This is a genomic window from Variovorax ginsengisoli (assembly GCF_030486595.1).
Taxonomy (GTDB): domain Bacteria; phylum Pseudomonadota; class Gammaproteobacteria; order Burkholderiales; family Burkholderiaceae_C; genus Variovorax; species Variovorax ginsengisoli_B.
The window spans coordinates 1-56,929 of sequence record NZ_JAUJZH010000023.1; the positions used below are offsets into that span (position 1 = coordinate 1).

General features: G+C 69.6%; 50 protein-coding genes and 1 other RNA gene (1 of these 51 cut by a window edge). 38 read left to right on the forward strand and 13 right to left on the reverse strand.

The window, feature by feature from the left end:
• From QZH52_RS26535 to QZH52_RS26575, 9 genes are all read right to left on the reverse strand, one after another.
• The coding region (locus QZH52_RS26535; RefSeq protein ID WP_301813685.1) for an electron transfer flavoprotein subunit beta/FixA family protein at positions 1-591 on the reverse strand (591 nt) is incomplete at its 3' end.
• A gap of 30 nt (positions 592-621) precedes the next feature.
• Positions 622-1,620 (reverse strand): Bug family tripartite tricarboxylate transporter substrate binding protein, encoded by a 999-nt coding sequence (locus QZH52_RS26540; RefSeq protein WP_301813686.1) that lies wholly within the window; start codon positions 1,618-1,620, stop codon positions 622-624.
• Positions 1,621-1,659: 39 nt separating this feature from the next.
• Complete coding sequence (locus tag QZH52_RS26545) at positions 1,660-3,579, reverse strand: acyl-CoA synthetase (protein ID WP_301813687.1); 1,920 nt, start codon at positions 3,577-3,579, stop codon at positions 1,660-1,662.
• 66 nt (positions 3,580-3,645) lie between these two features.
• Positions 3,646-4,644 (reverse strand): Bug family tripartite tricarboxylate transporter substrate binding protein, encoded by a 999-nt coding sequence (locus QZH52_RS26550; RefSeq protein WP_301813688.1) that lies wholly within the window; start codon positions 4,642-4,644, stop codon positions 3,646-3,648.
• 19 nt (positions 4,645-4,663) lie between these two features.
• The gene (locus QZH52_RS26555) at positions 4,664-5,863 is read right to left on the reverse strand and encodes a CaiB/BaiF CoA transferase family protein (protein ID WP_301813689.1); all 1,200 of its coding nucleotides are present in this window, start codon (positions 5,861-5,863) and stop codon (positions 4,664-4,666) included.
• Entirely contained in the window at positions 5,863-6,999 is a 1,137-nt protein-coding gene (locus tag QZH52_RS26560) for an acyl-CoA dehydrogenase family protein (protein WP_301813690.1), read from the reverse strand. Before QZH52_RS26560 ends, QZH52_RS26555 begins: the two co-directional genes overlap by 1 nt.
• A 10-nt stretch (positions 7,000-7,009) precedes the next feature.
• Positions 7,010-8,218 (reverse strand): acyl-CoA dehydrogenase family protein, encoded by a 1,209-nt coding sequence (locus tag QZH52_RS26565; RefSeq protein ID WP_301813692.1) that lies wholly within the window; start codon positions 8,216-8,218, stop codon positions 7,010-7,012.
• A 72-nt stretch (positions 8,219-8,290) separates the two neighbouring features.
• On the reverse strand, positions 8,291-9,481 hold the full coding sequence (locus QZH52_RS26570) for an acetyl-CoA C-acyltransferase (RefSeq protein ID WP_301813693.1): 1,191 nt from the start codon (positions 9,479-9,481) through the stop codon (positions 8,291-8,293).
• Between the two features lie 29 nt (positions 9,482-9,510).
• Positions 9,511-11,637, reverse strand: a complete 2,127-nt coding sequence (locus QZH52_RS26575; RefSeq protein ID WP_301813694.1) for a 3-hydroxyacyl-CoA dehydrogenase NAD-binding domain-containing protein — start codon at positions 11,635-11,637, stop codon at positions 9,511-9,513.
• 130 nt (positions 11,638-11,767) lie between these two features.
• Between QZH52_RS26575 and QZH52_RS26580 the strand changes: the two genes are divergently transcribed.
• From QZH52_RS26580 to htpX, 7 genes are all read left to right on the forward strand, one after another.
• A complete protein-coding gene (locus QZH52_RS26580; protein WP_301813695.1) occupies positions 11,768-12,682 on the forward strand; it encodes a LysR family transcriptional regulator in 915 nt (304 codons plus the stop codon).
• Positions 12,683-12,775: 93 nt separating this feature from the next.
• Positions 12,776-14,038 (forward strand): putative DNA modification/repair radical SAM protein, encoded by a 1,263-nt coding sequence (locus QZH52_RS26585; RefSeq protein WP_301813696.1) that lies wholly within the window; start codon positions 12,776-12,778, stop codon positions 14,036-14,038.
• A complete protein-coding gene (locus tag QZH52_RS26590) occupies positions 14,038-15,510 on the forward strand; it encodes a UdgX family uracil-DNA binding protein (protein ID WP_301813697.1) in 1,473 nt (490 codons plus the stop codon). The genes QZH52_RS26585 and QZH52_RS26590 overlap by 1 nt, the downstream gene beginning before the upstream one ends.
• A complete protein-coding gene (pyrC, locus tag QZH52_RS26595) occupies positions 15,507-16,547 on the forward strand; it encodes a dihydroorotase (protein ID WP_301813698.1) in 1,041 nt (346 codons plus the stop codon). The genes QZH52_RS26590 and pyrC overlap by 4 nt, the downstream gene beginning before the upstream one ends.
• A complete protein-coding gene (locus QZH52_RS26600; protein WP_301813699.1) occupies positions 16,544-17,335 on the forward strand; it encodes an NYN domain-containing protein in 792 nt (263 codons plus the stop codon). The genes pyrC and QZH52_RS26600 overlap by 4 nt, the downstream gene beginning before the upstream one ends.
• A 10-nt stretch (positions 17,336-17,345) precedes the next feature.
• Positions 17,346-18,116: a DUF3025 domain-containing protein gene (locus tag QZH52_RS26605; protein WP_301813700.1), complete on the forward strand. Its 771-nt coding sequence runs from the start codon at positions 17,346-17,348 to the stop codon at positions 18,114-18,116.
• A gap of 151 nt (positions 18,117-18,267) precedes the next feature.
• Positions 18,268-19,143 (forward strand): protease HtpX, encoded by an 876-nt coding sequence (htpX, locus tag QZH52_RS26610; protein ID WP_286533987.1) that lies wholly within the window; start codon positions 18,268-18,270, stop codon positions 19,141-19,143.
• On the opposite strand, the gene QZH52_RS26615 is transcribed toward htpX, so the two are convergent.
• A complete protein-coding gene (locus QZH52_RS26615) occupies positions 19,144-20,808 on the reverse strand; it encodes an NAD(P)/FAD-dependent oxidoreductase (protein WP_301813702.1) in 1,665 nt (554 codons plus the stop codon).
• Positions 20,809-20,945: 137 nt separating this feature from the next.
• Positions 20,946-21,866, reverse strand: a complete 921-nt coding sequence (gene cysK / locus QZH52_RS26620) for a cysteine synthase A (RefSeq protein ID WP_301813703.1) — start codon at positions 21,864-21,866, stop codon at positions 20,946-20,948.
• A gap of 72 nt (positions 21,867-21,938) precedes the next feature.
• Here cysK and rnpB point away from each other — a divergent pair.
• Positions 21,939-22,277, forward strand: an RNA gene (rnpB, locus tag QZH52_RS26625) — RNase P RNA component class A.
• 66 nt (positions 22,278-22,343) lie between these two features.
• Here rnpB and QZH52_RS26630 read toward each other — a convergent pair.
• Together QZH52_RS26630 and QZH52_RS26635 are read right to left on the reverse strand one after the other, a co-directional pair.
• Complete coding sequence (locus QZH52_RS26630) at positions 22,344-23,054, reverse strand: RNA pseudouridine synthase (protein WP_301813704.1); 711 nt, start codon at positions 23,052-23,054, stop codon at positions 22,344-22,346.
• On the reverse strand, positions 23,051-24,736 hold the full coding sequence (locus QZH52_RS26635) for an MBL fold metallo-hydrolase (protein ID WP_301813705.1): 1,686 nt from the start codon (positions 24,734-24,736) through the stop codon (positions 23,051-23,053). Before QZH52_RS26635 ends, QZH52_RS26630 begins: the two co-directional genes overlap by 4 nt.
• An 82-nt stretch (positions 24,737-24,818) precedes the next feature.
• Between QZH52_RS26635 and QZH52_RS26640 the strand changes: the two genes are divergently transcribed.
• From QZH52_RS26640 to ftsA, 30 genes are all read left to right on the forward strand, one after another.
• Positions 24,819-26,165, forward strand: a complete 1,347-nt coding sequence (locus QZH52_RS26640; RefSeq protein WP_301813706.1) for an NfeD family protein — start codon at positions 24,819-24,821, stop codon at positions 26,163-26,165.
• A 3-nt stretch (positions 26,166-26,168) separates the two neighbouring features.
• On the forward strand, positions 26,169-26,948 hold the full coding sequence (locus tag QZH52_RS26645) for a slipin family protein (RefSeq protein WP_301813707.1): 780 nt from the start codon (positions 26,169-26,171) through the stop codon (positions 26,946-26,948).
• Between the two features lie 64 nt (positions 26,949-27,012).
• Positions 27,013-27,987: a magnesium/cobalt transporter CorA gene (gene corA, locus QZH52_RS26650; RefSeq protein WP_301813708.1), complete on the forward strand. Its 975-nt coding sequence runs from the start codon at positions 27,013-27,015 to the stop codon at positions 27,985-27,987.
• Between the two features lie 5 nt (positions 27,988-27,992).
• Positions 27,993-29,189 (forward strand): amidohydrolase family protein, encoded by a 1,197-nt coding sequence (locus tag QZH52_RS26655; protein WP_301813709.1) that lies wholly within the window; start codon positions 27,993-27,995, stop codon positions 29,187-29,189.
• Between the two features lie 40 nt (positions 29,190-29,229).
• Positions 29,230-29,712, forward strand: coding sequence for a nucleoside deaminase (locus tag QZH52_RS26660; protein ID WP_301813710.1), 483 nt, complete (start codon positions 29,230-29,232; stop codon positions 29,710-29,712).
• A 24-nt stretch (positions 29,713-29,736) separates the two neighbouring features.
• On the forward strand, positions 29,737-30,240 hold the full coding sequence (locus QZH52_RS26665) for an ABC transporter ATP-binding protein (RefSeq protein WP_301813711.1): 504 nt from the start codon (positions 29,737-29,739) through the stop codon (positions 30,238-30,240).
• A gap of 44 nt (positions 30,241-30,284) precedes the next feature.
• Positions 30,285-31,160 (forward strand): diaminopimelate epimerase, encoded by an 876-nt coding sequence (gene dapF, locus QZH52_RS26670; protein WP_301813712.1) that lies wholly within the window; start codon positions 30,285-30,287, stop codon positions 31,158-31,160.
• On the forward strand, positions 31,157-31,846 hold the full coding sequence (locus QZH52_RS26675; protein WP_301813714.1) for a DUF484 family protein: 690 nt from the start codon (positions 31,157-31,159) through the stop codon (positions 31,844-31,846). Before dapF ends, QZH52_RS26675 begins: the two co-directional genes overlap by 4 nt.
• A complete protein-coding gene (locus tag QZH52_RS26680; RefSeq protein ID WP_301813715.1) occupies positions 31,843-32,460 on the forward strand; it encodes a YdcF family protein in 618 nt (205 codons plus the stop codon). Before QZH52_RS26675 ends, QZH52_RS26680 begins: the two co-directional genes overlap by 4 nt.
• A complete protein-coding gene (locus QZH52_RS26685) occupies positions 32,444-33,475 on the forward strand; it encodes a tyrosine recombinase XerC (RefSeq protein ID WP_301813717.1) in 1,032 nt (343 codons plus the stop codon). The genes QZH52_RS26680 and QZH52_RS26685 overlap by 17 nt, the downstream gene beginning before the upstream one ends.
• Positions 33,472-34,674 (forward strand): class I SAM-dependent rRNA methyltransferase, encoded by a 1,203-nt coding sequence (locus tag QZH52_RS26690; RefSeq protein ID WP_301813720.1) that lies wholly within the window; start codon positions 33,472-33,474, stop codon positions 34,672-34,674. Before QZH52_RS26685 ends, QZH52_RS26690 begins: the two co-directional genes overlap by 4 nt.
• 96 nt (positions 34,675-34,770) lie before the next feature.
• Positions 34,771-35,823, forward strand: a complete 1,053-nt coding sequence (locus QZH52_RS26695; protein WP_301813722.1) for a CobW family GTP-binding protein — start codon at positions 34,771-34,773, stop codon at positions 35,821-35,823.
• Between the two features lie 205 nt (positions 35,824-36,028).
• Entirely contained in the window at positions 36,029-36,916 is an 888-nt protein-coding gene (gene dksA, locus QZH52_RS26700) for an RNA polymerase-binding protein DksA (RefSeq protein ID WP_301813723.1), read from the forward strand.
• A 31-nt stretch (positions 36,917-36,947) separates the two neighbouring features.
• The gene (locus QZH52_RS26705) at positions 36,948-38,516 is read left to right on the forward strand and encodes an STAS domain-containing protein (RefSeq protein ID WP_301813724.1); all 1,569 of its coding nucleotides are present in this window, start codon (positions 36,948-36,950) and stop codon (positions 38,514-38,516) included.
• Between the two features lie 53 nt (positions 38,517-38,569).
• The gene (hslV, locus tag QZH52_RS26710; RefSeq protein WP_286533963.1) at positions 38,570-39,118 is read left to right on the forward strand and encodes an ATP-dependent protease subunit HslV; all 549 of its coding nucleotides are present in this window, start codon (positions 38,570-38,572) and stop codon (positions 39,116-39,118) included.
• Positions 39,119-39,135: 17 nt separating this feature from the next.
• Positions 39,136-40,458, forward strand: a complete 1,323-nt coding sequence (gene hslU, locus QZH52_RS26715; protein ID WP_286523872.1) for an ATP-dependent protease ATPase subunit HslU — start codon at positions 39,136-39,138, stop codon at positions 40,456-40,458.
• A 260-nt stretch (positions 40,459-40,718) separates the two neighbouring features.
• The gene (mraZ, locus tag QZH52_RS26720) at positions 40,719-41,147 is read left to right on the forward strand and encodes a division/cell wall cluster transcriptional repressor MraZ (protein WP_286523971.1); all 429 of its coding nucleotides are present in this window, start codon (positions 40,719-40,721) and stop codon (positions 41,145-41,147) included.
• An 8-nt stretch (positions 41,148-41,155) separates the two neighbouring features.
• On the forward strand, positions 41,156-42,082 hold the full coding sequence (rsmH, locus tag QZH52_RS26725) for a 16S rRNA (cytosine(1402)-N(4))-methyltransferase RsmH (RefSeq protein ID WP_301813726.1): 927 nt from the start codon (positions 41,156-41,158) through the stop codon (positions 42,080-42,082).
• A gap of 89 nt (positions 42,083-42,171) precedes the next feature.
• Positions 42,172-42,513 (forward strand): cell division protein FtsL, encoded by a 342-nt coding sequence (gene ftsL, locus QZH52_RS26730; protein WP_286533960.1) that lies wholly within the window; start codon positions 42,172-42,174, stop codon positions 42,511-42,513.
• On the forward strand, positions 42,513-44,261 hold the full coding sequence (locus tag QZH52_RS26735; protein ID WP_301813728.1) for a peptidoglycan D,D-transpeptidase FtsI family protein: 1,749 nt from the start codon (positions 42,513-42,515) through the stop codon (positions 44,259-44,261). Before ftsL ends, QZH52_RS26735 begins: the two co-directional genes overlap by 1 nt.
• Positions 44,261-45,769 carry a UDP-N-acetylmuramoyl-L-alanyl-D-glutamate--2,6-diaminopimelate ligase gene (locus QZH52_RS26740; RefSeq protein ID WP_436411635.1) on the forward strand — a complete coding sequence of 503 codons (1,509 nt, stop codon included), beginning with the start codon at positions 44,261-44,263 and terminating at the stop codon, positions 45,767-45,769. Before QZH52_RS26735 ends, QZH52_RS26740 begins: the two co-directional genes overlap by 1 nt.
• Complete coding sequence (locus tag QZH52_RS26745) at positions 45,766-47,217, forward strand: UDP-N-acetylmuramoyl-tripeptide--D-alanyl-D-alanine ligase (RefSeq protein WP_301813729.1); 1,452 nt, start codon at positions 45,766-45,768, stop codon at positions 47,215-47,217. Before QZH52_RS26740 ends, QZH52_RS26745 begins: the two co-directional genes overlap by 4 nt.
• A gap of 54 nt (positions 47,218-47,271) precedes the next feature.
• Positions 47,272-48,450 carry a phospho-N-acetylmuramoyl-pentapeptide-transferase gene (mraY, locus tag QZH52_RS26750; protein ID WP_286523864.1) on the forward strand — a complete coding sequence of 393 codons (1,179 nt, stop codon included), beginning with the start codon at positions 47,272-47,274 and terminating at the stop codon, positions 48,448-48,450.
• A 4-nt stretch (positions 48,451-48,454) separates the two neighbouring features.
• On the forward strand, positions 48,455-50,176 hold the full coding sequence (murD, locus tag QZH52_RS26755; protein ID WP_301813730.1) for a UDP-N-acetylmuramoyl-L-alanine--D-glutamate ligase: 1,722 nt from the start codon (positions 48,455-48,457) through the stop codon (positions 50,174-50,176).
• A complete protein-coding gene (gene ftsW / locus QZH52_RS26760) occupies positions 50,173-51,465 on the forward strand; it encodes a putative lipid II flippase FtsW (RefSeq protein WP_301813731.1) in 1,293 nt (430 codons plus the stop codon). Before murD ends, ftsW begins: the two co-directional genes overlap by 4 nt.
• Positions 51,462-52,523 (forward strand): undecaprenyldiphospho-muramoylpentapeptide beta-N-acetylglucosaminyltransferase, encoded by a 1,062-nt coding sequence (gene murG, locus QZH52_RS26765; protein ID WP_301813732.1) that lies wholly within the window; start codon positions 51,462-51,464, stop codon positions 52,521-52,523. The genes ftsW and murG overlap by 4 nt, the downstream gene beginning before the upstream one ends.
• Positions 52,520-53,971 (forward strand): UDP-N-acetylmuramate--L-alanine ligase, encoded by a 1,452-nt coding sequence (murC, locus tag QZH52_RS26770; protein WP_301813733.1) that lies wholly within the window; start codon positions 52,520-52,522, stop codon positions 53,969-53,971. Before murG ends, murC begins: the two co-directional genes overlap by 4 nt.
• Positions 53,968-54,951: a D-alanine--D-alanine ligase gene (locus QZH52_RS26775; RefSeq protein WP_301813734.1), complete on the forward strand. Its 984-nt coding sequence runs from the start codon at positions 53,968-53,970 to the stop codon at positions 54,949-54,951. Before murC ends, QZH52_RS26775 begins: the two co-directional genes overlap by 4 nt.
• Positions 54,951-55,733, forward strand: a complete 783-nt coding sequence (locus QZH52_RS26780) for a cell division protein FtsQ/DivIB (RefSeq protein WP_286533951.1) — start codon at positions 54,951-54,953, stop codon at positions 55,731-55,733. Before QZH52_RS26775 ends, QZH52_RS26780 begins: the two co-directional genes overlap by 1 nt.
• Before the next feature lie 22 nt (positions 55,734-55,755).
• Positions 55,756-56,929, forward strand: partial view of a cell division protein FtsA gene (gene ftsA, locus QZH52_RS26785; RefSeq protein WP_286368870.1) — the 5' portion only. Its footprint extends 56 nt past the window's final position; 1,174 of the gene's 1,230 nt are visible here — the first part of the coding sequence; its start codon is at positions 55,756-55,758; its stop codon lies off the right edge, out of view.

A 56,929-nucleotide genomic window follows, 5' to 3' on the forward strand; every position in this document is an offset into this window, starting at 1 on the left:
CTTCTTCTTGGCCTTCATGATGTTGGGCAAGGTCACGTAGCGCGGCTCGTTCAGGCGCAGGTCGGTCGTGATGACGGCCGGCACGGAAAGAGAAATGGTCTCCAGGCCGCCGTCGACTTCACGTGTCACGTTGACCTTGTCGCCCGCCACTTCGACCTTCGAGGCGAAGGTCGCCTGCGGAAGATCGGCCAGCGCCGCCAGCATCTGGCCGGTCTGGTTGGCGTCGTCGTCGATCGCCTGCTTGCCCAGGATGATCAAGCCGGGCTGCTCCTTGTCGACCAGCGCCTTCAGCAGCTTGGCGACGGCCAGCGGCTGCAGCTCTTCGGTGGTCTCGACCAGGATGCCGCGGTCGGCGCCGATGGCCATCGCGGTGCGCAGGGTTTCCTGGCACTTCGCGTCGCCGCACGAGACCGCGATGATCTCGGTGGCGGCGCCCTTCTCCTTCAAGCGCACGGCTTCTTCGACGGCGATCTCGTCGAAGGGGTTCATGCTCATCTTCACGTTGGCAATGTCGACGCCGGTGCCGTCGCTCTTCACGCGCACCTTGACGTTGTAGTCGACGACCCGCTTGACGGGGACCAGGATCTTCATGGTTGGCACTCCTTCAGTCTTGAATTGAACTCACTCGAGCTTGGCGCCCGATTGCTTGATCAGGCGCTCCCAGATCGGGCGCTCCTTTTGGTACGCGGCCGCGAAGGCCTCGGGCGAGCTGTCCTTGATTTCGAAGCCCATCGCTGCGACCTTGGCCTGCACGTCGGGCTGCTGCGTCGCCTTGCGCACCTCGTCGGCCAGCCGCTGCACGATCGGCTTCGGTGTGTTGGCCGGCGCCGCGATCGCCAGCCAGCCGGTGACCCGATAGGCCTCGTCCTTCAGGCCCTGCTCGGCCAGCGTCGGCACGTTGGGCAGGGTGCTCATCCGGCGTTCGCCGGTGACGCCGATGGCCTTGAGCTTGCCGGCCTCGATGTGCGGCTTGGCCACCAGCGCGCTGGCGTAGGCCATCTGGATCTGGCCGCCGATCAGGTCCTGCAGCATCGGCGCCTCGCCCTTGTAGGCCACATGGTTCATGTCGGCCTTCTGCGTCAGGCTCATGTGGGCGCCGGCCAGGTGTGGATAGGCGCCCACGCCGTACGAGCCATAGGCCAGCTTGCCCTTGTTGGCGCTGGCGTACTGCAGCAGCTCGGGGCCGGTCTTGACCGGCACGCTCGGATGCACCACCAGCACCAGCGGCGCCATCGCGATCTGGTAGACCAGCGTGAGGTCGCGCTGCGTGTCGTAGGGCAGCTTCTCGTACAGGAACTGGTTGGTCAGCAGCGAATTGCTCAGCGACAGCACGATGGTGTAGCCGTCCGGCGCCGCCTTGGCGACCGCGTCGGTGCCGATGATGCCGGCGGCACCGGGCTTGTTGTCGATGACCACGGGCTGGCCCAGGCCGGCCGCCAGCTTCTCGCCGATCACCCGTGCCAGCACGTCGGTGGCGCCGCCGGCGGCGAAGGGCACGACCATCTTGATCGGCTTGCTGGGCCAGGCTGGCTGCGCCTGGGCCGACGAGAGGCCGCACAGCGCGGCGGCCGAGGCAGCGGCACAGAGCCAGGCTCGGCGGCTCGTGGTGGGGTGGGTCATGGGTGTCTCCGGGTTCATTTGTTTATCAGGGATCGGTCGCTATTGCAGGATGACCTGCGTCTTGAAAGGCAGCCGGCCCAGGGCCTGCTGCAGCTGCTGGCGCAACGGCTCGGCCTGCACGCCCGCGGCCGCGGCGTCGATCCGCACCTTGAGCGCGTTGTCGCCATCGACCTCGACCAGCGGCCGCGCCGCGGCGTCGAGGCCCAGTTCGGTGCAGGCTTCGCCGACCATCGCCTCGGCCACCCGGCGCGCGGCCATCGCGCGCAGCTCGGGCTTGTAGATCTTGCCGACATTGGTCATCGGCATGCTCTCGATCACGATCACCGAACGCGGCTTGGCGGGTGCCTCGTCGACCCGCGCGGCGGCGAACTCGAGCAGTTCGGCCTCGCTGGCCGAAGCGCCGGGGATCAGGGTCGCGAACACCACCGGCAGCTCGCCGGCGTAGGCATCGGGCGCGCCGACCGCGGCGCACAGCTGCACTGCGGGGTGGGCGCCGAGCGCGTCCTCGATCACCTTCGGATCGATGTTGTGGCCGCTGCGGATGATCAGGTCCTTGGAGCGGCCGCTGAGGTTCAGCCGGCCGTCGCCGTCGAGCCAGCCGAGGTCGCCGGTGGCCAGCCAGCCGTCGGCGGTGAAGGCCTTGGCGTTGTCGGCCGGGTCGACGAAGCCCGAGAACAGGTTCGGCGACTTGAACAGCACCATGCCCTGCGCGCCCGCCGGCAGGTCGCGGTCGCTGGCGTTGCCGTCAGCGTCCAGTTTCACGACGCGCAGCTGCGAATACGGCAGCCGGAAGCCGACGCAGCCGGCCGGCCCGACGACGCCGGGCGGCGTGATGGTCGAGATGCCCGCCATCTCGGTCATGCCGAGGCTCTCGTGCACGTGCAGGCCGAACAGCCGCTCGAAGCGGGCCGCGAGTTCGGGCGCGAGCACGGCGGCACCGGTGCGGCAGTAGTTGATCGACGAGATGTCGGCGCCGTCCAGCGGCACGTTCGCCAGCGCCGCCAGCACGGTCGGCACCGCCGACAGCGAGGTCGGCCGGTACTTCTCGACCAGCCGCCAGTAGTTGGCCAGCACCTGCTTGTTGCGCAGCAGCGCGGTGGTCGGGATGATGACTTCGACGCCCGCCGACAGCGAAGCCAGGGATGCCGGCAACACGCCGGCGACGTGGAACAGCGGGTAGCCATTGATCGACGCGTCGTTCGGGCCCTGGCCCGTCATGTTGACGCTGGCCCAGGCCGTGAACACCTGCGCGCCATGGCTGTGGCGCGCGAGCTTGGGCGCTCCGGTCGTGCCGCCGGTATGGAAGTAGGCGGCGATGTCGCCCGGCGCGATGTCGCGGCCGCTGGCCAGCCGGTCGTCGGGCTCGGCGGCGCGCAAGGCGCCGAAATCGGCCACGCCATCGGGCAGGTCGCCGGCGCTGCCGGGCGCCTCGTCGTGCGGCGCCACCCGCAGCACCGTGGTCAGCGTGGGCACCTGGCCGCGCAGGCGCATCGCCTTCGACCACATGCCGGACTCGGCGTCCGAGCCGTAGGCGATCAGCACCTTGGCCCGGCCCGCGGTCATCAGCGCCACCAGCTTCTCGTCGGTCAGCAGGGGATTGAGCGGCTGCACGATGCCGGCCGCCTCGCCGCCCCAGAGCGCCAGGTGGTAGTCGAGGCAGCCCGGCAGCAGCACCGCCACTGCGTCGTCGGGGCCGACGCCGAGCCGGTGCAGCAGGTTCGCGGTCTGGTGGATGCCGGCCAGCAACTGCGCGTAGGACCAGCGGATCGGCGCGTCGGCCGGGTCGCCGGTGCGCAGGAAGGTCAGCGCGGTCTTGTCGCCGAAGGCGGCGCCGGAATTGCGGAAGATCTCGTAGGTGCTGCGCACCGTGAGCGCTTCGGCCAGCGGCGCGGCCTCGAGCTTTCGGATGTCGTCGAGGCTGCGAATCGGAAACGATGCGCGAAAGGGCGCTGCGCTCATGGTCCTGTCTCCTGCAAATGTCGTTGCCCGATCATGCGCCGGGCGGGCCGCGGCGCAAATCGCCGGCTATTGGTTCTTGATGTTGTTGTCGCGGATCACCTTGCCCCAGCGCTCGTAGTCCTGGCGCATGCGGGCCGTCATCTGCTCGGGCGTCTGGAAGGCCGCGAAGGTGCCCACGCCTTCGAGCTTGCCTTGCACTTCCTTGTCGGCCAGCGCCTTCTTGAGTTCCGTGTTCAGGCGTGCGATCACGTCCTTGGGGGTGCCGGCCGGCGCCAGCATGCCGCCCCACGAGGTGGCATCGAAACCGGGGAAGCCTTGTTCGGCGACCGTCTTGACATCGGGCAGCAGGCTCAGCCGCTTGGACGAGCCGACCGCGATGGCGCGCAGGGTGCCCGAGCGGATGTGGGGCAGCACCGCGATCAGGTCCGAGAACATCATCGGCACCTGGCCGCCGATCAGGTCGGTCACGGCCGGCGCGCTGCCGCGGTAGGGCACGTGCTGCATCTCGAACTTGCCCACGTTCTTGAGGCTTTCGGTCGTCAGGTGGCCGAAGCTGCCGGCACCCGCGGTGGTGTAGTTGAAGGTGCCGCCGTCGGCACGGGCCTTGGCGATCAGCTGCTGCAGGCCGGTGACCTCGGGCAGCGCCTTGGGGTTCACGACCATCACGATCGGCAGGTCGTAGGTGGTGCCGACCGGCGTGAAGCTCTTGAAGATGTCGTAGCTGGTGGGGCCGTAGAGGTGGCCGGCCAGCAGGGTCGGCGTGGCCAGCATCACGAGCGTGTAGCCGTCCGGCGCCGCCTTGGCCGCGATCGCTGCGCCGATGGTGCCGGAGGCGCCGCCGCGGTTGTCGATCAGCACCGGCTGCTTGAGGCCTTGCGCCATCTTCTGGCCGATGATGCGGGTCGCGACGTCGGTCGGGCCGCCGGCCGGGAAGGGCACGATGATGGTGATCGGCTTGGTCGGAAAAGCCTGGGCGAAGGCGCCGCCGGCGAGAAGCGGCAGTGCCAGGGCGAGCAGGGCGCGGCGCGCCGGATTGCGAACGGAAACGGGAAGGCGAAAGGACATTGGGTACGGTTCAGTGGCGTCAGAGGACGCCGTTGGATTTCAGTTGCGAGAGCTTTTCGTCGGACAGGCCGAGCAGCGACTGCAGCACCTCGTGCGTGCCTTCGCCGAGCTGGGGCGGTGCATTGCGCACCGGCAGCCGCTCGCCGTCGAAGCGGTAGGGCGGGGCCAGCACGTTGACCGTGCCGGCCACCGGATGCGGCTGCGTGGTCACGAGGCCGGCCTCGGTGGCGCGCTTCGATTGCAGCGCCTCGAGCAGACCGAGCACCTCGCCGCACGGGATGCCCGAGCGGGTCAGCTGCGCGAGCAGCGCGCCGCGCTTGCGACGGCCGAGCTCGCGGTTGATCTCGGGCATCAGCGCCGCGCGGTTGGCGGAACGCAGGATGTTGGTCTTGAAGCGCTCGTCGGCCGCGAGGTCGGGCCGCTCGATCACGTCGGTGCAGAAGCGCGCGAACTGGCTGTTGTTGCCGACCGTGATCACCAGCGGTCCGTCTTCGGCGTCGAACACGCCGTAGGGCACGATCGACGGATGCGCGTTGCCGTAGCGCGGCGGGTCTTCGCCCAGCAGCAGCGCCTCGAGGCCGTAGTAGGCCGTGATCATCAGGCCGCAGTCGAACAGCGCCATCTCGACGTGGCGGCCACGGCCGGTCTTCTGGCGTTCGAACAGCGCCGCCAGGATGGCTTGCGCCGAGTACATGCCGGTGAACAGGTCGACCGCGGCGACACCGAACTTGAGCGGCGGCTGGTCGGCTTCGCCGTTGATCGCCATCAGGCCGGCCTCGCCCTGCACCACCAGGTCGTAGCCGGGGCGCGCGGCCTCGGGGCCGGTGCGGTCGTAGCCCGAGATCGAGCAATAAACCAGGCCCGGGTTGATCTCGCGCAGGGCCTCGTAGCCCAGGCCGAGCTTGTCGATGCCGCCGAACTTGAAGTTCTGGATCAGCACGTCGCACTTCTTGACCAGCTCGCGCACGAGCTCCTGGCCTTCGGCCGTCTGCAGGTCGATCGCGACCGAGCGCTTGTTGCGGTTGACGCTGTTGAAGTAGGCGGTCTCGGTGTTGCCGACGCGCAGGCCCCAGTCGCGCGTGTCGTCGCCGCGCACCGGGTGCTCGACCTTGATCACCTCGGCGCCGAAATCGGCCAGCACCATGCCGCACCAGGGGCCGGCCAGGATGCGCGAGAGGTCGAGCACGCGGACGCCCGCGAGCGGCAGCGCGCCGTTCATCAGTGGACCTCCTTGCCGAGCGCGATGTAGCGCTGCAGGTGGTGGTCCTCGTCGCCGAGCTGGTGGTCGATCATGACCAGGCGCTTGGCGTAGTGGGCCAGTGGCAGTTCCCAGGTCATGCCGATGCCGCCGTGCAGCTGGATGCTCTCTTCGGCCACCAGCGAGCCGATGCGGCCGATGCTGAACTTGGCCGCCGACAGCGCGCGCTCGCGCGTCACGCGGTCGGCGTCGATGGCCGCTGCCGCGTTGATGACCGCCGAGCGGGCCTGCTCGATCTCGAGCAGCAGGTCGGCCATGCGGTGCTGCAGCGCCTGGAAGCTGCCGATCAGCATGCCGAACTGCTTGCGCGTGCGCAGGTACTCGAGCGTTTCGGTCTTCGCCGCTTCCATGGCGCCCAGCGCCTCGGCGCACAGGGCGAGCACGCCGCGGCCGATGGCGCGCTCCAGCGTGGCGTGGGCCTGCCCTTCGGTGCCGAGCAGTGCATCGGCGCCGAGCGCGAGCTTGTCGAAGCGGAGCTCGGCCACGCGGCCGCCATCGATCGCGGGGCAATCGCGCGCCGCCAGGCCGGCGGTCTTCGCCGGCACCAGGAACAGCGAGATGCCGGCTTCGTCGTCGACCGCACCCGCGGTGCGCGCCGAGACCACGAACAGGTCGGCCTGCGCGCCCTGCTGCACCACCACCTTGGCGCCGTCGAGCACCCAGCCGTCAGCGCTTCGCGCGGCACGCGTCTCGACGCGCGCGAGTTCGTAATGGCTGCCGGCTTCGTCGTGCGCCAGCGTCGCGATCGTGGTGCCGCCGATGATTTCGGCGAGCAGCGCCTTCTGCGTTTCGTTGCCCGCAGCCGAGATCGCCTCGCCGGCCATCACGGCGCCCAGCAGCGGCTCGACCACCAGGCCGCGGCCCAGCGCCTCGAAGACCACCGCGATATCGAAGCCGCCGCCACCGAAGCCGCCGTCGGCCTCGCCGAACAGCGCGCCGATCACGCCGAGCTCGGCGAACTGGCGCCAGATATCGGCGCTGAAGCCTTCGGGCGATTTCGCGATGCGGTCGCGCGTGTCGAAGGCGTACTGTTCCGCGATGAAGCGGTTCAGGCTGTCGGCGAGCATGCGCCGGTCTTCGCTGTGTTCGAAATTCATGGCGTTGCCTTCAGAGCCCCAGGATCATCTTGGAGATGATGTTCTTCTGGATTTCATTGGAGCCGCCGAAGATCGACAGCTTGCGGTTGTTGAAATAGCGCGCCGCCGCGGCGGCCGAATACTCGGGGCCGAACGGATGGCCGTCGAAGCCGTCCTCGAGCGCCTCGGCCACGAAGGGCCGCGCCTGCGCGCCCATCGCGCGCCGCGCCAGCGAGGAGATCTCCTGCCGGATCTCGGTGCCGCGGATCTTCAGCATCGAGCTCTCGGCCCCCGGCACGCCGCCGCCGGCCACCGCCGCGATCACGCGGAGGTTGGTGGTCTTCATGTTCTCGAGGTCGATCTCGACCCGGGCCATGCGCGCGGCGAAGGCCGGGTCCTCGGCCAGCGGGCGGCCGTTCTTGCGCTGCCTCGCGGCGATCGCCTTGAGCTGCGCCATCGCGGCCACCGAGAAGCCGACGCCGGCGATGTTGGTGCGCTCGTAGGTCAGCAGGTACTTGGCGCAGGTCCAGCCCTTGTCTTCCTCGCCGACCAGGTTCTCGGCCGGCACCCGCACGTCGGAGAAGAACACCTCGTTGACCTCGTGCTCGCCGTCGAGCGTGATGATCGGCCGCACCTCGACGCCGGGCGACTTCATGTCGATCAAGAGGAAGCTGATGCCTTCCTGCTTTTTGGCCTCGCGGTTGGTGCGCACCAGGCAGAAGATCATGTCTGCGTGCTGGCCGAGCGTGGTCCAGGTCTTCTGGCCGTTGACGATGTAGTGGTCGCCCTGGGCGTCGATGCCGCGCACCGCCTGGGTCTTGACCGAGGCGAGATCGGATCCCGCGCCGGGCTCCGAGTAGCCCTGGCACCACCAGTCGCTGCCGTCGAGGATGCGCGGCAGCCAGTAGCGCTTTTGCGCCTCGCTGCCGTACTTGATCAGCACCGGGCCGAGCATGTTGACGCCGAAGGGCACGATGCGCGGCGCGTGGGCGAGCGCGCATTCGTTCTCGAAGATGAACTTCTCGACCGCGCTCCAGCCCGGGCCGCCGTACTGTTCGGGCCAATGGTTGGCGAGCCAGCCGCGGGCGTTGAGGATGGCGTGCCATTCCTGCATGTCGGCCTTCGACAGATGCTTGCCGGTGGCGACCTTGTCGGAGAGGCGGGCCGGCAGCTTGTCGGCCAGGAAGGCACGCACTTCGCTGCGGAAGGCTTCTTCTTCGGGGGTGAAGTTCAGGTCCATGTTGGGTCCTTCTAGTCAGTTGAGGACAGAGCAAAAACTGCTTCGCAGTTTCTTGGTCTGTCCCGCAAGGTCTCAATAAACTTCGAACAATCCCGCCGCGCCCATGCCGCCGGCGATGCACATCGTCACCACCGCGTACTTCGCGCCGCGCCGCTTGCCCTCGATCAGCACGTGGCCCGCGAGCCGGGCGCCGGTCATGCCGAATGGGTGGCCGATCGAGATCGCGCCGCCGTCGACGTTGAGCCGTTCCGCCGGAATGCCCAGCTTCTCCTGGCAATAGATCGATTGCGAGGCAAAGGCCTCGTTGAGCTCCCACAGGTCGATGTCGTCGACCTTGAGGCCGTGGCGCGCGAGCAGCTTGGGCACCGCGAACACCGGACCGATGCCCATTTCATCGGGCTCGCACCCGGCCACGGCGAGGCCGCGGAAGGCACCCAGCGGCTTCAGGTTGGCGCGCTCGGCATCCTTGGCTTCCATCAGCACGCAGGCCGAGGCGCCGTCCGACAGCTGCGAGGCATTGCCCGCGGTGACGAACTTGTCCTCGCCCATCACGGGCTTCAGCTTGGCGAGCGCCTCGTAGGTGGTGCCGCGGCGGTTGCAGTTGTCCTCGGTGGCGGTCACTTCGCGATGCGTGACCGCCTTGGTCTCCTTGTCGGTCACGGCCATGGTGGTGCTGCAGGCCACGATCTCTTCCTTGTAGCGGCCGGCGAGCTGCGCCTCTTCGGTCTTGCGCTGGCTCTCGGCCGAGAAGCGGTCCTGCGCCTCGCGGCCGATGTTGTAGCGCTGGGCCACGATGTCGGCGGTCTCGATCATCGCCATGTAGAGCGCGGGCTTGTGCTCCTGGATCCACGGGTCGATGCCGCTGTCGCCGGCATCGGTTGCGCTGCGGGTGCGGATCTGCGAGATGCTCTCGACGCCGCCGGCGATCATCGCCGGGGCGCCGTCGACCACGATGCGGCCCGCGGCCATCGCGATCGCCTGCAGGCCCGAGGCGCAGAAGCGGTTGACCGTGGTGCCGGCCATCGAGATCGGCAGGCCGGCGCGGATGATGCTCTGGCGCGCGATGTTGCGCCCGGTCGTGCCTTCGGGGTAGCCGCAGCCGAGGATCGCGTCCTCGATCAGCGCCGGGTCCAGGCCCGAGCGCTCGACCGCGGCCTTGACCGCGAAGGCGGCGAGCGTGGCGCCTGGCGTGATGTTGAATTCGCCGCGGTGCGCCTTGGTGAGCGGGGTGCGGGCGGTGGAAACGATGACGGCTTCGCGCATGGGGTGTCTCCTGAGATGGACTTGGGCGATTACTCGGATTGATTCAAGCTGGCGAAATCAGCGCCGCGCTCCACCAGTTCCACCAGCAGCGGCGAGGGCTTCCAGAACACCGGGTCCTGTTTGGCGAACTCCTGGATGTCGGCCAGCACCTTCGGCAGGCCCACCATGTCGGCGTACTTCATCGGCCCGCCGCGGAAGCGTGGGAAGCCGTAGCCGTAGAGGAAGGTCACATCGACGTCGAGCGGCCTGAGCGCGATGCGCTGGTGCACGACATTGGCGCCCTCGTTGATCATGGCCGCCATGTAGCGGCGCATGATCTCGTCCTCGCTGAAGCTGCGCGGCGTGATGCCGGCGCGCTGGCGCTCGGCATCGATGATGGCGAGCACTTCGGGGTCGGGCTGGCCGGTGCGCGCGCCTTCGGGGTAGAGGTAGTAGCCGCGCTGGGTCTTCTGGCCGAACCAGCCGCGTTCGCAGATGCGGTCGGCCACCTGCACGTAGCGCGCCTTGGGGTCGCGCGTGGCGGCCTTGCGCTTGCGCGTGGCCCAGCCGATGTCGCCGCCGGCCAGGTCCGAGACCTGGAACGGGCCCATCGGGTAGCCGAAGTTGCGCACCGCCGCGTCGATCTCGTACGGCGAGGCACCGTCTTCCATCATGTGGTCGGCCGCCTGGCGATACACCGCCAGGATGCGGTTGCCGATGAAGCCGTCGCAGACGCCGGCACGCACCGGCACCTTCTTGAGTTTCTTCGCCAGCTCGAAGCCGGTCGCGACCACGTCGGCACTGACCTTGGCCGGCACCACGATCTCGAGCAGCTTCATGATGTTGGCCGGCGAGAAGAAGTGCAGGCCGACGACGTCGCCGGGGCGCGAGATGCTGGCCGCGATCTCGTCGATGTCGAGGTAGGAGGTGTTGGTGGCCAGCACCGCGCCGGGCTTGCAGACGCGGTCGAGTTCGGCGAACACCGCCTTCTTGACCGCCATGTCCTCGAACACCGCCTCGACCACGATGTCGGCCTTGGCCAGCGCATCGTAGGAGGTCGAGCCCGAGAAGCGCGCCATCACGCTGTCCTTGGCCTCGGGCGTCATGCGGCCCTTCTTGACCAGGCCGTCGTAGACCTTCTCGACGTTGGCGCGGCCGCGCGCGAGCTGCACATCGTCGCGCTCGATCATCGTGACCGGCATGCCGGCGTCGAGCATCGCCACCGCGATGCCGGCGCCCATGGTGCCGCCGCCGATGATGCCGGCCGATTCGAGGGTGCGCGGCTTGGCGGCCTTGGTCTCGGGCGCCTTGAGCACTTCGCGTTCGGCGAAGAAGGCGTGGATCAGGCCGGCACGCTGCGGGCTGTCGATGCATTGCAGGAACAGCTTGCGCTCGAGCGCCATGCCTTCGTCGAAGGGCTTCGTGAGCGCGGCCTCGACGGCCTCGATGATCTTCATCGGCGAGAACAGGCCGCGGCTCTTCTTCGCGGTGTCGGCGCGCGCGGCTTCGAGCGCGGCGCGGCTGGCTTCGGCATCGGCCAGCGCCTGGGCGTCGCGCGTGCGGCGCACCGGCGCCTTGGCGGCGACCAGTTCACGCGCATAGGCCAGGCCTTCGGGCAGGGCCTCGCTGCCTTCGCCGAGGCGATCGACCAGGCCCAGCGCGAGCGCTTCCTTGGCGCCGGCGTGGCGGCCGCTCAAGATCAGTTCGAGCGCGGCCTTGGCGCCGATCAGGCGCGGCGCGCGCTGCGTGCCGCCCGAGCCCGGCAGCAGGCCCAGCGCCACTTCCGGGAGGCCCAGCTTGGCCGAGGGCACGGCCAGGCGATAGTGGGCCGACAGCGCGATCTCGAGCCCGCCGCCCAGCGCCGCGCCCTGGATCGCGGCCACCACCGGCTTGCTGCAGTTCTCGATCGCGGCGCAGACCTCGGGCAGCGACGGCGGCTGCGGCGTCTGGCCGAACTCGCGGATGTCGGCGCCGGCGATGAAGTTGCGTCCGGCCCCGACGATCAGCACGGCCTTGGCCTCGCCGTCGGCCTCAGCCGCGGCGATCGCGGCGGCCAGGCCGCGCCGGACGTCGACGCCCAGGGCGTTGACCGGCGGGTTGTCGATGGTCACGACCAGCACGTCGGCTTGGCGCGTGAAGCTCACGGGGGAGGCGGAAGTTGCGGGGGTCTGGGCCATGGTGTGTCTCCGATTGCTTGACGGGGCGATGGGTCCGGGATGAACCCAGCATTCTTGACCCGGCTCCGGCCTTTGACAATTGCATTGACCATTGACAGACTGTCAAAGGATTTTTGACACAATGGTGGCCATGGACCTGCAATCGCTGACCCTTCTGGTCGAGATCCTCGATGCCGGCAACCTGAGCGCAGCCGCGCGCCGGCTCAAGATGAGCCGGGCCAACGTCAGCTACCACCTGAACCAGCTCGAGCGCTCGGTCGGCGCCCAGCTGGTGCGCCGCACCACGCGGCGGGCCGAGCCGACCGAGATCGGGCTGCGCCTGTACCAGCATGGCCTGGCGATCCAGGGCGAGCTGCTGGCGGCCAGGGAATCGGTGACCACGCTGGGACAGAGCCTGCAGGGCCGGGTGCGCCTGAGCGTGCCGAGCGGCTACGGCCAGCTCGTGATGTCGGGCTGGCTGATCGATTTCAAGCGCATGTACCCGGGCATCGTGCTCGACGTGCTGTTCGAGAACCGGATCGAGGACCTGCTGCGCGACGAGGTCGACATCGCGATCCGCGTGATACCCGAGCCGCCGCAGAACCTGGTGGCGCGCGAGCTCGGGCCGGTGCGCTACGTGGCCTGCGCCTCGCGCGGCTTTGCCGAGGCGAACGGCCTGCCGACCCAGCTCGACCAGCTCCAGGGCGCGCCGGTCGTCACATCGGCGGTGGTCGGGCGCCAGCTGCGCGTGTCGGCCTACCAGGGCGAGGAGCGGCGCGAGGTGATCCTCGAGCCGACGCTGATCTCGGAGAACTTCCTGTTCCTGCGGCAGGCGATCCTGGCCGGGCTGGGCATCGGGCTGGTGCCCGACTACGTGGTGCTGGACGACGTCCGCCGCGGCGAGGTCCTGACCACGCTCGACGACTGGCGGCTCAGCATCTTCGGCACCGGTATGTACATGCTCTACATGCCGAACCGGCAGCACACGCGGGCGATCCGGACTTTCATCGATTTCATTCTGGAGCGGGTGCGCGGCAACGCTGCGGCGGAGCCGCCCGCGCCGTAGCGGGCTTCGTTGCGCGCCGATGCCAACGAGGCCCGGAGGGTCTTGCGGCGCGGGTCAGAATACTGTTCATTCATCCAGTATTCGGCGCCGACCATGGACCTCCAGCAGAAACTCGCCATCCTCGCCGACGCCGCCAAGTACGACGCCTCGTGCGCGTCCAGCGGCACGAGCAAGCGCGACTCGCTCGGCGGCCGCGGCATCGGGTCGACCGAGGGGGCCGGCATCTGCCACAGTTACGCGCCCGACGGCCGCTGCATCTCGCTGCTCAAGATCCTCCTGACCAACCACTGCCAGTACGACTGCCTCTACTGCGTCAACCGGGCCTCCAGCAACGTGCCGCGCGCGCGTTTCCGCGTCGACGAGGTGGTGCAGCTGACGCTCGACTTCTACCGCCGCAACTGCATCGAGGGGCTGTTCCTGTCGAGCGGCATCATCAAGTCGCCCGACCACACCATGGAGCAGGTGGTCGAGGTGGCCCGCGCCCTGCGCGAGGACCACGACTTCCGCGGCTACATCCACCTGAAGACGATTCCCGACACCAGCGACGAGCTGCTGCTGCGCGCGGGCCGCTACGCCGACCGCCTGAGCATCAACGTCGAGCTGCCGACGGCCGCCGGCTTGAAGGCGCTGGCACCCGAAAAGGACGAGGGTGCGATCCGGCGCTCGATGGCGCGGCTTCGGCTGCACATCGACGAGCGCGAGGACGACGCCCGCCGCGTGCTGCCGATCCGCGCGCTGCCGGCCGCGGCGCCTAAAGCCGCGAAGCCGCCCCGCTTTGCGCCGGCTGGCCAGAGCACGCAGATGATCGTCGGCGCCGACGCCACCGACGACCGCGGCATCCTGGCGTCGAGCGCCACGCTCTACGGCGCCTACCGCCTCAAGCGCGTGTACTACTCGGCCTTCAGCCCGATTCCCGATGCGGCGCGCGCCTTGCCGCTGCAGGCGCCGCCGCTGATGCGCGAGCACCGGCTCTACCAGGCCGACTGGCTGATGCGCTTCTACGGCTTCGCGCACGACGAGATCGTGGCCGCACCGGACGGGCTGCTGCGGCTCGACGTCGATCCCAAGCTCGCCTGGGCGCTGGCGCATGAGGAACGTTTTCCGGTCGACCTCAACACGGCGCCTCGGGAGTGGCTGCTGCGCGTGCCCGGCCTCGGCGTCAAGGCGGTCGCGAGCCTGCTGCAAGCCCGGCGCGTGCGGCGTCTGCGGGCCGAGGACCTGCAGCGGCTGCACCTGCCGGCGCGCAAGGTGCTGCCCTTCGTGCAGGTCGACGGCCACCGGCCCGCGGCGCGGCCGCGCGCGGTGCACGAGGCCCGCGCGCGCCAGGCGCGGCAGCAGCAGGCGCCGCTTTTCTGATGGCGCGCCACAGCGTGCGCCTCGACGGCGCGGCCGACCGCGAGGGCTTCCGGCGCGAAGCGAGGCGGCTGCTCGGGCAGGGTGCCGAGCCCTCGGAGGTCGACTGGTCGGACGACGACACACCGCGCGGCGCCACGGGCTCGCTCTGGGGCGACGAAGCGCCCGGCGCTCCCGGCCATGCGCCGGGAGCGCCGGCCGTGGTGCATGCGCCCGCAGGCTTCGCGGCGCTGTGCGACGAGGCCCTGCTGCACAGCGAGCCCCAGCGCTTCGGACTGCTCTACCGCCTGCTCTGGCGGCTGCTGCGCGAGCCGGCCCTGCGGCACGATCCCCTCGACCCCGATCTGCTGCGGGCGCAGCAACTGGCCCGAGAGGTCCGCCGGGACATCCACAAGATGCGCGCCTTCGTGCGCTTCACCCGCGTCGACGGCGAGCGCCATGTCGCCTGGTTCGAGCCCGAGCACCACATCGTCGAAGCCAATGCGCCCTTCTTCATGCGCCGCTTCGCCCAGATGCGCTGGGCCATCCTGACGCCCGAGCGCTGCGTCGAATGGGACGGCGCCGATCTGCGTTTCGGCCCGGGTGCCGACCGCCGCGAGAAGCCGCCGCCCGATGCCGGCGAGCAGCTTTGGCTGACCTACTACGCCCACATCTTCAATCCGGCGCGGCTCAAGCTGGCGATGATGCGGCGCGAGATGCCGCGTCGCTACTGGCACAACCTGCCCGAGGCGGCGCTGATCGAGCCGCTGTCGGCAACGGCCGGCGAGCGCAGCCGCGCCATGATCGAAGCGCCGCCGACGCCGGCCCGCCGCATCCGGGCGCCGATCCCGCTGCATCCGATGCCGGCGGAAGGCGCCGTGCCACGGTCGCTCGACGACCTGCGCCTTGCCGCCAATGCCTGCCGGGCCTGTCCGATCGGCGCCCTGGCGACGCAGGCGGTCTGCGGCGAAGGGCCGCCGCAGCCGGCGCACATGCTGGTCGGCGAACAGCCCGGCGACCTCGAGGACCTGGAGGGCCGGCCCTTCGTCGGTCCCGCCGGGCAGTTGCTCGACCAGGCCATGGCACACCTGGGCTGGCCGCGCGATGCGGTCTACCTGGCCAACGCGGTCAAGCACTTCAAGTACGAGCTGCGCGGCAAGCGCCGCATCCACAAGACGGCGGCCCAGCGCGAGGCCGAGGCCTGCGCGGGCTGGCTGGCGCACGAGATCGCGCTGGTGCGCCCGCGCGCGCTGGTCGCTCTGGGTGCCACCGCGGCACGGGCCCTGCTCGGCCGGGCGGTGGCCGTGCAGTCCGAGCGCGGGACTTGGCTCCGGGAGCGCAGCGACGGCCTGCCGGTCTTCGTGACCTTGCATCCCTCGGCGCTGCTGCGGCTTCCCGACGACCAGCGGGCCGACGCCTGGGCGCGCTGGCTGGCCGACCTGGTCCTCGCCCGGCAGCGGCCCGAGGGCCGCGCGATGGGACAATCGGCCCCATGACCACCCCCGCCGACACTCTCACGATCACCCGCCCCGACGACTGGCACCTGCATGTGCGCGACGGCGCCGCGCTCGAAGCCGTGCTGCCGCATTCGGCCCGCCAGTTCGGCCGCGCGCTGATCATGCCCAACCTGCGCCCGCCCGTGACCACCGCGCAGCAGGCGCTCGACTACCGCGCCCGCATCCTCGAGGCGCTGCCCGCCGGCTCCGCTTTCCAGCCCGTGATGTCGCTCTACCTGACCGACAAGCTGCCGCCCGACGAGATCGAGCGCGCCGCCGCGGCCGGCGTCCGCGCCCTCAAGCTCTACCCCGCCGGCGCCACCACCAACAGCGATGCCGGCGTGACCGACATCAAGAAGACCTACGCCACCCTCGAGGCGATGCAGAAGCACGGCCTGCTGCTGCTGGTGCACGGCGAGGTGACCGACCCGGCGGTCGACCTGTTCGACCGCGAGGCGGTCTTCATCGACCGCGTGATGATCCCGCTCCGGCGCGATTTCCCCGAGCTCAAGGTGGTGTTCGAGCACCTGACGACGAAGGAGGGCGCCCACTACGTGCGCGATGCGAATCGCTTCACCGCCGCCACGATCACGGCGCACCACCTGCTCTACAACCGCAACGCGATCTTCACCGGCGGCATCCGGCCGCACTACTACTGCCTGCCGGTGCTCAAGCGCGAGACCCATCGCGTGGCGCTGGTCGAGGCTGCCACCAGCGGCAGCGACCGCTTCTTCCTCGGCACCGACAGCGCGCCCCACCCGGCTGCGCTCAAGGAGCATGCGCTGGGCTGCGCCGGCTGCTACACCGCGCTGACCGCGATCGAGCTCTACGCCGAGGCCTTCGACAACGCCGGTGCGCTCGACAAGCTGGAAGGCTTCGCGAGCTTCCACGGCCCCGACTTCTACGGCCTGCCGCGCAACACCGACAGCGTGACCCTGCGGCGCGAAAGCTGGACCGTGCCCGAGACCGTGCCCTACGGCGACGCCACGCTGAAGCCCTTGCGAGGCGGCGAAACCGTGGCCTGGAGGCTCGCATGAGTCTGTCGCCACGCGTGATGCTGCTGGTCGACGCCGACAACGTGTCGGCCGACGTGATCGAGCAGGCGCTCGAACGCACCCTGGCCGAGCACGGCGCGGTGCATGTGCGGCGCGCCTACTGCAATGCAGAGACCGCACTCAAGCAGCAGTCGCTGTTCAAGCGGCTGTCGATCCGGCCGATGGTCAACCTGTCGGCCGGCAAGAACAGCACCGACATCGCGCTGGCGGTCGACGCCATCGACCTGGTGATCGCCGAGCGGCCGGATGTCGTGGTGCTGGTGTCGTCCGACTCCGATTTCGCGCCGCTGGTGATCCGGCTGCGTGAAAAGGGCTGCCGCGTCTGCGGCATCGGCCAGCAGGGCAAGACCGGCGAGGAGACCGTGGCGATCTACGACAGCTTCGTCGACCTCCAGCATCATTCGTCTTCGAGCAAGGCCGCCGTCGCCAGGCCCGCCGCCCGGCAGGCCGCCAAGGCGGAGCCCGCACCCAAGCCCGCCGCCAAGCGCACCGCGCGTGCGCCGCGCCGCACCAAGGCCGAAGCGCCCGCCCCGGCGCCGCGCGCCCCGGTGCTGCCCGATGACGTGCTGCACATCCTCGATGCCGTGGCCGAGCTCGGCATGGGCAACAAGGTCGAGCTCAACGTCGCGGCCGAGCGACTGCGCGCCGCCAAGCTGCTCGGCAAGAGTGCGAGTTCGCCCAAGCTGTTCAAGAAATACCCCGAGCTGTTCCTGCTGACCCCCGAGAAGACGCCCAACAAGGTCCAGTACATCGGGCCGATGCCGGCCTGAGGCGACGGCGATGGCTGCCGGCCTGGCCGTCGACGCCGCAGCGCCCTGGCTGGCGCCCTTCGTGCCCCGTGTGCAACGGGTGGCCGCAAGAACCGCGTCCGGCGCCGGCGTGGCCGAGGCGCTGGCGCGCGAGCCGTCGCCCATCGACCTGGCCGCCGGGCCGCTGCGCTTCGTCGCGGGCGACAGCGCGGGCGCCGAAGCCTACGAGGCCTTCATCTTCCGCACCGCCGGCGTGCCGACGCGCGACAACCTGCACGATCTCTTCAACGGCCTGGTGTGGCTGCGCTTTCCGCACGCCAAGCGGCGCCTGAACGAACTGCAGGCGGCGGAGATCGCACGCGCCGGCATCGGTGCCACGCGCGGGCCGCTGCGCGATGCGCTGACGCTGTTCGACGAGAACGGCGCGGTGCTCGACGCCCCGCCAGACCTGTGGGAGGCGCTTGTCGCGCGCGACTGGCAACGGCTCTTCGTCACGCGGCGCGACCTGTGGCGCGATGCCCGGCTGCAGCTGTTCGGCCACGCGCTGCTCGAGAAGCTCGCCGCCCCGCGCAAGGCGGCCACCGCCCATGTGCTGGTGGCGCCGGGCGCCAGCCCGTCGCTCGGCCCGGAAGACACAAGGATCGCGGCTGCGCTCGATCCCGCCTGGCTCGCCACCAAGCCCTTCGTGCCGCTGCCGGTGCTGGGCGTCCCGGGCTGGTGGGCGCCCAACGAGGCGCCGGCCTTCTACGACGACCCCTTCGTGTTCAGGAGCCCGCGGCCGCGGCGCGAGATTTCCTTCTGATTCCAGTTGGTATTCGGTGCTTTGTCAGCCCTGAGGGACTTAATCTTGCTTCCCACGGTTCCTCCTATGATGGCGCCCGAACCCTTGCAAGCCGGGTCGCGACCCTCATGTCCAGAGGCGGACACCCCTGTTTTCCCACGGAGAATCCAACTTGAAACGCATCCTTCTATTCGTCCTGACCAACGTGATGGTGGTCGCGGTCCTGGGCGTGGTTGCCAGCCTGCTGGGCGTCAACCGCTTCCTCACGGCCAACGGGCTCAACCTCGGGGCGCTGCTCGGCTTCGCCCTGATCATGGGTTTCGGCGGCGCGATCATCTCGCTGCTGATCAGCAAGCCGATGGCCAAGTGGTCGGCCGGCGTGCGGATCATCAACGACCCGCAGTCGCCCGACGAGGCCTGGATCGTGCAGACCGTGCGCAACTTCGCCGACAAGGCCGGCATCGGCATGCCCGAGGTCGGCATCTTCGAGGGCGACCCGAACGCCTTCGCCACCGGCGCCTTCAAGAACTCAGCGCTGGTGGCGGTGTCGACCGGCCTGCTGCAGAACATGACGCGCGAAGAGGTCGAGGCCGTGATCGGTCACGAGGTGGCGCACGTCGCCAACGGCGACATGGTCACGATGACCCTGATCCAGGGCGTGATGAACACCTTCGTCGTGTTCCTGTCGCGCGTGATCGGCTATGCGGTCGACAGCTTCCTGCGCCGCAACGACGAACGCTCGTCGGGTCCGGGCATCGGCTACTTCGTGACCACCATCGTGCTCGACATCGTGCTGGGCTTCGCCGCCGCCATCGTGGTGGCCTGGTTCTCGCGCCAGCGCGAATACCGTGCCGACGCCGGCGCCGCGCAGCTCATGGGCCGCAAGCAGCCGATGATCAATGCGCTGGCGCGCCTGGGCGGCCTGCCGCCCGGCGAGCTGCCGAAGTCGGTCGAGGCCATGGGCATCACCGGCAAGCTCGGCAGCCTGTTCGCCACCCACCCGCCGATCGAGCAGCGCATCGCGGCGCTGCAGGGCGCGCAGGGTTGATCAGCCGGCGCGCGCGGCCATGCTGCGCGCGACCGCTTCGGCGACCTTGATGCCGTCGACCCCCGCCGAGAGAATCCCGCCCGCATAGCTCGCGCCTTCGCCGGCCGGGTACAGGCCGCGCACGTTGAGGCTCTGGAAGTCCTCGCCGCGGGTCATGCGGATCGGCGACGAAGTGCGGGTCTCGACGCCGGTCAGCACCGCGTCGTGCAGGTCGAAGCCCTTGATCTTGCGGCCGAAGGCCGGGAAGGCCTCCCGCATGGCTTCGATCGCATAGGCCGGCAGCGCGGCGTGCAGATCGCCGGGCGTGACGCCCGGCTTGTACGACGGCTCGACACTGCCGAGTGCGGTCGAGGGCCGGCCGGCGATGAAGTCGCCGACCAGCTGGCCCGGCGCGCGGTAGTCGCCGCCGCCGAGCACGAAGGCATTCGATTCCAGCGAGCGCTGCAGTTCGATGCCGGCCAGCGCCGGGCCGGTGCGGCCGTCTTCCCAGCCCGGGAAGTCGCGCGGCTCGATCCCCACCACGATCCCCGCGTTGGCGTTGCGCTCGTTGCGCGAGTACTGGCTCATGCCGTTGGTCACGACCCGGCCCGGCTCGCTGGTGGCGGCCACCACGGTGCCGCCCGGGCACATGCAGAAGCTGTAGACCGAGCGGCCGTTGCTCGCGTGGTGCACCAGCTTGTAGTCGGCGGCGCCGAGCAGCGGATGGCCGGCATGCCGGCCCCAGCGGGCGCGGTCGATCAGGCCCTGCGGATGCTCGACCCGGAATCCGATCGAGAAAGGCTTGGCCTCGATGTGGACGCCGCGCGCGTGCAGCATCTCGAAGCTGTCGCGCGAGCTGTGGCCGAGCGCCATCACCACGTGGTCGGCGCGCAGCTCTTCGATCTTGCCGGTCTGCTGGTCGCGCACGACCAGGCCGCGCAGCGTCTTGCCGCCATCCGGGCCGTCCTCGAGCAGCACGTCGGTCACGCGCTGCTCGAAGCGGATCTCGCCGCCGAGCCGGACGATCTGCTCGCGCATGTTCTCGACCACCTTGACCAGCTTGAAGGTGCCGATGTGCGGGTGCGCGACGTAGAGGATCTCGGGCGGCGCACCGGCCTTGACGAACTCCTCCATCACCTTGCGGCCGAGGAAGCGCGGATCCTTGATCTGGCTGTAGAGCTTGCCGTCGGAGAAGGTGCCGGCGCCGCCTTCTCCGAACTGCACGTTCGACTCCGGGTTCAGCACGCTCTTGCGCCACAGGCCCCAGGTGTCCCGGGTGCGCTGGCGCACGGTCTTGCCGCGCTCCAGCACGATCGGCTTGAAGCCCATCTGGGCCAGCATCAGGGCGGCGAAGATGCCGCATGGGCCGAACCCGACCACCACCGGACGCAGCGGCAGCGCGGCCGGCGCCTCGACTGGTGCCTGCCAGGACATGTCGGGTGTGGCGCCGATGCGCGGGTTTTCGGCGAACTTCGCCAGCAGGCTGGCTTCGAGCGCCGGATCGGAGATCGCCACGTCGACGATGTAGACCTGCAGCAGTTCGGCCTTGCGGGCGTCGAAACTGCGCTTGAAGACCGTGTGGCCGGCCATGGCGTCGACGGCGATGCCGAGCGTCGAGGCGATGGCCTGGGGCAGTGCCGCCGCGTCGTGGGCGAGGGGGAGCTTGATTTCGGAGATTCTCAGCATGTCGTGGGCTTGTGTTTATCAAGCAGGGAAGGCCGATTATCGCGACGTAGGCCGGGCCGGGGTGGTTCGGCCGCCTCCAGTCAGTTGAGGACAGAGCAATAACTGCTGCGCAGTTTCTTGGTCTGTCCCGCAAGGCCTCACCCAGGCAGAAACCCCTCCACCGACAGGTAGCGCTCCCCGGTGTCGTAATTGAACCCCAGCACCACCGCGTCGGCCGGCAGCGAGGGCAGTTTCTGGGCGATCGCGGCCAGGGTCGCGCCCGACGAGATGCCGACCAGCATGCCTTCCTCGCGCGCGCAGCGGCGCGCCATCTCGCGCGCCGGCTCGGCGTCGACCTGCAGCACGCCGTCGAGCAGCGCGGTGTCGAGGTTCTTCGGGATGAAGCCGGCGCCGATGCCCTGGATCGGATGCGGCGAGGGCTGGCCGCCGGAGATCACCGGCGAGGCCACCGGCTCGACCGCGAAGACCTGCAGCTTCGGCCACTTTTTCTTGAGCACGCGGGCGCAGCCCGTGATGTGGCCGCCAGTGCCCACGCCGGTGATCAGCACGTCGATGCCATCGGGGAAGTCGGCCGCGATTTCCTCGGCCGTGGTGCGTTCGTGGACCTCGATGTTGGCCGGGTTGTCGAACTGCTGCGGCATCCAGGCGCCGGCCGTGCCGGCGACGATTTCCTCGGCGCGCGCGATCGAGCCCTTCATTCCCTTCTCGCGCGGCGTCAGGTCGAAGCTGGCGCCGTAGGCCAGCATCAGCCGGCGGCGTTCGACCGACATGCTGTCGGGCATCACGAGGATCAGCTTGTAGCCCTTCACCGCCGCCACCATCGCGAGGCCGATGCCGGTGTTGCCGGAGGTCGGCTCGACGATGGTGCCGCCGGGCTTCAGGGCGCCCGAGCGCTCGGCGTCCTCGACCATCGACAGCGCGATGCGGTCCTTGATCGAGCCGCCGGGGTTGGCGCGCTCGCACTTGATCCAGACCTGCTGCGTGGCGTGGCCGAAGAGGCGCTGGATGCGGACATGCGGCGTGCCGCCGATGGTTTGCAGGATGGTGTCGGCTTTCATTCGGTCTCCTTGGGGCCGGGCCCCGGGGTCGGAAAAAGGGGAGGAGCGCCATTGTGGCGATAATCCGCGGGTGGAGCACGCCGGACCGTCACTGGTGCAAGTCTCGAAAGAGCGCACTGGAGGAACGTCCGGACTGCACAGGACAGCGCAGGAGCTAACGGCTCCCCACCGCGAGGTGAGGATCAGAGCAACAGAGACGAGTCGGCCAGGGGCAACCCCGGCCGGGTGAAACGGGCAATCTCTGCGCGCAGCAACACCAAGTAGGCCAGCGTCGATGTGGTTCCGCAGAGCTGGCGGGTAGGTGGCATCGAGCCGTTTGGCGACAAACGGCCCAGAGTAATGGCGGTCACGTTCAGGTTCGCGCAAGCGGTCCTGGATGCACAGAATCCGGCTTACAGGCGTGCTCCACACTTTTTCTGATCAGTTGAGGACAGAGCAAAAACTGCTGCGCAGTTTCCTGGTCTGTCCCGCAAGGTCTCAGAACCGTTCGTTCGGCGTCAGATAGCGCCACTGCCCCGGCAACAACCCCGACAGCGGCACGCGCCCGATGCGGATGCGCTTCATCGCCAGGATCTGCAGCCCGGCGTCGTCGCAGATATGGGCGATCTGGCCCGGACGCGCGCCCTTCAGCGCGAAGCGCAGGCCGGTGTGGCCCTCAGCCTGCTGGCCGATGCTGACGCGCGCCGGCGAACGCTCCAGGCGGGCCAGCGTCTCGGGCCCGACCGGGCCGGCGACGTCGACCATCACCTCGTGCTCGATGATGCCGGCGTCTTCCTGGAGCTTGCGCTCGACCCGGAACTCCTGCGTGAACACCACCAGCCCGCTGGCACCGGTCTCCAGCGGCGTCATGCAGCGCTGGGCCGCCACGTGGCGCGGCAGGAAGCGCAGGCCGGCGCGTTCGGGTTCGTGGTGGTTGGCCGCCACCAGCAGCCGGTGCGCCGTCTCGGTCGCCATGCCGGCGGGCTTGTGCAGCAACAGCGTGACCGGCACCACCGGCTCGGGCCGGGCGCCGGATTCGATCTCGACCTGCTGGTGCGCATGCACCCGCGCCTGCGGCACCAGCGCCGGCCGGCCGTCGACCCGCACCGCGCCGTTCTCGATCAGCAGCTCGGCCTCGCGCCGCGAGCAGCCGGCCAGCGCCGCGACCCGCTTGGCGAGCCGGATCCCTTCGTCGTCGGCGTCCTTCATGGCTTGGCCATCTGCTGGATGCGCTCGACATGCGCCGCCAGCGAGCGCGCGGCCACCGGCCACATGCGCTCGGGCACGTCGTCGTAGGCCAGCGGCAGCCACTGCTCGGGCGTGCCCTCGGGCAACTGGCGCATCGCCGCGGCGATCTTGGCCTCGCGCTTCAGGCGGTGCGCCTTCAGGTGGGCGATGGCGGCGCGGGCCTCGCCCAGCACGTAGCCGTGCGCCGGCAGGATGAAGCCGATCCCGCCGTCGGCGCAGGCCGCATCGAGCTTGTCGAGCGAGTCGAGGTAGGCGTTCATGTTGCCGTCCGGTGGATCGACCACGGTGGTGCTGCCGTTGAGGATGTGGTCGCCCGAGAACAGCAGTCCGTCTTCTTCCAGCACCAGGCACAGGTGGTTGGCCGCATGGCCCGGCGTGTGGATCACGCGCAGCGTGTGCAGCGGCACCCGGGTCTCGCCGCTGTCGCTGATGGCCGGCGTGGTCAGGACCAGGCGCTCGCCGTCCTGCAGCACCCGGTCGGGCGTGAAGCGGGCGGTGGAGCGGGCCGTCGGCGCCGAGGCCAGGCCGAGGATCGGCGGGCTCGTCTTGCACAGTTTCTGCAGCGGCAGGGCCCCGGGCGAATGGTCGGCGTGCGAGTGGGTGCAGACGATCATCCGGATGTCGCCTTGGGTCGCGCGCCACAGCCGGCCGATGTGGTCGAAGTCGTTGGGACCCGGATCGATCACGATGTAGCCGCTGTCGGCATCGCCGACGATGTAGCTGTTGGTGCCGGGGCCGGTCATGGCGCCCGGGTTCGGCGCGGTCAGGCGCTGCACGTTCTTCAAGAGCGGCACCGCCTGTGCGCTCTGCCAGTCGAGCGTGTGGACGATCTGGCCGTCGGGGCTGACCAGCGCCAGTTCGCCGAAGGCCGACTCGGTCTCCATGTAGCGGGCTTCCTGGCCGGCCAGCCAGCCCGCGCGCGGACAGCTGGTCCAGATCGGACCTTCGCCGGCGGCGCGGTTGGCGCAGGCGTCGAGCACCGCGTCGACCGTCGGGTAGGCGACCATGCGCTCGAGCGTGCGCACGGTCGGAAAGATCATGAAGAAGCTGCCGGCCGCATGGCGCGCCAGCGCGTCGGCCGGCCGCACCCAGCAGGGTTCGAACTGCTCGGTCTCGTCGGCGGTCGGCGTCTGGCCCTCGGGCATGCGCGCCACCAGGAAGGGGACGTCGAAGCGCTTGGGCAGGTCGCGGTCGGTGATCCAGTGGGCGAAGGTGAACACCTTGTCGGTCGACAGCAGCAGGCCGCGCGCCACGCACTGGTCGGCGAAGGCCACCGTGGTGCTGGCGGTGCCGCGGTCCATCGCGGCGACTTCCTCGGCGCTCACCGGCCGGCCGTCGGGGTAGTGGGCCAGCAGCACGCCCAGTTCCTCGAAGCTCTCGCGGATGGCGGCGATGGCCTGCGTGAGCTGCACGCGGCTCTGGGTGCGGCGGCGCGTCGCGATGGCGCGCGCGGGGGTGTCGCCCTCGTCGATGCGCCCGCCGGGGAAGACGTAGGCGCCGGGCGCGAAGCTGGCGTCGGCGGAGCGCCGGGTCATCAGCACTTCGATGCCGTCGGCCGTGTCGCGCAGCAGCAGCACGGTCGCGGCGGCGCGGACCGGCGCCGGCTCGCGCTGGGGATGGAGGTATTGGGTGGGGCGTACCATGGCTCGCGATTATCGGGAGATCGGGCGCCGCGTGCGACGAGCGTCATGTGACACGCCTCGCGGCGGTGCCTAGAATCATCGGATGCGGTCCGCCACCACATGGCTGATGGGACTGGTCCTCCTCGCCCACGCGATGGGAGCGGCCGGCGCCCAAGCCGTGCCTGCCGCTGCACCCGCGCCCGCTTCGCCTGGCACCGTCGTCCTGATGGAGCTCGACGGCGCCATCGGCCCGGCCGCGGTCGACCACGTGCGCCGCGGCCTCCGGCTGGCGGCCCGCGAACAGGCCCGGCTCGCCGTGATCCAGCTCGACACGCCCGGCGGTCTCGACGCCTCGATGCGCGACATCGTCAAGGACATCCTGGCCTCCCCGGTGCCGGTGGCGACCTTCGTGGCGCCGGACGGCGCCCGCGCCGCCAGCGCCGGCACCTACATCCTCTACGCCAGCCACATCGCCGCGATGGCGCCGGCCAGCAACCTCGGCGCCGCGACGCCGGTGGCGATCGGGGCGCCGACGCCGGCCGTGCCGGACACGATGGCCGCCAAGCGGCTGGCCGACGCCTCGGCCTACCTGCGCAGCCTGGCGCAGCTGCGCGGGCGCAACGCCGACTGGGGCGAGCTGGCGGTGCGCGAGTCGGCCAGCCTGTCGGCGGCCGAAGCATTGCAGAAGAACGTCATCACGCTGGTCGCGCAGGATGTGGCCGACCTGCTGCGCCAGGTCGACGGCCGCGAGGTGCGCACGGCGCAGGGGACGCTGCGGTTGTCGACGCGGCAGGCCCAGGTGCTGGTGTTCGATGCCGACTGGCGCAGCCGGGTGCTGTCGGTGATCACCGAGCCGAGCCTGGCGCTGGTGCTGATGATGCTGGGCATCTATGGCCTGCTGTTCGAGTTCTCGAACCCGGGCTTCGTGCTGCCGGGCGTGGTGGGCGCGATCAGCCTGCTGCTGGCGCTCTTCGGGCTGCAGATGCTGCCGGTCAACTACGCCGGGCTGGCGCTGATCTTCCTCGGCGTGGCCTTCCTGATCGCCGAGGCCTTCCTGCCGACATTCGGCGCACTCGGGGTCGGCGGCATCGCCGCCTTCTGTATCGGCGCCGTGCTGCTGATCGACAACGAGGCACCCGGCTTCGGCGTCCCGCTGTGGCTGGTCGGCGCGCTGGCGGTGGTCTCGGCCGGCTTCATCGTGGTGGTCGCGGGTGCCGCCGCCAAGAGCCGGCGGCGGCCGCCGGTGCTCGGGGTCTCGACCTTGGTCGGGGCCACCGGCGAGCTGGTCGAGTTCGCCGACGGCGAGGGCTGGGCGCAGATCCAGGGCGACTACTGGAAGGTGCGCGGCGCGCAGGGCCTGCGCGCGGGCCGCCGCATCCGCGTGATGCGCGTGCAGGGGCTGGCCTTGCAGGTGGCGGAGGACAACACGGAGGGCCCGTCGCGGGCTTGAGACATGTTCTTCAACTTCAACATGGTGCTGCTGGCGCTGTTCGTCCTGCTGGTGGCGCTGCTCGCAGCGGCCTCGCTGCGCATCCTGCGCGAGTACGAGCGCGGCGTGGTGTTCCAGCTCGGGCGCTTCTGGAAGGTCAAGGGGCCGGGCCTGGTGATCCTGGTCCCCGGCCTGCAGCAGATGGTGCGGGTCGGCCTGCGCGTGATGGTGCTCGACGTGCCGAGCCAGGACGTGATCACGCGCGACAACGTGTCGGTGAAGGTCAACGCGGTGCTCTATTTCCGCGTCGTCGATCCCGAGAAGGCGGTGATCCAGGTCGAGAAGTACTTCGAGGCCACCAGCCAGCTGGCCCAGACCACGCTGCGCGCAGTGCTCGGCAAGCACGAGCTCGACGACCTGCTGGCCGAGCGCGAGCGGCTCAACCTCGACATCCAGAAGATCCTCGCGGCCCAGACCGACCTCTGGGGCATCAAGGTGACCAATGTCGAGATCAAGCATGTCGACCTCAACGAGAACATGGTGCGCGCGATCGCCCGCCAGGCCGAGGCGGAGCGCGAGCGACGCGCCAAGGTGATCCATGCCGAGGGCGAGCTGCAGGCCTCGGTCAAGCTGGCCGAGGCGGCCGAGATCCTGGGCCGGCATCCGCAGGCCCTGCAGCTGCGCTACCTGGAGACGCTCACGGTGATCGGCGCCGACAAGAACTCGACCATCGTGTTCCCGCTGCCGATCGACCTGATCGGCAAGCTGCTGCAGCGGCTGGACGACCGGCCGTCGCGCGGCTGAGTTCGTCTCGCCGCCGCGCGGGGCGTGGCAAGATCATCCGTCTCCATCGCCCGGGCCCCCCGCCATGCTCATCAACTGCGTCGTCTACCAGGACGGTTCAAAGCTCGCCGACATTCCGATTTCCGAGATCAGCGACTACCTGTCGCGGCCGGGCTGCTTCGTGTGGGTGGCGCTGCACGAGGCGACGCCCGCAGAGCTGGCCGAGCTGCAGCAGGAATTCGACCTCCATCCGCTGGCGGTCGAGGATGCGCAGCATGGCCACCAGCGGCCCAAGGTCGAGGAGTACGCCGATTCGCTGTTCGCGGTGATGCACCTGCTGGAGCCCGATGGGCTCGACCAGGGCGAACTCGGCGTCGGCGAGGTCGATGTCTTCGTCGGCCGCAACTACGTGGTCTCGGTGCGCAACCGCAGCGAGCACGGCTTCGTCGAAGTCCGCCAGCGCTGCGAGCGCGAGCCCGACTTGCTGCGCCAAGGGCCTGGCTTCGTGCTGTACGCGCTGATGGATGCGGTGGTCGACCGCTACTTCCCGGTGATCGACGCGCTCGAGGTCGAGCTGGAGAAGATCGAGATGCGGATCTTCACCAAGGGCTCGGCGCGCGAGAGCATTGAGCGGCTCTACGCCTTGAAGCGGCGGCTCACGGTGCTCAAGCATGCGGTCGCGCCGCTGCTCGAAGGCGTCGGCAAGCTGCACGGCGGCCGGGTGCCGCAGATCTGCGCCGGCTCGCAGGAGTATTTCCGCGACGTGGTCGACCACTTGGGCCGTATCAACGCCTCGGTCGATGCCAGCCGCGACACCATCGGCACGGCGATCAGCGTCAACCTGTCGATGGTCACGATCGAGGACGGCGAGGTCACCAAGCGGCTGGCCGCCTGGGCGGCGATCTTCGCGGTCTGCACCGCGTTCGCGGGCATCTGGGGCATGAACTTCCAGCACATGCCCGAGCTGCAATGGCGCTTTGGCTATCCGTTGGCGCTGCTGCTGATCGCGGCGATATCCGGCTATCTCTACTACCGCTTCCGGCGCGCCGGGTGGGTTTAAGGCCCATGTCCCTGCCCGATCCCCTCCTGATCCGCAACGTGCGCCCGCTGGGCCGGGCGCCGGTCGACCTGCTGCTGCGCGACGGCCGGATCGCGGCGATCGGCAGCGCCCTGGAGGCGCCGCAGGAGCGGATCGACATCGAAGACGGCGGCGGCGCCTTGCTGCTGCCCGGCCTGGTCGAGGGCCACACCCATCTCGACAAGACTCTCTGGGGCATGGCCTGGTACCGCAACGAAGTCGGCACCCGGCTGGTCGACAAGATCGACAACGAACGCGCCTTCCGCGAGGCCAGCGGCCACGATGCGGCGGGCCAGTCGCTGGCGCTGGCCCGGGCCTTCCTGGTCCGCGGCACGACCCGCCTGCGCACCCATGTCGACATCGACACCCAGGCCGGGCTGCGCCATCTCGAGGGCGTGGCGCGCACGCGCGAGGCCATGCAGGCCCTGCAGCAGATCCAGATCGTGGCCTTCCCGCAGTCCGGCCTGCTGCAGCGGCCCGGCACCGCGGCGCTGCTCGAGCAGGCGATGGGCGCGGGCGCCGACCTGCTCGGCGGGCTCGATCCCTGCGCGATCGACGGCGACCCGGTGCGCTCGCTCGACACGCTCTTCGGCATCGCCGAACGCCGCGGCTGCGGCCTCGACATCCACCTGCACGAGCCGGGCGCGATGGGCGCCTTCTCGCTCGGGCTGATCATGGACCGCATCGCCGCTCTCGGCATGCAGGGCAAGGTGGCGATCAGCCATGGCTTCTGCCTCGGCGACCTGCCGCCGGCCGAGCGCGACCCGCTGATCGCGCGCATGGCGCAGCTCGGCATGGTGCTGATCACCAGCGCGCCGCCGTCGCGCAGCGTGCCGCCCTTGCTGGCCTGCCGCCAGGCCGGCCTCACGGTGCTGGGCGGCAACGACGGCATCCGCGACACCTGGTCGCCCTACGGCAACCCCGACATGCTCGAGCGCGCGATGCTGATCGGCCTGCGCTACAACCTGCGCCGCGACGACGAACTGGACGTCGCGCTCGACTGCGTCACCCACGCCGGTGCGCGCGGCTGCGGCTTCGAGGCCTATGGCCTGGCACCGGGCGACCGGGCCGACCTGGTGCTGGTCGATGCGCAGACCGTGGCCGAGGCCATCGTGGCGCGACCGCCGCGCCGGCTGGTCGTGGCCGGCGGGCGCATCTGCGCGCGCAACGGCTCGTTGATCTGACATCCCCGACGGAGAAAACACGATGTACCAGGAAGAATTCATGAAGCGCGCCATCGCGTTGTCGGCCCAGGCCTTGACGACGCCCGGCACCGAGCCGTTCGCGGCGCTGGTGGTGAAGGACGGCGTGGTCGTCGGCGAGGGCTTCAACCACTCGGTGGCGCATTTCGACCCGACCTCGCACGGCGAGATCGAGGCGATTCGCGACGCCTGCCGCAACCTGAAGACCGTCGATCTCGGCGGCTGCGAGCTCTACACCTCGTGCGAGCCCTGCGCCCTGTGCGTGGCGGCGATGCGGATCGCCGGCATTGGCCAGCTCTACTACGCCGCCTCGCTCGCGCAATCGGGCGCCGCCTTCGAGGGCGTGCCGGTGGCGGCCCGCCATCCGATCGACGTCGATGCGCTGCGCGCCGAGGCCGGCGCGCCGCTGGAGCGTCGCCAGCCGCCGGCCCAGCAACGGATGGCCGACGATGCGATTCAGGTTCTTTCAGATTGGGCTGTAACCCGAAAGGTGGAATTCGGATGATCTTCCGGGCAGAATCCGGCCCACATGAAATTCCGGACCGGCTCGCTCCTTGGCATCGCATTGATTTCCCTGGCATCGCACACGGCCTTCGGCCAGCCGTCGGATGTTCAGGATTCGTTCAGTAAAGAACCATGGTGGGAGCTGGTCGTCGGCCCTTTCGCGGTCCACTTCAGCAACGAGGACGAACACACGCATGTGTACCTGCTGGGCCTCGAGCGCAACCAGCCCGACGGCTGGATGTGGGGCCTGTCGGCGTTCCAGAATTCCTTCGGCCAGGCGTCCGCGTATGCCTATTACGGCTATCGCTGGGACAACCTGTTCGGCTATCCGTCGCTGTACTTCAAGCTGTCGGGCGGCATCATCTACGGCTACGTGGGCCAGTACAAGGACAAGGTGCCCTACAACCATGACGGCTTCGGCCTCGGCATCATCCCCGCGATCGGCTACAAGTTCACGAAGGCGGATTCCGTGCAGATCGGGACCCTCGGCACCGCCGGCCTGATCTTCACCTACAACCGCAAGTTCTGAAGTCCGGCCCGGGGCCGGCGGGATGGTCAGCCGATAATCCCGGGATGCGAATCCGCTTCACCAAGATGCAGGGCGCCGGCAACGACTTCGTCGTGCTGGACGAAACCCGCGGCACGCTCGGCCTCGACGCCGCGCAGTACCGCTTCCTGGCCGACCGCCATTTCGGCGTCGGCGCCGACCAGATCCTCTCGGTGCGGCCGTCGCCGGCGCCGGGCATCGATTTCCAGTACGTGATCCACAACGCCGACGGCGGCGAGGTCGAGCAATGCGGCAACGGCGCGCGCTGCTTCATGCGCTTCGTGCGCGAGCGCCAACTGACGGTCAAGGACGCGGTGCGGGTGCAGACGCTGTCGGGTGTGATCGAGCCGCGCATGGGGGCCGACGGCCGGGTCACGGTCGACATGGGCGCCCCGGTCTTCGACCTGGCCCGCGTGCCCTTCGACCCCGCCGGCCTCGACCCGCAGCCCGAAGGCGGATGGCACACCTGGCACCTGGCGCTCGGCACCCATGCGGGCAGCGCGATCGTGGCCGTCGCCGTGCTGTCGATGGGCAACCCGCACGCGGTGCAGATCGTCGCCGACGTCGACACCGCACCGGTCGCGGCGCAGGGCCCGCTGATCGAGCACCACCCTCGCTTCCCGCAACGCGTCAACGCCGGCTTCATGCAGGTGGTCGACCGCGCCCACGTTCGGCTGCGGGTCTTCGAGCGCGGCGCCGGCGAGACCCTGGCCTGCGGCACCGGCGCCTGCGCCGCGGTGGTCGCGGGCATCCGGCTCGGCCTGCTCGACACGAGGGTCGACGTCCAGACCCGCGGCGGACTGCTCACCATCGAATGGACCGCCGACGGTGCACCGGTCCTGATGACCGGCCCCGCGATCACGGTCTTCGAGGGCGACATCGAGGTGCCGGACCCGTCATGAACAATTTCAACGCCAACGCCATGAACCCGATCACCGAAGACGACATTGCCAACTACCTGGCGAACACGCCCGACTTCTTCGAGCGCCATGCCCAGCTGCTCGGCCAGGTCCAGCTGACCAGCCCGCACGGCAACCGTGCCGTCAGCCTGCAGGAGCGCCAGGCCGAGATGCTGCGCGAGAAGATCAAGGCGCTCGAGCATCGCGTCATGGACATGGTGCGCCACGGGACCGAGAACGTGGTCACGGCCGACCGCCTGCAGCGCTGGACCCGCGGCCTGCTCACCACGCGCGACCCGCGCGGGCTGCCGGGGCAGATCGCCGGCCAGCTGCAGTCGCTGTTCCTGGTGCCGCAGACCGCCATCAAGGTCTGGGATTGCGACAGCGCCTACCGGGACGAGGCCTACGCCCAGTGGGTCAGCGACGACGTCAAGGCGCTCGCCACCTCGCTGACGGCTCCCTATTGCGGCTTGAACTCCGGCTTCGAGGCGGCCGGTTGGCTGGCCGAGCCGCAGGCCGCGGTGTCGATCGCCCTGATCCCGCTGCGGCCCGAGCCCGAGGCCGCGGCCTTCGGCCTGCTGGTGCTGGCCTCGCCGGACGCCCAGCGCTTCAACCCCGAGATGGGCACCGATTTCCTGGAGCGCATCGCCGAGCTCGCCTCGGGCGCGCTGTCGCGGCTGCGCCCTTGAACCGTACCCTGCGGCGCGCCGCCTGGAGCGTGCTGGCGATCCTCCTGGCGGGCTACGCGGCGATCCACCTGATGGTGTGGCGCCACGCGCTCGCCCGCCTCGCCGATCCCCCGCCGCGTCCCGCCGATGCGGCGCTGGTGCTCGGCAACCGGGCCTACAAAGACGGCCGGCCGAACCCCTGCATGACCGGCCGGGTCGACGCCGGCGTCGCGCTCGCCAAGGCCGGGGCGGTCCGCCAGCTGGTGTTTTCGGGCGGCGTCGATCGCGAGGACGGCCGGATCGAGGCCGAGGTGATGGCGCGGCATGCGCGCAGCGTGGGTTATGCCGGAAGCGCGCTGCTGGAGGGTGGCTCGCAGTCGACGCGCGAGAACCTGGCGCTGTCGCGCGCCGTGCTGCAGGCGGCCGGCATCCACAGCGTGGTCGTCGTGACCGAGCCCTATCACCTCTGGCGGGCGGAGCGGCTGGCGCACGCCGGCGGCTTCGACCGCCAGTTCGACGTCCAGTTCGCCGCCGCGCCGAGCAGCTGCTGGCAGACCTGGGGCATGGCCTTCAAAGGTGCGTTGCGCGAGCCTTTCGCGATCGTGAACAATGCGGTGAATGGCTATCTCCACTGAAGCGGCGCCCGCTGCAATGCCGGCCCCAATCGAGAAATACCTCGAGCACGTGCGGGTCGAGCGCCGGCTGGCGGCGCGCACGGTCGAGCTGTATGCCATCCACCTCGCGGCGCTGGCGCAGAACGCCGCCGCCGCCGGGCTGGCGCTCGACCAGGTCCAGACCGCCCACGTGCGCCGCTGGATGGCCCAGCTGCATGGCGCCGGCCGCGAGTCGCGCGGCATCGCGCTGGTGCTCTCGTGCTGGCGCAGCTTCTACCGCTGGCTGGGCAACGAGGGGCTGATCGGTGCCAACCCGGTCCAGGACGTCCATGCGCCGAAGGCGGCGCGTCCGCTGCCCAAGGCGCTCGCGGTCGATGACGCGGTGCGGCTGGCCGAACTGCACGACGCCGAGGCCGACCCCTGGGACGAGGCGCGCGACCGCGCGATCGTCGAGCTGCTCTATGGCTGCGGCCTGCGGGTCGGCGAACTGGTCGGGCTGGACGTGCAGCCGAGCGGCACGGCGCGGGGCTGGATCGACCTCGATGCCGCCGAGGCCAACGTGCTCGGCAAGGGCAGCAAGCGCCGCCTGGTGCCGGTCGGCAGCAAGGCGCTCGAGGCGCTGGCCGCCTGGCTGGCGGTGCGCGGCGACTGTGCGGCGCTGGAGGCCGCAGGTCTGCGCGACCCCGGCAACGCGGCGGCATTGTTCATCGGCCGCAACGGCACCCGCTGCTCGGCCCATGCGGTCTGGAAGCAGCTGCGCGGGCGCAGCCTCAAGGCCGGCCTGTCGGCGCCGGTCCATCCGCACATGCTGCGGCACTCTTTCGCCAGCCACCTGCTGCAATCCAGCAGCGACCTGCGCGCGGTGCAGGAGCTGCTGGGGCACGCCAGCATTTCCACCACCCAGGTCTACACCCGGCTGGATTTCCAGCACCTGGCCAAGGCCTACGACGCCGCCCATCCCCGGGCCCAGGCGCGCGACGAGGGGCCGCCAGCGGGCGGCGGCTCGCGGCGCGGCAACAAGAACGGTCATTCATGAAGCTTCTGCGTCTGCGTCCCGGCAAGGAGCGTTCGCTGCTGCGCCGCCACCCCTGGGTGTTCGAATCCGCGATCGCCAAGGGCGGCGGCGATGCCGGCGAAACCGTCCGCATCGAGGCCGAGGACGGCCGTTTCCTGGCTTGGGCCGCGTACAGCCCGCATTCGAAGATCCGGGCCCGCGCCTGGAGCTTCGACGAGGGGCAGCGCATCGATGCCGCCTTCCTGGCGGCGAGGGTCGCGCAAGCGGTCCGCGCCCGGCTGCTGTTCGACCTCCAGAGCGATGGGGTGCGGCTGATCCACGGCGAGGCCGACGGCCTGCCGGGCCTGATCGTCGACCGCTATGGCGACACGCTGGTGGCGCAGTTCCTGTCGGCCGGCGTCGAGCGCTGGAAGGCGCCGCTGGCCGACGCGCTGCTCGCCGCCACCGGCCTCGACAAGCTCTACGAGCGCTCCGATGCCAGCGGCCGCGAGCGCGAAGGCCTGAAGCCGCAGACCGGCTGGCTGCGCGGCAGCGGCCCGACCGAATTGCGCATCCGCGAGCACGACTGGCAGCTGGGCCTGGACATCGCGACCGGTCACAAGACCGGCTTCTACCTCGACCAGCGCGACAGCCGCCAGCGCTTCGCCGAACTGGCCGCGCGGCGGCGCTTTCGCCGCGTGCTGAACTGCTTCTGCTACACCGGTGGCTTCACGGTCGCCGCCCTGGCCGGCCTGAAGGCGGCGGGCTCGGTCGAGGGCGCCCAGCTGGTCTCGATCGATTCGTCGCAGCCGGCGCTGGAGCGCGCGCGGGCCCACGTGACCCTGAACGGCTTCGACGATGCCCGTTGCGAATTCCTCGATGCCGACGTCAACGCCAGCCTGCGCCGCTTCGTCGAGGAGGGGCGGCAGTTCGATGCGATCGTGCTCGACCCGCCGAAGTTCGCCCCCACGGTGGCCCACGCCGAACGCGCCGCGCGCGCCTACAAGGACCTCAACCGGCAGGCCTTCAAGCTGCTGGCGCCGGGCGGCCACCTGCTGACCTTCTCGTGTTCGGGCGGCATCGGCGCCGACCTGTTCCACAAGATCGTGGCATCGGCCGGCATCGACGCCGGGGTCGACGGCTACATCACCGAGCGCCTCGGCGCGGCGCCCGACCACCCGATGACCATCGAGTTCCCCGAAGGCGAGTACTTGAAAGGCCTGGTGGTGGTGCGCAAATAGCCTTTGACCTTGCCGCGGCGCGGCCGAGCCGGCGTCGCTAAACTTCCCGCCTTCCCCCCGTTTCCCGGTTTCCCCGTTTCTCCCCGGAGCATTCCCATGGCCCTCATCCCCGCCACCATCCTCACCGGCTTCCTCGGCTCCGGCAAGACCACCCTGCTCAAGCGGATCCTGAGCGAGGCCCATGGCCAGAAGATCGCCGTGATCGAGAACGAATTCGGCGAGGAGAACATCGACAACGACATCCTGGTCACCGAGTCGAAGGAGCAGATCGTCCAGATGAGCAACGGCTGCATCTGCTGCACCATCCGCGAGGACCTGCGCGAGGCGCTGCAGCTGCTGGCGGCCAAGAAGCGCAAGGGCCTGCTGGACTTCGACCGGGTGGTGATCGAGACCACCGGCCTGGCCGATCCCGGCCCGGTGGCGCAGACCTTCTTCATGGACGACGAGATCGCCGAGAGCTACCTGCTCGACTCGATCCTGACGCTGGTCGATGCCAAGCATGCCCCGCAGCAGCTCAACGACCGCCAGGAAGCCCGGCGCCAGGTCGGCTTTGCCGACCAGATCTTCATCAGCAAGAGCGACCTGGTCGCCGAGGAAGAGACCGAGGCGCTGATCCACCGCCTCAAGCACATGAACCCGCGCGCGCCGCAGCAGAAGGTGCATTTCGGCGATGTGCCGATCAAGGACGTGTTCGACCTGCGCGGCTTCAACCTCAATGCCAAGCTGGACATCGACCCGGACTTCCTCAAGGAGGAAGAGGCGCACGACCACGACCATGACCACGCGCATGGCGAGCATTGCGACCATCCCTCGCATGCGCACGAAGGCCATGGCCACCACCACCATCACGACGACGACGTCAAGAGCTTCGTCTACCGCTCCGACCGGGCCTTCGATCCGGCCCGGCTGGAAGATTTCCTGGGCGCCATCGTCAACATCTACGGCCCGCGGATGCTGCGCTACAAGGGCGTGCTGCACATGCAGGGCACCGAGCGCAAGGTGATCTTCCAGGGCGTGCACCAGCTGATGGGCAGCGACCTCGGCCCGGCCTGGGGCACCGACGAAAAGCGCACCAGCCGCATGGTGTTCATCGGCATCGACCTGCCGCGCGAGATCCTCGAACAGGGCCTCGACCAGTGTCTGGTCTGATTTGACCGCCCTGGGGACGGTTCTCTCTATACAATCGCGCGCCTGTTACGGGAGCCAGACACGTCCTTCTGGGGCGAAGTGTGACTTCCGGCATAGGGTCGGGCGCGTATCGGGGTTGGATTCGGGGGTATAACCCCGGGGTTCGCCATCGGCGAGCCCCCATGATCTGAATGCGCGTCCGAGACCATCGAAGGAGCCAGTCACCGTGAAGAAACCCGCCGCAACAGCCAAGCCCGCGTCGAAGCCGGCCGTCAAGAAGACGGTGGTTGCCAAGCAGGCGGTACCGGCGGCGAAGAAGGTTTCCGCCAAGCCCGCTGCCGAGCCGCCCAAGCCCGCCGCCAAGAGCAAGGCGCCGGCGGCCGCCGCGGGCGCCCCCTCATCCAAACCGGCCGGCGCCCACGCCGTGCCACCTGCACCATCGAGTCCCATGAAAAAAACGGCTGCCGCCTCATCTACTTCCGCCCCGGCGACACCCGCAACGACTGCCGCCCCCGCTCCCGCACGCGGCGGCCGTGTGTCGCGGCTGTCCCAGCTGACGGTCCCCTCCATGCCGCAATCGGTGGCTTCCACCGCGGCCAAGTCCAGCTTCGTGCAGATCAGCTCGAACGCACTGGTGCCGCCGCCGCCGATCGCGGTCAAGAAAGATCCGAAACTGGTCAACAACTGGAAGACCAAGTCGGCCGAGGAGCTCAGCGATGCCGAAGTCATCGCGATGCCCGACACCGAGTACATGAACGAGAAGCAGATGGCGTTCTTCCGCCTGAAGCTGCAGGAACTCAAGCGCGGCATCCTCGAGAACGCCGGCGAGACGACCGAGCACCTGCGTGAAGACACCGTGGTCGTGCCCGACCCGGCCGACCGCGCCACCATCGAGGAAGAGCACGCGCTCGAGCTGCGCACCCGCGACCGCGAGCGGAAGCTGCTCAAGAAGATCGAGCAGTCGATCCAGCGCATCGACGCCGGCGACTACGGCTACTGCGACGAGACCGGCGAGCCGATCGGCGTCGGCCGCCTGCTGGCCCGTCCGACCGCCACGCTGTCGCTCGAGGCACAGCAGCGGCGCGAACTGAAGCAGAAGATGTTCGGCGACTGATCACCCAGGGAGCCGGACGGAGACGCTGCGCATGGCCAAGGAAGAAACCGGTCGCTTGCTGTCGAAGGTGGCGAAGTTCGTTCGCAATCCCCTCAAGGATTGGTCCGAGCTCGACGCCGACGAGTCGTCGACGCTCGAAAACGGCTACAGCCGTGAAATGCTCAAGGAAATGATCGAGCGGCGGCAGCGCAACGACTTCGTGCGCCGCCGCGAGTTCGACATGCTACGCAAGCTGCGCCAGCGCGAGGCGGCCGGCGGGCGCGACCCGGCGGCCACGCCGTCGTCGTTCAACGTCAGCAGCACCAACGACAAATCCGATGGCCGGGCGCTCACGCTCAAGAAGATCGACGAGATCGAAGAGCAGATGTCCCAGCAGTGGTGGAAAGGCCGCGACCCCCGCGCCGCGGCCCCCGGCGCCGAAGGCGCGCCGGCCGATGGCGCGCCGCACATGGCTGAACAGCATGCGCGCGCCTATGCCGACACGGTGCCGGGCGTGCCGCAGGGCGGGGTCCAGGGCCTCCAGGTCCAGCTGCCCGCCCATGATGGCAGCATCGAGGAGGCCGCGATCCGCTATGCCCACGGCGACGATGCCGGCGCCGAGGCGATCCTGCTGCAGGCGCTGGCGCCCGACAGCCCGACCGGCTCGCACGACGACACCTGGCGCACCCTGCTCGATCTCTACCGCGCCACCGGCGACGCCGAGAAATTCGAGGCCGCCAGCACCCGCTATGCCCAGCGGATGAAGCAGGCTGCGCCCGAGTGGCTCTCGTTCCGCGCCCTGGCCAGCTCGGCCCGCGCCGCGACCCCGGGCCAGGCCGTGCCGGCGCCGGCCCCGGCGAGCGATGCCGACTGGCCCAGCCCGCCGCGGCTCGCGCGCGAGGGCCTGATCGGCCTGACCCGTGCCCTGGGCGCCGCCGGCCCGTCGTGGCGGCTCGACTGGAGCGCGCTCGACGCCATCGAGCCCGATGCGGCCGGACCGCTGAGGGCCTTGTTCACCCACTGGGCCGACTCGACCGTGCAGCTGCGCTTCCGCGGCGGCGACCGGCTGCTGCTGGTGCTCGCCGAAGCCACGCCGGCCAACGACCGCGGCGTCGATGCCGTCTGGTGGCAACTCCACATGGCGGCCTTGCGGGTGATGCACCGCGGCGACGAATTCGAGCTGCTGGCGCTCAACTATTGCATCACCTACGAAGTGTCGCCGCCGCCCTGGGAAGATCCCAAGGGCGACTTCGCGTCGCTGGACGCCGCGCCGGCGGCAGCCGCCCCCGCGCGGGCCTTCTCCTTCGGCGCCGACGAGCCGCCCCAGGCCGTCGCGCCGGAGCCGGGCCACAGCCAGCTGGTAGGCGACCTGATCGGGGAGTCGCTCTCGACCTGGCAGCGGCTCGACGCCGAACTGGGCGACGCGGCGTCGCCTGTGGTGTCCTGTGCGGCCCTGGTGCGGATCGATTTCGCCGCCGCCGGGACCCTGCTCAACTGGGTCAGCGACCACCACGGCAGCGGCCGCAGCGTGCATTTCACCGACGTCCACCGCCTGGCGGCGGCCTTTTTCGACGTCATCGGCATCGCCGACCACGCCTCGGTCGCCCTCAGAAAAGACTGAACTCGGCGCCGGCCGGGGGTTGAGATCGGGCCCTTCGCCCTGAAGTTGCTTCGATGGAACAATTTCACGGAACCACCATCGTCAGCGTCCGCCGCAAGGTTGCAGGGGCCGCCGATCAGGTCGCCATCGGCGGCGACGGCCAGGTCACGCTGGGCAACATCGTCATCAAAGGCACGGCGCGCAAGGTGCGCCGGCTCTACCACGGCAAGGTGCTGGCCGGTTTCGCCGGCGCCACCGCCGATGCCTTCACTCTGTTCGAGCGCTTCGAGGCCAAGCTCGAGAAGCACCAGGGCCACCTGGCGCGCGCCGCCATCGAGCTGACCAAGGACTGGCGCACCGACCGCGTGCTGCGCCGTCTCGAGGCCATGCTGGCCGTGGCCGACGCCACCAGCTCGCTGATCATCACCGGCAACGGCGACGTGCTGGAGCCCGAGAACGGCATCATCGCGATCGGTTCCGGCGGTGCCTACGCACAAGCCGCGGCCAAGGCGCTGCTCGACAACTCCGAGCTGCCCGCCGAGCAGATCGTGAAGAAATCGCTGGAGATCGCCGGCGAACTCTGCATTTACACGAACATGCACCACACGGTCGAGACCCTCTGAGAATCGCGAGCCCCTCCATGTCCATGACCCCCCAGGAAATCGTCTCCGAGCTCGACCACCACATCGTCGGGCAGCCCCAGGCCAAGCGCGCGGTCGCGATCGCGCTGCGCAACCGCTGGCGCCGCCAGCAGGTCGAGGAGAAGCTGCGCGCCGAGATCACGCCCAAGAACATCCTCATGATCGGCCCGACCGGGGTCGGCAAGACCGAGATCGCGCGCCGGCTGGCGCGGCTGGCCGATGCGCCCTTCATCAAGGTGGAAGCCACCAAGTTCACCGAGGTCGGCTATGTCGGCAAGGACGTCGATTCGATCATCCGCGACCTGGCCGAGATCGCGATCAAGCAGACCCGCGAAGCCGAGAGCGCCAAGGTCCGGATGCGGGCCGAGGATGCGGCCGAGGAGCGCATCCTCGACGTGCTGCTGCCGCCGGCACGGCTGCCCGACGGCGCTGCCGGCGATGGCGCCAGCCCGACCCGCCAGGCCTTTCGCAAGAAGCTGCGCGAGCACGCGCTCGACGACAAGGAGATCGAGATCGACCTGGCCGAGACCCGCCAGCCTCTCGAGATCATGGGGCCGGCCGGCATGGAGGAAATGACCGAACAGCTGCGCGGCATGTTCGGCCAGCTGGGGCAGGCCAAGCGCAAGACCCGCAAGCTCAAGATCGCCGAGGCGATGCGGCTCCTGATCGACGAAGAGGCCGCCAAGCTGGTCAACGAGGACGAGATCCGCAGCCAGGCGATCCACAACGCCGAGCAGAACGGCATCGTCTTCATCGACGAGATCGACAAGGTCGCGACCCGCAGCGAGGCGCAGGGCGCCGATGTCTCGCGTCAGGGCGTGCAGCGCGACCTGCTGCCGCTGGTCGAAGGCACGGCGGTGAGCACCAAGTACGGCGTGGTGCGCACCGACCACATCCTGTTCATCGCCAGCGGCGCCTTCCACCTCAGCAAGCCGAGCGACCTGATCCCCGAGCTGCAGGGCCGCTTCCCGATCCGGGTCGAGCTGCAATCGCTGTCGGTGGCCGATTTCGAGAGTATCCTGACCCAGACCCAGGCCTCGCTGGTGAAGCAGTACCAGGCCTTGCTGGCGACCGAGGGCGTCACGCTCGAATTCACGCCCGAGGGCATCACGCGGCTCGCGAGCATCGCCTTCGATGTCAACGAGCGGACCGAGAACATCGGCGCGCGGCGGCTCTCGACCGTCATGGAGCGGCTGCTCGACGAAGTCAGCTTCGATGCCGCCAAGCTCGATGGCCAGGCGGTGCGCATCGACGCCGCCTATGTCGACGAGCGCCTGCAGGCACTAAGTCACGACGAAGACCTTTCTCGATTCATCCTCTGAATCGCCTGGCGTAGGACGCGGCTCATGCATTACTTTCATTGCGTGAGCTAAGTGCTTCATTTGCAACGGAATTCGGTGTTTTTGCGCGTGCAAAAACACCGCTAAGTCGTTGATTCCATTACAAAAAATACCCCCGAACCCCGGTTGCGGAGTAGGCGTTTCCTGCTACAGTGGAAAAAAGTGCAGTTAAGTGGGAAAAAGTGTCGAGCAAGGCCTGATTCGGGCCTCGCGGCAATTCCCACCACCGGGGTCTCGTGGTCGTGTTTCAAGGCGCTTCATCGCTCAGTCTGGATGCCAAGGGGCGGCTCTCCGTGCCGACCCGGCATCGTGACGTCCTGAGCGCGACCGCCGGCGGCCAGCTCACGTTCACCAAGCATCCGCACGGCTGCCTGATGCTGTTCCCGCGTCCCGAGTGGGAGAAGTTCCGCGAGCGCATCGCCGCGCTGCCGATGTCGGCGCAGTGGTGGAAGCGGGTCTTCCTCGGCAACGCGATGGACGTCGAGATGGACGGCACCGGCCGCGTGCTGGTCTCGCCCGAACTGCGCGCCGCCGCCGGCATCACGCGCGATGCCCTGCTGCTCGGCATGGGCAACCACTTCGAACTCTGGGACAAGGCGACCTACGATGCCAAGGAGGCCGAGGCCACCCAGGGCCAGATGCCGGACGTATTCCAGGACTTCTCGTTCTGAGGCGCGCAGTGGAACAGCCGTGGACCCACACCACCGTCTTGTTGAAGGAAGCGGTGGATGCACTTTTCCCCGATGCCTCGGAGGCCGCGGGCACCTACGTGGACGCGACCTTCGGACGCGGGGGGCATGCCCGCGCGATCCTTGCGAGGCTCGGGCCCGCCGGCCGGCTGATCGCGTTCGACAAGGACGCGGAAGCGGTGGCCGAAGCAGCGCGCATCGAGGATGCGCGTTTTTCCATCCGCCACCAGGGCTTCAGGGACCTGGGGGAACTGCCGCGGTCCAGTGTGGCAGGCCTGCTGATGGACCTCGGTGTCAGCTCTCCCCAGATCGACAACCCCGCACGGGGTTTTTCTTTTCGTTTCGACGGACCGCTCGACATGCGCATGGACACCACGCGCGGCGAGAGCGTTTCCGAATGGCTGGCGACAGCCGAGCAGCAACAGATTGCGGAGGTGATTCGTGACTATGGCGAAGAACGGTTTGCTGTTCAGATTGCAAAGGCGATTGTTGCTCGCCGACAAGAACGGGGCCCAGTTTCAACCACCGCCGAGCTGGCCGAGCTCGTGGCTGGCGCGGTCAAAACCCGCGAGCCGGGCCAGAACCCTGCAACGCGCACATTTCAGGCTCTTCGGATTTTCATCAATGCCGAGCTTGAAGAGCTGCAACAGGCGCTAGAGGCGAGCCTGGCCGTGCTGCAGCCCGGGGGGCGGCTGGCCGTGATCAGCTTCCATTCGCTGGAAGACCGGATCGTGAAGCAGTTCATCGCCCAGCATTCGAAGGAGGTCTACGACCGCCGCGCGCCCTTCGCGGCGCCGAAGGCGATGAAGCTCAAGGCCCTGGCGCGCGTCAAGCCCTCGAAGGCCGAGGTCGAGGGCAACCCGCGCTCGCGCAGCGCGATCCTGCGCGTCGCCGAGCGCACGAGCGAGGGCCTCTGAGATGAATCGCCCCCACGCTCATCACTTCGTGTATCGCTGCCCCCCGAGGGGGTGCTCAGAGCCCTTCGGGCGGCCGGGCGGGCTCTGACATGGCGCGCCTCAACCTGCTGCTGCTGATCGCCGTGCTGGGCTCGGCGATGTACCTCGTCCACACGCAGTACCTGTCGCGCCAGCTCTTCACCGAGCTGCACCGGATCGAACTCGAGGCCCGCAGGCTCGAGCTCGACCGCGACCGGCTGCAGGTCGAGAAGCGGGCGCAGGCGACGCCGCTGCGGGTCGAGAAACTGGCCAAGGAGCAGCTCAAGATGCGCACCACCTCGCCGGCCATCACGCAGTACGTGCGCGCCGACGGCACCGTGATCCCGGCCGTGGTGGCGCCTGCGCCCGCCACGCCGCCGGGCCGTGCCGCGCCGTCGAAGGGAGCCCACTGATGCCGCGCCGCAGCGTCCAATACACCACCAGCCCGCTGCTGGCGAGCAAGACGCCGGTCTGGCGCAGCAAGTTCATCGTCGCCGCGATCGCCGGCGGCTTCGCGCTGCTGGCCGCCCGCGCCGCCTACGTGCAGGTGCTCGACAACGCCTTCTTCCAGCGCCAGGGCGAAGTCCGCTTCACCCGCACACTGGAGCTGCCGGCCAACCGCGGCCGGATCCTCGACCGCAACGGCCTGCTGCTGGCCTCCAGCGTGGTGGCGCCGAGCATCTGGGCGATTCCCGAGGACATCGAGCGCGACGACCCGGAGGTCAAGGCCAAGCTCAGGCAGGTGGCCAAGCTGCTCGAGATGCCGCAGAAAGAGTTCGACAAGAAACTCGAGGACGAGGACAAGACCTTCGTCTGGGTCAAGCGCCAGGTCGACGAACCGATCGCCAAGCAGATCGCCGCGCTCAACATCAAGGGCATCTACCAGCGCAAGGAATACAAGCGCCAGTACCCCGAGGGCGAGGCGGCAGCGCACGTGGTCGGCTTCACCAATGTCGAGGACAACGGCCAGGAAGGCATCGAGCTCGCCTTCAACAAGGACCTGGGCGGCAAGGCCGGCTCGCGCCGCGTCATCAAGGACCGCCTCGGCCGGGTGGTCGAGGGAGTCGGCGAACAGGTGCCGCCGGTGGACGGCAAGGACATCCAGCTCAGTGTCGACAGCAAGGTCCAGTTCTTCGCCTACCAGAAGCTGCGCGACGCCGTGACGATGCACAAGGCCAAGGCCGGCAGCGTGGTGGTGCTCGATGCCATCACCGGCGAGGTGCTGGCGCTGGCCAACTACCCGAGCTACGTGCCCGACAAGCGGCAGAACCTGACCGGCGAACAGCTGCGCAACCGTGCCCTGACCGACACCTTCGAGCCCGGCTCGACCATGAAGCCGGTGACCGTCGGCATGGCGCTGGAGGCTGGCCGCGTCACGCCGCAGACCGTGATCCCGACAGCGCCCGGCCGCATGAGCATCGGCGGCTTCACGATCAGCGACACCCACAACTACGGCGCGCTCACGGTCGAGGGCGTGATCCAGAAGTCGAGCAACATCGGGGCGCTGAAGATCGCCCAGCGGATGACGCCGCGCGAGATGTGGGACACCTACACCGCGCTCGGCTACGGCCAGAAGCCGCAGATCCAGTTCCCGGGCGCCGTCACCGGCCGCCTGCGGCCCTGGAAGTCGTGGAAGCCGGTCGAGCAGGCCACCATGGCCTACGGCTACGGCCTGTCGGCGTCGCTGTTCCAGATGGCGCATTCGTACACCGCGTTCGCGCACGACGGCGACGTCATTCCGGCGACCATCCTCAAGAGCAGCGAGCCGGCGGTCGGCGTCAAGGTGTTCTCGGCCCAGAACGCGCTGGCGGTGCGCAAGATGCTGCAGATGGCGGCGGGCCCGGGCGGCACCGGGCCGCTGGCGCAGACCATCGGCTACTCGGTCGGCGGCAAGTCCGGCACCGCGCACAAGCAGGTCGGCAAGGGCTACGCAAGCAACAAGTACCGCGCCTGGTTCACCGGCATGGCGCCGATCGAGAAGCCGCGCATCATCGTCGCGGTGATGATCGACGAGCCGAGCAACGGCCAGTACTTCGGCGGCCTGGTGGCGGCGCCGGTGTTCAGCGAAGTCGTGCAGCAGACCCTGCGCATGATGAACGTGGCGCCCGACCTCGCAGTCAAACCCCTGGTCGTGACCAAGGGTGTGGAAGAGAGCTTCTGATGCGCGTGACGACCCTGCACAACCCCGCCGAAGCCGCCCGCTGGCTGCGTTCGCGCGTGAGCGGCGCGCTGCATGCTGACAGCCGCGCGGTCGGCGCCGGCGATGGCTTCATCGCCTGGCCCGGCGCGGCGACCGACGGCCGGCGCTTCGTCGCCGCTGCGCTGGCCCAGGGCGCCTCGGCCTGCCTGGTCGAGCACGAGGGCAGCGCGGCCTTCGGCTTCGAGGGCGAGGCGATCGCCACCTACGCCGGCCTCAAGGCCGCGACCGGCCCGATCGCGGCCGCCTACTACGACACCCCCTCGGCCAGCCTGGACCTGATCGCCGTGACGGGCACCAACGGCAAGACCTCGACCGCCTGGTGGCTGGCGCAGGCGCTGTCGTCGGAAGCCGCCGATGCGGTGGGCTCGCCCTGCGCCGTGGTCGGCACGCTGGGCATCGGCGTGCCGCCCGATCTGACTTACACCGGGCTCACGACACCCGACCCCGTCATGCTGCAGCGCGAACTGCGCGGCTTCGTCGAGCGCGGCTTCGGCGCCTGCGCGATCGAGGCCTCGTCGATCGGCATCGCCGAGCGCCGGCTCGACGGCAGCCGGATCGCGGTGGCGGTGTTCACCAATTTCACCCAGGACCACCTGGACTACCACGGCAGCATGGAGGCCTACTGGCAGGCCAAAGCCGAGCTGTTCCGCTGGCCCGGCCTGCGCGCCGCGGTGGTCAACATCGACGATCTCCACGGCGCTTCGCTGGTGGCCGGCCTGCTCGAGCAGGGCGTCGGCGCGCTCGATGTCTGGACCGTCTCGGCCGAGGGCGATCCGGCCCGGCTGATGGCGCAGGACGTCGGCTACGACGCCCAGGGCCTGACCTTCTCGGTGGTCGAGGACGGTGCGCCGCCGCAGCGCCTGGCCACCTCGCTGATCGGCCAGTACAACGTCGCCAACCTGCTCGGCGTGATCGGCGCCTTGCGTGCGCTCGGCCTCCCGCTCGACGCGGCGGTGCGCGCCTGCACGGGGCTCGACAGCGTGCCGGGCCGCATGGAGCGCCTGAGCCTGCCCGGCCGGCCGCTGGCGGTGGTCGACTATGCCCACACGCCCGATGCGCTCGACAAGGCGCTGGCCGGCCTGCGGCCGCTGGCGCGCCAGCGCGGCGGTGCGCTGTGGTGCCTGTTCGGCTGCGGCGGCGACCGCGACAGCGCCAAGCGGCCGATGATGGCCGCCGTGGCCGAGACGCAGGCCGACCGCGTGGTCGTCACCAGCGACAACCCGCGCAGCGAGAAGCCGTCGGCCATCATCAGCCAGATCCTGCTCGGGCTGACGCGCCCCGAAGCGGCGCAGGTCGAGCCCGACCGGGCCCGGGCGATCGCCGAGACGCTGGCCCAGGCCCGCCCGGAAGACGTGGTGCTGCTCGCCGGCCGCGGCCACGAGGCCTGGCAGGAAATCGCCGGCGAGCGCATCGCGTTCTCGGACCGGGCGCATGCGCTCGATGCGCTCACGGCAAGGAGCGGTGCATGACCGACGCGCAGGCAGCGACCCCCATGATGACGCTCGGCCAGGCCCTGGCCTGGATCCCGGGCGCCCGGCTGGTCGGCGATCCGGCGACGCCGATCCTGCGCGTCCACACCGACACTCGCAGCCTCGCGGCCGGCGACCTGTTCGTCGCGCTGAAGGGCGAACGCTTCGACGCCAACCAGTTCCTGGGCGACGCCCGGGCGCGCGGCGCCGTGGCCGCGATCGCCCATGGCGGCCTCGAGGCGGCCGGCCTGGCGGGTCTCGAAGTGGCGGACAGCCTGGTGGCGCTGGGCGCCCTGGCGGCGGGCTGGCGCGCCCAGTTCGACCTGCCGCTGATCGCAGTCACCGGCAGCAACGGCAAGACCACCGTGACGCAGATGATCGCGTCGATCCTGCGCGTCGCCTGCGGCGAGGGCGCACTGGCCACGGCCGGCAACTTCAACAACGAGATCGGCGTGCCGCTGACCCTGCTGCGCCTGCGCGCGCGCCACCAGCGCTCGGTGGTCGAGCTGGGCATGAACCATCCGGGCGAGATCGAGCGGCTGGCGCGGATCGCGCGGCCGACCATCGCCCTGGTCAACAACGCCCAGCGCGAGCACCAGGAGTTCATGGCCACGGTCGAGGCGGTGGCGCGCGAGAACGGGGCGGTCTTCGAGGCCCTGCCGCCGCAAGGCACGGCCGTGTTCCCGTATGCCGACGAATTTACGCCGCTGTGGAGCGAGATCGCCCATCGGGCGGCGTCCCGGCGCTGCCTGAGCTTCGGCGACCAGGCCGGTGCCGACATCGCGCTGGTGTCCGCCGACTGGGCCGACGGCGCCTGGCGGGTCGAGGCCCGCACACCGCTGGGCGAGCTGCGCTTCAGGCTCGGCATCGCCGGCCGCCACAACGTCATCAATGCGCTGGCGGCGATCGCCTGCGCGCTCGCCAGCGGCGTGTCGCTCGACCGCATCGCCGAAGGGCTGTCCGCCTTCGAGCCGGTCAAGGGCCGCTCCAGGGCGATCGCGCTGCGGCTGGCCGGCGGCCGGACGATCACCCTGGTCGACGACACCTACAACGCCAATCCCGATTCGATGCTGGCCGCGATCGACGTGCTCGCCGCGCTGCCGGGTCCGCGCCTGCTGGTGATCGGCGACATGGGCGAGGTCGGCGACCAGGGGCCGCAGTTCCATGCCGAGGTCGGCCAGCGGGCGCGCGAGCGCGGCATCGACGCGGTGTACGCGCTCGGCCGCGAATCGGCGCATAGCATCGCCGCCTTCCAGGACCCGGCCGCGGGCCGCCATTTCGACGACATCGATTCGCTCAACGCCGCCGTGCTGGCGCAGCTGCCGCTGGCCGGCAGCGTGCTGGTCAAGGGCTCGCGCTTCATGCAGATGGAGCGCGTGGTCCAGGCCGCCGCGGGCTGGGCCGAATCACGACAACAACAAGACAAGGAGGCCGGTCATGCCGCATGAGTCGCGCATCGAGGCCCGTTCACCCATGCCCCATTTCGCGCCGAGGTTCCGCCCATGCTGCTGAGCCTCGCCCTGTGGCTGCAAAGCCTGTCGCCGGATTTCGGTTTCCTGCGGGTCTTCCAGTACCTGACCTTCCGCGCCCTCATGGCCTCGCTCACCGCGCTGCTGCTCGGCCTGGCCGCCGGTCCCTTCGTGATCCGGCGCCTGACGGCGCTCAAGATCGGCCAGCAGGTGCGCAGCTACGGCATGGAGACGCACCTGACCAAGAGCGGCACGCCGACCATGGGCGGCGTGCTGGTGCTGTTCTCGATCGCGTTCTCGACCTTGCTGTGGTTCGACCTCTCGAACCGCTTCGTCTGGATCGTGCTGTGGGTCACGCTGGGCTTCGGCGCCATCGGCTGGGTCGACGACTGGCGCAAGGTGGTGCGCAAGGACCCCGAGGGCATGCGTTCGCGCGAGAAGTACTTCTGGCAGTCGGTGGTCGGGCTGGTGGCCGGCTTCTACCTGCTGTTCAGCATCTCCGAGAGCTCCAACTGGCGCGTGCTCGAACTGTTCTACGCCTGGGTGCGCTCGGGTTTCGACCTCGACTTTCCACCCAAGATCAACCTGCTGGTGCCCTTCTTCAAGGAAGTCAGCTATCCGCTCGGCGGCATCGGCTTCGTGATCCTGACCTACCTGGTGATCGTCGGCGCCAGCAACGCGGTGAACCTCACCGACGGCCTCGACGGGCTGGCGATCATGCCGGTCGTCATGGTCGGCTCGGCGCTCGGCGTGTTCGCCTATGTCACGGGCAGCGCGGTCTATTCGCGCTACCTGCTGTTCCCGCACATCCCGGGCTCCGGCGAGCTGCTGGTCTTCTGCTCGGCCATGGCCGGCGCCGGCCTGGCCTTCCTGTGGTTCAACACCCATCCGGCGCAGGTCTTCATGGGCGACGTCGGCGCGCTCGCGCTCGGCGGCGCGCTCGGCACCATCGCCGTGATCGTCCGCCAGGAGATCGTGTTCTTCGTGATGGGCGGCATCTTCGTGGTCGAGGCGATCTCGGTGATGGCCCAGGTCACGTACTTCAAGTACACCAAGAAGCGCTTCGGCGAAGGCCGGCGCGTGCTCAAGATGGCGCCGCTGCACCACCATTTCGAGAAGAGCGGCTGGCGCGAGACCCAGGTCGTGGTCCGCTTCTGGATCATCACGATGCTGCTGTGCCTGGTCGGCCTGTCCAGCCTGAAGCTGCGTTGACACCATGCGGCATCTGAAAGACCTCCACGTCCTCGTCCTCGGCCTCGGTGCGTCCGGGCTGGCGATGGCGCGCTGGTGCGCGCGCCACGGCGCCGTGCTCACGGTCGCCGACACCCGCGAGGCGCCGCCGCAGCTGGCGGCCCTGCGCGCCGAGCTGCCCGGCGCCGTGTTCGTCGGCGGACCGCTGACGGCCGCGCTGGTCGAAGGCACGCCGGTGCGCGCGGTGTACCGCTCGCCGGGGCTGTCGCCGGCGTCGGTGGCGCCGGTGATCGATGCGGCCCGGGCGATGGGCCTGCCGGTGGGGGGCGAGCTGGACCTGTTCGCGCGCGCCTTGGCGGACCTGCGGATCGTGGAAGAGGCGCAGGCGGTCGAAGCGGTCGTGGCGCCGGAGCCGGCCGCGCACGCGGAGCCCGCGCCCGACGCCGTCGAGCCCGATACCGCCGATGCCGCCGAGGCGGCCGAAGCACCTGAACCCGCCGCCGCGCTGCCCGACGATGACGACGATTCGTTCACCCCGCTGGCCGAGCCGGTGGTCGTGCCGCCGGCGCCCAAGGGCTACACGCCCGCGGTGCTGGCCATCACCGGCACCAACGGCAAGACCACCGTGACCGCGCTCACCGGCCAATTGGTCGAGCGCGCCGGCAAGAGCGTCGCCGTGGCCGGCAACATCGGCCCGACCCTGCTCGACACCCTGTCGGCCCGGATCGACGCCGACGACCTGCCCGAGGTCTGGGTGCTCGAGCTGTCGAGCTTCCAGCTCGACGGCGTGCAGGACTTCGAGCCGACCGCCGCCACCGTGCTGAACCTGTCGCAGGACCACCTCGACTGGCATGGCGACATGGCCGCCTACGCCGCGGCCAAGGCGCGCGTCTTCGGCCGCAAGGGTGTGATGGTGCTCAACCGCGAGGATGCCGCCGTCATGGCGATGCGGCCGGCGCCGGTCAAGCTGGCGCGGGGCCAGGTGGCGCGCAGCGTCATCACCTTCGGCGCGGCGATGCCGCTGCGGCCCGGGGACTACGGCATCGAGCGCCTCAACGGCATGGCCTGGCTGGTGCGTGCGCTCGAAGCCGACGAGACCCAGAAACGCAAGCGGGGTGCCGCGGTCGAGGAGGAAGAGATCTTCATCCAGCGCCTGATGCCGGCCGATGCGCTGCGCATCCGCGGCCGCCACAACGCGCTCAATGCGCTGGCGGCGCTGGCACTGGCCACCGCCGCGGGCTGCCAGCTGGCGCCGATGCTCTACGGGCTGCGCGAATACCGCGGCGAGCCGCACCGGGTCGAGCCGGTGGCGATCGTCGGCGACGTCGAGTACTTCGACGACAGCAAGGGCACCAATGTCGGCGCCACCGTCGCCGCGCTGGTGGGCCTCGGCGAGGAGCGCCGGCTGGTGGTGATCCTCGGCGGCGAGGGCAAGGGCCAGGACTTCACGCCGCTGGCCGCGCCGGTGGCGCAGTACGCCCGCGCCGTGATCCTGATCGGCCGCGACGCGCCGTTGATCGAGGCCGCGCTCGCGGCCACCGGCATCCCGCTGCTGGGCGCCGCCTCGCTGGCCGAGGCCGTGACACTGGCGGCCGGCCGCGCGCACCCGGGCGACGCCGTGCTGCTGTCGCCGGCCTGCGCCAGCTTCGACATGTTCCGCGACTACGCGCACCGTGCGCAGGTCTTCTGCGAGGCCGTCGAGGCGTTGGCCGACCTGCCGTCGAACCCCGTGTCGGAGGCGTCATGAACAGCGCGAGCGCCGCCACGTCCAACAAGACAGGCCGCTTCAGCGGCTGGTTCAGCCGTGCCAAGAGCGGCATCGATGCCCTGCCCATGCACCTGCCGGTGCGGCTCGGCAACGCCGGCATGACGCAGACCAAGGCGGCCCCGGTGCGCGTGCTCGGCTTCGACCAGGCCCTGGTCTGGGTCACCGTGGCGCTGCTGGCCTGGGGCCTGGTGATGGTCTATTCGGCCTCGATCGCGCTGTCCGACAGCCCGCGCTTCACCCGCGCCGGCTACACGCCGACCTACTTCCTCACGCGCCACGCGGCCTCGCTGGTGATCGCCGCGATCGCCGGCCTCCTGGCCTTCCAGGTGCCGATGAAGACCTGGGAGCGCGCCGCGCCCTGGCTCTTCGTGGCCTCGCTGCTGCTGCTGGTGGCGGTGCTGGTGCCGCACGTCGGCATCAATGTCAACGGCGCCCGCCGCTGGCTGCCGCTGGGCTTCATGCGCTTCCAGCCCTCGGAGCTGGCCAAGCTCGCGATGGTGCTCTATGCGGCCAGCTACATGGTGCGCAAGATGGAGATCAAGGAGCGCTTCTTCCGCGCCGTGCTGCCGATGGGCGTCGCGGTGGTGGTGGTCGGCATGCTGGTGATGGCCGAGCCCGACATGGGCGCCTTCATGGTGATCGCGGTGATTGCCATGGGCATCCTGTTCCTGGGCGGCGTCAATGCGCGGATGTTCTTCGTCATCGCGGCGCTGGTCGTGGTGGCCTTCAGCACCATCGTGGCGACCAGCCCCTGGCGGCGCGAGCGGATCTTCGCTTACCTCGACCCCTGGAGCGAGGAGCACGCGCTCGGCAAGGGCTACCAGCTGTCGCACTCGCTGATCGCGATCGGCCGCGGCGAAGTCTTCGGCGTCGGCCTCGGCGGCAGCGTCGAGAAGCTGCACTGGCTGCCCGAGGCCCACACCGACTTCCTGATGGCCGTGATCGGCGAGGAGTTCGGCCTGGTCGGCGTGCTGCTGGCGATCGCGCTGTTCCTCTGGCTCACGCGCCGGATCATGCATATCGGCCGCCAGGCGATCGCGCTCGACCGCGTGTTCTCGGGCCTGGTGGCGCAGGGCATCGGCATCTGGATCGGCTTCCAGACCTTCATCAACATGGGGGTGAACCTCGGCGCGCTGCCGACCAAGGGCCTGACCCTGCCGCTGATGAGCTTCGGCGGGTCGGCCATCCTGTTGAACGTGGTGGCGCTGGCCGTGGTGCTGCGGATCGACTACGAGAACCGCGTTCTCATGCGCGGAGGCCGCGTATGAGCAGAACGGCATTGGTCATGGCGGGCGGGACCGGAGGACACATCTTCCCGGGCCTGGCCGTGGCCGAGGCCCTGCGCGAGCGCGGCTGGCGTGTCCACTGGCTCGGTGCGCCGGGCAGCATGGAAGAAAAGCTGGTGCCGCCGCGCGGCTTCGCCTTCGAACCGGTGCAGTTCGGCGGCGTGCGCGGCAAGGGACCGCTGACCCTGGCCTTGCTGCCCATGCGCCTGCTGCGCGCCTTCCTGCAGAGCATTGCCGTGGTGCGCCGCGTCAAGCCCGACGTGGTGGTCGGCCTCGGCGGCTACATCACCTTCCCGGGCGGCATGATGAGCGTGCTGCTCGGCAAGCCGCTGGTGCTGCACGAGCAGAACTCGGTCGCGGGCCTGGCCAACAAGGTGCTCGCGAGCGTGGCCGACCGCGTCTTCACGGCGTTCCCGAACGTCATCAAGAAGGCGCAGTGGGTGGGCAACCCCTTGCGCGCCGCCTTCCTGAAGCAGGGCGAGCCGGCTGCGCGCTTCGCCGGCCGCGCTGGTCCGCTCAAGCTGCTGGTGGTCGGCGGCAGCCTCGGCGCCCGCGCGCTCAACGCCGTGGTGCCGAAGGCGCTGGCCCTGATCGCCCCGGCCGAGCGGCCGCAGGTCACCCACCAGAGTGGTGCCAAGCAGATCGACGAACTGCGGGCCAACTACGCCGCCGCCGGCGTCGACGGCCAACTCACTCCTTTCATCGACGACACGGCGCAGGCCTATGCCGACGCCGACCTGGTCGTCGCCCGTGCCGGTGCCAGCACCGTCACCGAAATCGCGGCCGTCGGCGCAGCAGCGCTGTTCGTGCCATTTCCCTCCGCCGTGGACGACCACCAGACCACCAATGCCCGCTTCCTTGTCGACGCCGGCGGTGGCTGGCTCGTTCAACAAACCGAACTGACTCCCGAATTGCTGGCCGAATTGCTAAAGAACACCGGGCGCGCTGCGCTCCTCGAACGCGCCGTGAAGGCCAAGTCGATGCAGAAAACCGAAGCGGTCGACCACGTCGTCCGCGCTTGCGAGGAGCTTGCCAAATGAAGCACGCCATTCGTCACATCCACTTCGTCGGCGTCGGCGGCTCGGGCATGAGCGGCATCGCCGAAGTGCTGCTCAACCTCGGCTACAAGATCTCCGGCTCGGACCTGGCCGACAGCGCGACCCTCAAGCGCCTGGCCAGCCTCGGCATCGCGACCTTCGTCGGCCATGACGCGGCCCACATCGCGGGCGCCGACGCGGTCGTGACATCGACCGCGGTCAACGCCGACAACCCCGAGGTGGTGGCGGCGCGCGAGAAGCGCATCCCGGTGGTGCCGCGCGCCATGATGCTGGCCGAGCTGATGCGGCTCAAGCAGGGGATCGCGATCGCCGGCACCCACGGCAAGACCACCACCACCAGCCTGGTGGCGAGCGTGCTGGCCGCGGCCGGCTTCGATCCGACCTTCGTGATCGGCGGCCGGCTCAACAGCGCCGGCGCCAATGCGCAGCTCGGCAGCGGCGACTACATCGTGGTCGAGGCCGATGAATCCGATGCCTCGTTCCTGAACCTGCTGCCGGTGATGGCGGTGGTCACGAACATCGACGCCGACCACATGGAGACCTACGGGCACGACTTCGCGAAGCTCAAGAAGGCCTTCGTCGACTTCCTGCACCGCATGCCCTTCTATGGCGTCGCGATCCTGTGCACCGACGATCCGGCGGTGCGCGAGGTCGTGACCCAGGTGTCCTGCCCGGTGACCAGCTACGGCTTCGGCGAGGAAGCCCAGGTGCGCGCGGTCAACGTGCGCGCGGTGGGTTCGCAGATGCACTTCACGGCCCAGCGCCGCAACGGCGTCACGCTGCCCGACCTCGACATCGTGCTGAACCTGCCGGGCGAGCACAACGTGCGCAACGCGCTGGCGGTGATCGCGGTGGCGGTCGAGCTCAGCGTGCCAGACGAAGCGGTGCAGCGCGGCCTGGCCGACTTCAAGGGCGTGGGCCGGCGCTTCCAGCGCTATGGCGAAGTGGCGCTGCCGGGCGGCCGTCCGGGCCAGTTCACGTTGATCGACGACTACGGCCACCACCCGGTCGAAATGGCGGCCACCATCGCCGCGGCGCGCGGCGCCTTTCCGGGCCGGCGGCTGGTGCTGGCCTTCCAGCCGCACCGCTTCACGCGCACCCGGGACTGCTTCGAGGATTTCGTCAAGGTCATCGGCCAGGCCGACGCGGTGCTGCTGGGCGAGGTCTACGCCGCCGGCGAGGCCCCGATCGTGGCCGCCGACGGCCGCTCGCTGGCGCGTGCGCTGCGCGTCGCGGGCAAGGTCGAACCGGTGTTCGTCGACGAGATCGCGGCAATGCCGCAGGCGATCCTGGACAACGCGCGCGATGGCGATGTCCTGATCTGCATGGGCGCCGGATCGATCGGCGCCGTGCCGGCCAAGGTGGTCGAGATCGGCGCCGTTGCGCCGCAGAAGTCGGAGCGCTTCACGCGCGAAGGGAGGGCGCTGTGAGCGTCGTGGAACCCCAGGCCCTGGGCAAGGTGGCGGTGCTGTTCGGCGGCAGCTCGGCCGAGCGCGAGATCTCCATCATGTCGGGCACCGGCGTGCTGGAGGCACTGCGTTCGCGCGGCGTCGATGCCCACCCCTTCGATCCGGCCGATCGCGATCTGGCCGAACTCAGGCGCGAGGGCTTTGCCCGCTGCTTCGTCGCGCTGCACGGACGCCACGGCGAGGACGGCACCGTGCAGGGCGCGCTCGAATTGCTCGGCATTCCCTATACCGGTTCCGGCGTCATGGCGTCGAGCGTGGCCATGGACAAGGTCATGACCAAGCGCATCTGGCAGGCAGACGGCCTGCCGACGCCGCGCTATGTGCGCCTGGCCTTCGACCAGCAGAGCCGCGAGCAGATCAACGCGGTGCCCGACGTGCTGGGCCTGCCGCTGATCGTGAAGCCGCCGCGCGAGGGTTCCTCGATCGGCGTGACCAAGGTCGAGGGCTACTCGCAGATGCAGGATGCGGTGGCGCTGGCGGTGCGCTACGACGCCGACGTGCTGTGCGAGGAGTTCATCGAGGGCGAAGAGGTCACCTGCGCCCTGCTGGGCAGCGGCCTCGACGCCGTGGCGCTGCCGGTGGTGCGCATCGCCGCGCCCGAGGGCGCCTACGACTACCAGAACAAGTACTTCACCGACGACGTCAAGTACCACTGCCCGAGCGGCCTGCCCGAGGCCGAAGAGCACGAGATCCGGCGCATCGCGCTGGCCGCCTACCACCAGCTCGGCTGCCGCGGCTGGGGCCGCGCCGACCTGATGATCCGGGCCAGCGACCGCAAGCCCTTCCTGCTCGAGATGAACACCTCGCCCGGCATGACCAGCCACTCGCTGGTGCCGATGTCGGCGCGGGCCGCCGGCATCGCCTACGAGGACCTCTGCCTGCGCGTGCTGGCGACGGCCTCGCTCGATTCCGGAACGCCGATCCGCAGCGAGGCGAACTGATGGCCGACAGCATCTCCGTCCCCTTCGACGTCAAGCTCATGAACGTGCTCGCGACCCTCGTGTTCGCGCTGTTCGCGCTCATGCTGCTGGCGGCGGGCGGGTGGTGGGTGCTGCGCCAACCCTTCTTCCCGCTGGCCGGCATCAAGGTCGATGGCGAGGTCACGCACAACAACGCGGTCACCTTGCGAGCCAACGTGGCGCCGCAGCTGGCGGGCAACTTCTTCACGGTCGACCTGGCGCGCGCGCGCGCCGCCTTCGAGTCGGTGCCGTGGGTGCGCAAGGCGGTGGTGCGGCGCGAGTTCCCGAACAAGCTGCGCGCCACGCTGACCGAGCACGTGCCGGTGGCGCACTGGGGCGACGAGGCCGGCTCGAAGCTGATCAACGGCTTCGGCGAGGTGTTCGAAGCCAACGTGGCCGAGGTCGACGACAACCTGCCGCGGCTGGACGGCCCGCCCGAGCAGGCCGGCCAGGTGCTGGGCATGTACCGGGTCCTGGCGCCGCTGTTCAAGCCCTACGACCTCGCGATCGACGAGCTCACGCTGACCGGTCGCGGCAGCTGGCGGGCGCAGCTCGACACCGGCGCCGTGCTCGAACTCGGACGTGGGCAGGGCGATGAGGTGGTGGCCCGCACAGAGCGCTTCCTGCGCACCGTGACGCCGGTGGCGAGCCAGTACGGGCGCACGGTGGCGGCGGTCGAGGGCGCCGACCTGCGACACAACGAGGGCTATGCGCTGCGGTTGCGTGGCGTGACGACGGTCGTTGCCGACCCGAAGAAAAAGTAGAGAGAGCGAACAGAGGAAGCACATGTCCAAAGAGTACAAAGATCTCGTTGTCGGCCTCGACATCGGCACCGCCAAGGTGATGGCGGTGGTCGCCGAGGTGCTGCCCAACGGCGAGCTCAAGCTGGCCGGGCTCGGCATCGCGCCGAGCAACGGGCTCAAGCGCGGGGTGGTGGTCAACATCGACGCCACCGTGCAGAGCATCCAGCAGGCCCTCAAGGAGGCCGAGCTGATGGCCGACTGCAAGATCAGCCGGGTCTACACGGGGATCACCGGCAGCCACATCCGCGGCATCAATTCGAGCGGCATGGTGGCGGTGAAGGACAAGGAAGTCACGCCGGCCGACGTCGCCCGCGTGGTGGAAACGGCACGAGCGATCAACATCTCGAGCGACCAGCGCCTGCTGCTGGTCGAGCCGCAGGAGTTCGTGATCGACGGCCAGGACGTCAAGGAGCCGATCGGCATGAGCGGCATGCGGCTGGAGGCCAAGGTGCACATCGTGACCGGTGCCCAGAGCGCGGCCGAGAACATCATCAAGTGCGTGCGCCGCTGCGGCCTCGAGGTCGACCAGCTGATGCTGAACCCGCTGGCCTCCAGCCTCGCGGTGCTGACCGAGGACGAGCGTGAACTCGGCGTGGTGCTGGTCGACATCGGCGCCGGCACCACCGACGTCGCGATCTTCACCAACGGCGCGATCCGCCACACGGCCGTGATCCCGATCGCCGGCGACCTGATCACCAGCGACATCGCGATGGCGCTGCGCACCCCGACCAAGGACGCCGAGGACATCAAGGTCGAGAACGGCTACGCCAAGCAGCTGCTGGCCGACCCCGACACCCAGGTCGAGGTGCCGGGCCTGGGCGACCGCGGCCCGCGCATGCTGAGCAAGCAGGCACTGGCCGGCGTGATCGAGCCGCGGATCGAGGAGATCTTCTCGCTGGTGCAGCAGGTGGTGCGCGAGTCGGGCTACGAGGAAGTGCTGTCCTCGGGCGTAGTGCTGACCGGCGGCAGCGCCGTGATGCCGGGCATGGTCGAGCTCGGCGAGGACATCTTCCTGAAGCCGGTGCGGCGCGGCATTCCGAAGTATTCGAGCGCGCTGTCGGACATGGTCGCGCAGCCGCGTGCCGCCACCGTCATGGGCCTGCTCGAGGAGGCCCGCTATGCGCGCCTGCGCGGCTTCAAGGTGGCGCAGAAGAACG

Excerpts from the sequence above, each read along its gene's own strand:
- QZH52_RS26540 (WP_301813686.1), bottom strand. The coding sequence starts at position 1,620 with ATGACCCACCCCACCACGAGCCGCCGAGCCTGGCTCTGTGCCGCTGCC.
- QZH52_RS26545 (WP_301813687.1), bottom strand. The coding sequence starts at position 3,579 with ATGAGCGCAGCGCCCTTTCGCGCATCGTTTCCGATTCGCAGCCTCGAC.
- QZH52_RS26550 (WP_301813688.1), bottom strand. The coding sequence starts at position 4,644 with ATGTCCTTTCGCCTTCCCGTTTCCGTTCGCAATCCGGCGCGCCGCGCC.
- QZH52_RS26555 (WP_301813689.1), bottom strand. The coding sequence starts at position 5,863 with ATGAACGGCGCGCTGCCGCTCGCGGGCGTCCGCGTGCTCGACCTCTCG.
- QZH52_RS26560 (WP_301813690.1), bottom strand. The coding sequence starts at position 6,999 with ATGAATTTCGAACACAGCGAAGACCGGCGCATGCTCGCCGACAGCCTG.
- QZH52_RS26565 (WP_301813692.1), bottom strand. The coding sequence starts at position 8,218 with ATGGACCTGAACTTCACCCCCGAAGAAGAAGCCTTCCGCAGCGAAGTG.
- QZH52_RS26570 (WP_301813693.1), bottom strand. The coding sequence starts at position 9,481 with ATGCGCGAAGCCGTCATCGTTTCCACCGCCCGCACCCCGCTCACCAAG.
- QZH52_RS26575 (WP_301813694.1), bottom strand. The coding sequence starts at position 11,637 with ATGGCCCAGACCCCCGCAACTTCCGCCTCCCCCGTGAGCTTCACGCGC.
- QZH52_RS26580 (WP_301813695.1), top strand. The coding sequence starts at position 11,768 with ATGGACCTGCAATCGCTGACCCTTCTGGTCGAGATCCTCGATGCCGGC.
- QZH52_RS26585 (WP_301813696.1), top strand. The coding sequence starts at position 12,776 with ATGGACCTCCAGCAGAAACTCGCCATCCTCGCCGACGCCGCCAAGTAC.
- QZH52_RS26590 (WP_301813697.1), top strand. The coding sequence starts at position 14,038 with ATGGCGCGCCACAGCGTGCGCCTCGACGGCGCGGCCGACCGCGAGGGC.
- pyrC (WP_301813698.1), top strand. The coding sequence starts at position 15,507 with ATGACCACCCCCGCCGACACTCTCACGATCACCCGCCCCGACGACTGG.
- QZH52_RS26600 (WP_301813699.1), top strand. The coding sequence starts at position 16,544 with ATGAGTCTGTCGCCACGCGTGATGCTGCTGGTCGACGCCGACAACGTG.
- QZH52_RS26605 (WP_301813700.1), top strand. The coding sequence starts at position 17,346 with ATGGCTGCCGGCCTGGCCGTCGACGCCGCAGCGCCCTGGCTGGCGCCC.
- QZH52_RS26615 (WP_301813702.1), bottom strand. The coding sequence starts at position 20,808 with ATGCTGAGAATCTCCGAAATCAAGCTCCCCCTCGCCCACGACGCGGCG.
- cysK (WP_301813703.1), bottom strand. The coding sequence starts at position 21,866 with ATGAAAGCCGACACCATCCTGCAAACCATCGGCGGCACGCCGCATGTC.
- QZH52_RS26630 (WP_301813704.1), bottom strand. The coding sequence starts at position 23,054 with ATGAAGGACGCCGACGACGAAGGGATCCGGCTCGCCAAGCGGGTCGCG.
- QZH52_RS26635 (WP_301813705.1), bottom strand. The coding sequence starts at position 24,736 with ATGGTACGCCCCACCCAATACCTCCATCCCCAGCGCGAGCCGGCGCCG.
- QZH52_RS26640 (WP_301813706.1), top strand. The coding sequence starts at position 24,819 with ATGCGGTCCGCCACCACATGGCTGATGGGACTGGTCCTCCTCGCCCAC.
- QZH52_RS26645 (WP_301813707.1), top strand. The coding sequence starts at position 26,169 with ATGTTCTTCAACTTCAACATGGTGCTGCTGGCGCTGTTCGTCCTGCTG.
- corA (WP_301813708.1), top strand. The coding sequence starts at position 27,013 with ATGCTCATCAACTGCGTCGTCTACCAGGACGGTTCAAAGCTCGCCGAC.
- QZH52_RS26655 (WP_301813709.1), top strand. The coding sequence starts at position 27,993 with ATGTCCCTGCCCGATCCCCTCCTGATCCGCAACGTGCGCCCGCTGGGC.
- QZH52_RS26660 (WP_301813710.1), top strand. The coding sequence starts at position 29,230 with ATGAAGCGCGCCATCGCGTTGTCGGCCCAGGCCTTGACGACGCCCGGC.
- QZH52_RS26665 (WP_301813711.1), top strand. The coding sequence starts at position 29,737 with ATGAAATTCCGGACCGGCTCGCTCCTTGGCATCGCATTGATTTCCCTG.
- dapF (WP_301813712.1), top strand. The coding sequence starts at position 30,285 with ATGCGAATCCGCTTCACCAAGATGCAGGGCGCCGGCAACGACTTCGTC.
- QZH52_RS26675 (WP_301813714.1), top strand. The coding sequence starts at position 31,157 with ATGAACAATTTCAACGCCAACGCCATGAACCCGATCACCGAAGACGAC.
- QZH52_RS26685 (WP_301813717.1), top strand. The coding sequence starts at position 32,444 with ATGGCTATCTCCACTGAAGCGGCGCCCGCTGCAATGCCGGCCCCAATC.
- QZH52_RS26690 (WP_301813720.1), top strand. The coding sequence starts at position 33,472 with ATGAAGCTTCTGCGTCTGCGTCCCGGCAAGGAGCGTTCGCTGCTGCGC.
- QZH52_RS26695 (WP_301813722.1), top strand. The coding sequence starts at position 34,771 with ATGGCCCTCATCCCCGCCACCATCCTCACCGGCTTCCTCGGCTCCGGC.
- QZH52_RS26705 (WP_301813724.1), top strand. The coding sequence starts at position 36,948 with ATGGCCAAGGAAGAAACCGGTCGCTTGCTGTCGAAGGTGGCGAAGTTC.
- hslV (WP_286533963.1), top strand. The coding sequence starts at position 38,570 with ATGGAACAATTTCACGGAACCACCATCGTCAGCGTCCGCCGCAAGGTT.
- hslU (WP_286523872.1), top strand. The coding sequence starts at position 39,136 with ATGTCCATGACCCCCCAGGAAATCGTCTCCGAGCTCGACCACCACATC.
- ftsL (WP_286533960.1), top strand. The coding sequence starts at position 42,172 with ATGGCGCGCCTCAACCTGCTGCTGCTGATCGCCGTGCTGGGCTCGGCG.
- QZH52_RS26735 (WP_301813728.1), top strand. The coding sequence starts at position 42,513 with ATGCCGCGCCGCAGCGTCCAATACACCACCAGCCCGCTGCTGGCGAGC.
- QZH52_RS26740 (WP_436411635.1), top strand. The coding sequence starts at position 44,261 with ATGCGCGTGACGACCCTGCACAACCCCGCCGAAGCCGCCCGCTGGCTG.
- QZH52_RS26745 (WP_301813729.1), top strand. The coding sequence starts at position 45,766 with ATGACCGACGCGCAGGCAGCGACCCCCATGATGACGCTCGGCCAGGCC.
- mraY (WP_286523864.1), top strand. The coding sequence starts at position 47,272 with ATGCTGCTGAGCCTCGCCCTGTGGCTGCAAAGCCTGTCGCCGGATTTC.
- murD (WP_301813730.1), top strand. The coding sequence starts at position 48,455 with ATGCGGCATCTGAAAGACCTCCACGTCCTCGTCCTCGGCCTCGGTGCG.
- ftsW (WP_301813731.1), top strand. The coding sequence starts at position 50,173 with ATGAACAGCGCGAGCGCCGCCACGTCCAACAAGACAGGCCGCTTCAGC.
- murG (WP_301813732.1), top strand. The coding sequence starts at position 51,462 with ATGAGCAGAACGGCATTGGTCATGGCGGGCGGGACCGGAGGACACATC.
- murC (WP_301813733.1), top strand. The coding sequence starts at position 52,520 with ATGAAGCACGCCATTCGTCACATCCACTTCGTCGGCGTCGGCGGCTCG.
- QZH52_RS26780 (WP_286533951.1), top strand. The coding sequence starts at position 54,951 with ATGGCCGACAGCATCTCCGTCCCCTTCGACGTCAAGCTCATGAACGTG.